Below are 55,435 nucleotides of genomic sequence, written 5' to 3'. Positions count from 1 at the left end.
GTTCGGTCGGCGAGAAGGCCATCGCGATGCGGTACACCGACGGACGTCACGTCGACGGCAGCACGGCTTTCGTCGAGGTGGATGCCGACGACCGCGGCCGCTTCTCGATCACCGACGCGGAAGTCGAGGAACTCGGCCGAATCGCGCTCGTCATCGAGGAGCACTACGGCCGCCCGATGGACATCGAGTGGGGCAAGGACGGCATAGACGGGCACCTGTACGTCCTGCAGGCACGCCCCGAGACGGTCGTGTCGCGGCGGTCGGCGAACGTCCTGAGCCGCTTCGTCCTGGCCGAGCGCAGCGCGGTCCTCGTCGAGGGCCGGGCGATCGGGCAGCGCATCGGCGCGGGGCGCGTCCGCGTGCTGAGGTCGATCGAGCAGATGGCGGACTTCGCGCCCGGCGACGTGCTCGTCGCCGACATGACCGACCCCGACTGGGAGCCGATCATGAAGCGCGCCTCGGCGATCGTCACCGACCGCGGCGGCCGCACGTGCCACGCGGCGATCATCGCCCGAGAGCTCGGCATCCCCGCCGTCGTCGGCACCGGCGTCGCCACCCACGCCCTGAAGGACGGCCAGGAGGTCACCGTCTCGTGCGCGGAAGGGGACGACGGCGTCGTGTACGACGGCATCCTGGACTTCGCCGAGGAGGTCACCGAACTCGACCGGATGCCAGAGGCCCCCGTCAAGATGATGATGAACGTCGGCACGCCCGACCAGGCGTTCGCGTTCTCGCGCCTGCCGAACGCCGGGGTCGGCCTCGCGCGCCTCGAGTTCATCATCAACCGACAGATCGGCATCCACCCGCGGGCGCTGCTCGAGCTCGACCGGCTCGACGGCGAACTCGCCGACGACATCCGCGCGCGCATCGCGGCGTACCCCTCGGCCGAGGAGTTCTTCATCCAGCGGGTCGCCGAGGGTGTGTCGATGATCGCGGCGGCGTTCGCGCCGGAGCCCGTGATCGTGCGGCTGTCGGACTTCAAGTCCAACGAGTACGCGAACCTGCTGGGCGGCCCCCTGTACGAACCGCACGAGGAGAACCCGATGCTCGGCTACCGCGGTGCCGCGCGGTACGTCTCGCCCGAGTTCCGCGCGTGCTTCGACATGGAGTGCGAGGCGCTGCGGCGCGTCCGCGACGACATGGGCCCTGACGAACGTGCAGATCATGGTGCCGTTCGTGCGGACCGTCGCCGAAGCCGCCGCCGTGATCGACCTGCTCGCCGCGAATGGCCTGCGCCGGGGCCAGAACGGCCTGAAGATCGTGATGATGTGCGAGCTGCCGGCCAACGCGATCCTCGCCGAGCGGTTCCTCGAGCACTTCGACGGCTTCTCGATCGGCTCGAACGACATGACGCAGCTGACGCTCGGCCTCGACCGCGACTCGGCGCTCATGGCCTCCGCGTTCGACGAGCGCGACCCCGCGGTGCAGCACCTCCTCGGCCTGGCGATCGACGCGTGCCAGCGGCAGGGGAAGTACGTCGGCATCTGCGGACAGGGACCCAGCGACCACCCGGACTTCGCGCAGTGGCTCGTGGCCCGTGGCATCCAATCGCTGTCCCTGAACCCGGACACGGTCGTGGAGACGTGGCTCACGCTCGCCGCGGACGAGCGACCCAAGGCCGAGATCCTCGCGCAGGCGCATCTGTCGCGGTTGTGACGGGAGCTCCCTCCGCCGCGGTTCCGCTCACACCGTGAAGTGGACCTCGGCGGAGGGAGGCGCCGACGCGCGGAGCGCGTCCACCGCGTCCACGGCCTGGTCTCCGAGTCCGACGAAGTAGCTGCGGCCGTCGGTGGTGGTCAACCGCACGGTGCGCGACTCGCCCATGCTGACGAGGATGCCGGGCCCGCGATGGCTGCCCGTGACGCCCCATCCGCCGAAATCCTCGAGGGCGCGCACCTCCTCCACGTCCACGCGCGCGAGCTGATCCCACCGGAGGCGGCGACCCCAGAACGGCACCACCGACACCGACACCCCGCGCTCCCCCGCCCGCAGGCACACGCCCGAGCAGAACGTGACGACCAGCAGAGCGACGACGGACAGCAACGCCACGATCGCCCCGGACGGGGTGTCGACGTGCACGACCCCGATGAGGAGGAGGATCGCCGGACCGACGAACAGCAGGGCTCGCGACGCCGGGGTGAGGGGTTCGCCGGGCGAGGGTGCGCATGGGGTGTCCTTTCGTCGACGCAGGATCGCGACGCTACGGCGGGATCGGCGTACGGCGGAATGCTCCTCCGGCCACACCCGGGTCGACCTCCCGCCAGCCCTCGCCTCCCGGTGCCGCGACCGCGGAGGCGTCAGGCCAGCGGCACCCGTGCCACCACGACCCAGTCGTCGGCCTCGCGCCCGGCGCGCAGTTCGCCGCCCACCTCGCGGACGAGACCGGCCATGCGGGCGACGCCCGTTCCCGCGGACGGGATGTCGTCGCGGCGGACCGCGGGGAGGGCGTTGCGGACGGTGAGCTCGGCGTGGGTCTCGTCCGCGCGCACGACCAGTGAGACCGTGCCGGGGGCGGCGTGCTTCAGCACGTTCGTCAGGGATTCGCGCAGCACCCGGGCGAAGACGACGCCGACACGACGGGGTGCGCGGGGAAGCGGCGCGGCCTGCACATCCACGTGGTACCCGGCCGCGGTGAGCGTGTCCGCGGCCTCGCGGACCGCGGCCGCAGGGTCGGAGGCGAACCCCGGCGTCGGAGACTCGTCGTCGGCGGCGATCTCGATGAGGTAGCGGAGATCGCCGAGCGCGTTGCGCGCGGTCATGCCGATCGTCGCCTGAGCGGTCTGCCGCACCGCATCGTCGGGATCGTCCAGGAGCTGCGCATGCAGGGCGATGACCGTGAGGTCGTGGGCGATCCCGTCGTGCAGGTCGCCCGCGAGGCGCCGACGCTCCAGAGCGGCCGCGGCCTGCTCGCGCTCGCGGGAGCGCACCAGCTGCTCGTCGAGACGTTCACCGCGGGCTTGCGCCGCGCGCAGGAGCAGCCCGATGCCGCCCAGCACGATGGCCACCACGACGAAGCCGATTGCCATGGATGGCCCGAATGCCGGTTGTCGGGCGACCACGACGGCGGCCACGGTCAGCGTGGCCGTGTAGCCGAGGACGAGAGCCCCCGTGCCGAGCCGGACCACGCACAAGGCCGCGATCGCGAACGCGAGGAAGGTCTGGTGCGACAGCCCGGCCGGGAACGACAGCACCAGTGCCGCGCCCAGCGACGCGGTCCCGGCGGCCGCCGACCAGAGGTAAAGTGCGAACAGCGCGGTGACGACGAGCTCGAACAGCCCACCCGTGCCGTCACTCCCCTGGTCGGTGACCGTCGAGATCACGCTCAGCGTGACGGCGGCCAGCAGGAAGACGACGAACGCCGTCTTCTCGACTCGCGTCAGGGGAGTGGTCTCCCGCAGCCACGAGCGATCCCGTGGGGTGGTGACGTGCGAGCCGATGGACACCGCCCCATTGTGACTCGCGTGCCCCCGTGGTACCCGAAACCCGGGGGCACGCGTCAGGAACAGAAGCCAAGCAAACGGCAGAGAGCAGTCCAGATCCCGGACCGAATCATCATCATGCGGTTCTCCTCGTGTTCCCGGTCGTAGCCCCGCTGAGAGGATCCACTGCGGCCGCACGCGGCCGCAGTGGACCTTCGACCACATCGCTGGCCGAAGGTCCAGGGAGGGTGCTGGGTAGGCTCGCGACATGGCCGAGATCCGCGTGCTCCTCGTCGACGACGACCCTCTGGTGAGGTCGGCTCTCGCCCACTTCCTCACCCGCGAGGAGGGCACCGCCGTGGTCGCCGAGGCCGGCGACGGGCGCGACGCGCTCGACCAGGTCGGTCGTCATCGCCCCGACGTCGTCCTGATGGACGTGCGGATGCCGCGGATGGACGGCATCGACGCGACCGCGCAGATCGCCGAACGCTGGCCCGACGTGCGCGTGCTCGCCGTGACGACCTTCGACACGGTGGACACCGTCCTGCCGATGCTGCACGCCGGCGCTTCCGGCTACCTGCTGAAGGACTCCCCCGCCGAGGAGATCGTCGCCGGCGTCCGCCGGGTCCACGAGGGCACGACGTCGCTGTCGCCGCGGATCGCGGCGCTGCTGATCGACCACGTCCGCGAGCGCGAGCGCCCGACGCCGGCCGGCGCGCCCGCCCTGGAGCCGTTGACCGACCGCGAGGGCGACATCCTGCGGTGCCTCGCGCGCGGCATGTCCAACGCCGAGATCGCTGCCGAACTCATCGTGTCCGAGGGCACGGTGAAGGCCTACCTCGGCCGCATCATGACCAAGTGGGGCGTTCGGGATCGCGTGCAGATCATCGTCGCCGCCGCCCGGGCAGGGCTCATCGCCTTCACCTGACGGGGGCTCCGGGCCGGGAGGTATCTGGGGGCGTCCCCCGGCCCGGAGGGCTTACGAGACCGTTTCGCGCTTGCGCCGCTCGGCGCGGGTGAGCGGCGCCTCGGGCTCGGTCGCGGCCGCGGCGGCCTCGGCATCCGTCACCGGCGGGCGGCGCGGCCACCAGAACCGATCCCCGGCGATGAAGGCCATGGCCGGCACGATCACGGTGCGCACGAGGAGCGTGTCGATCAGCACACCGATGCAGACGATGACGCCGATCTGCGTGAGCGTGATCAACGGCAGCACGCCCAGCACGGCGAACACGGCGGCGAGCAGGATGCCGGCGCTGGTGATGACCGCGCCGGTCGCCGCGAGCGCGCGGATCATGCCGTTCGTCGTGCCGAGGGTGCGGCTCTCCTCCTGCGCGCGCGTGACGAGGAAGATGCTGTAGTCCACACCCAGGGCGACGAGGAACAGGAAGCTGAACAGCAGGACGTTCGTGTCGATGGCGGGGAAGCCGAACAGCGGAGTCTGGAACAGCCACCACGCCGCGCCGACCGCGGAGAAGAAGCTCGCGACGACGGCCAGCAGCAGAAGCACCGGGGCCAGCAGCGCACGCAGCAGGATCACGAGCACGATGAACACGAGCACCAGGATCAGCGGGATGATCAGGTTCTGATCGTGCTGCTGCGCGGCGGAGACGTCGAGGGCCTGGGCGTCGAGACCGCCCACGAGCGTGCGACCCGAGCCGATCGAGTCGAAGTCCGCCCGCATCCGCTCGATCGTGGCGAACGCCTCCGGCGTCTCGGCCGACGCGTTCAGCGTGACGTCGATGCGGGTCCAGTCGCTCGTCTCCTCGACGACGCGAGCCGAGTCGACGCCCTCGATCTTCCCGGCCGCGTCGACGACCGCCTGGGCGTCGTCGTTCGGGGCCATGACCGTCGCGGGCGACGTCGCACCCGCGGAGAACGCCTCGGCGAGCACCTCCTGTCCCTTCACGGCATCGGGCTTCTGCAGGAACCGGTCGTTCTGCGAGAGCCCGGTCTGCACGAAGAACAGTCCGCTCGCGAGGGCGCCGAGCACGACGGCGCCGGTCAGCGCGACGACGACGGGACGCTTCGAGACTCCGCGGCCGAGCTTGCCCCACGGGCTGCGCGAGATCGCGTCGGGCGAGCCGAAGCGCGGGACGTACGGCCAGAACAGCCACCGGCCGAACAGCACGAGTGCGGCGGGCAGAACGAGGAGCGCGAACGCCATCGCGACGATGACCCCGACCGCGCACGCGAGTCCGAGCGCGCGGTTGCCGGACAGTTCACCGAGCAGCAGCGTCGCGAGGGCCAGGGCGACCGTCGACCCGCTCGCGATGATCGCAGGTCCCGCTCCGCGCACCGCCCGGCGCATGGCCTCGCGCCGGTCCTCGGCCAGGCGCAGCTCGTCTCGGTAGCGCGCGATCAGCAACAGGGCGTAGTTCGTTCCCGCGCCGAACACCAGCACGGACAGGATGCCGGTGACCGAGGCATCCAATTCCACTCCGGCGAGCGCGGCGACACGGCGTGCCACGATCCCGGCGGAAGCGTCGGCGGTGCCGATCACCGCGAGCGGCACGAGCCACAGCCACGGGCTGCGGTACGTGATGAGCAGCAGGACGGCGACGACGATGACCGTGGTGAGGAGCAGCGTGAAGTCCGCGCCGTCGAACACCGCGGCGATGTCGACCTCAAATCCCTCGGGGCCGGTGAGATAGGTGCGGACGCCGCTCAGTCCGTCGGCGGCGAGGGTGCGGATCTCGGCGGCGCGGTCGGCCTGCGCGGCGACGTCGCTCTCGGGCGGGAGCGGCACGACGAGTAGCGCGACAGTGCCGTCCTCGGACACCTGCGCCGGCGGGATGAAGCCGTCGGGCGTGAGCTTCACGAGGTCGCCGAACGCCTTCTGCTGGATCGCGGCGACGGTGTCGGCGGGCAAGGCCTTCCCGTCCTCGGATGCGAACACGAGCAGGGCCGAGGTGGTGTCGGCATCCGGGAAGGTGTCGAGGATCTTCTGGACCTGGACCGACTCGGCCGAGTCGGGGAGCCCCGAGCCCGGCGCGGTCTCCGAGCCGCCGCCGGAACCGAAGGCGAACAGCGCGGCGACTCCCGCGAAGGCCACGACGAGAACGATCCACGAGGTTCGGGCCGAGGTGAGGAAGCGCAGGAAGCCGTTCATCGTCGTCTTTCACTAGGTGATGAAGTATCTAGAAAATCTAGATACGAGAAAGGTAGCGCAAAGTCGACGTAGGATGCCAGTCATGGAAGCGACGGAATCTTCCACTCCCCCTGTCGCGGGCCGGCGTTCCCCCGGTCAGACCCGCGACCGCGCTCGTGCGCGCACTGTTCACCGCGGGCGCGGAGTTCGAGAAGGCGCTGCAGCACGAGCTCTCGGTGAACCCCACCGGCCTCGACGCCATGGGGCACCTGGTGATGTCGGGTCCCCTCTCGCCCGGGGAACTCTCGCGTCGCCTCGACCTCACCACCGCCGCGACGACCGCGGCCATCGACCGCCTCGTCGCGCTCGGTCACGTCACGCGGGCGCCCCACCCCACCGACCGGCGCAGCCTGCTCGTCGTGCCGACCGAGGCGTCGGTGCAGCGCGCGATGAGTCGCCTCGCGCCGATGATCGCGGGAGTCGATGCCGTGCTCGACGACTTCACCGACGACGAACAGGCCGTGATCACGCGGTACCTCGAGCGGGTCGTGGCGTCATACGCGATGCCGCCGGACGACGGCACGGCGCGGCCGCGGTAGCCGGGCGGCGGACACTCCCCGGCGTCGGGCCGTCGCGCGGAGTGTGCGGCGGACACGCCGGCCCCGCGGCGGCGGCAGCGGCATGTCGAGACGGGAGTCCGCACGACGGCGCAGCCAGTCGGCTCGAGAGCGCCTAGTTCTCGAACAGCACCGACGTCGCCCGGCGGATGTGCGCCTCGGTCAGCTCGGCCGCCCGGTCGACGTCACCCGCGAACACCGCCTCGGCGATCGCCCGATGCTCGCTCTGCAGCAACGCGGATTGGTCGCCCCAATCCGCATTGCGCTCGATCGCGTGGAGCAGCGGGACGCGCACGGCCTCGCGGATCGCCCCGGTCAGGGCGGCGGAAAGGCTGCTGCCGGAAGCGTCGGCGATGGCGAGATGGAAGCGCGTGTCGGCCTCGTTGAACGCTCCGCGCACGCCGATCGCGGCTTCGCCGGCGGCGAGCGCCGCCTCGATCTCGGCCCGCGCGGCGCCGTCGAGGCCCCGGGCGGCGGAGACGGCGGAGGCCCGCTCGAGCACGATCCGAGCCTCGGTGACGTCCTGGATCGTGAAGTTCGACAGCGCGACGTGCAGCCGGAGGAAGCGGGTGAGGGCCTCACGCGGCAGCGCGGCGACGAACGTTCCGGCGGCCGCTCCGGCACCCGGCTGCGAGCGCAGCACACCCTGGCTCTCCAGCACGCGCACGGCCTCGCGCACACCCGCGCGGCTCACCTCGAGGCTCGCCGCGAGTTCACGCTCGGGCGGCAGGGCATCCCCGACCTTGAGCGCACCGGAGAGGATGCGGTCCTCGATGACCTCGATGACGAGCTCGTGGGCACGGGCCTTTCGGACCGGGAGCCAGAGGTCGTCGGCGGTGTCGTCGATGTTGGGAACGGATGCCATGACCTGCCGCCTTCGGAGTGGGTGTTGACATCGTAGCGGTCAGCCCGTTACCTTCGGCTAGCGGTCAGACCTCTTAGTGGTCGACGCTTCGCGACAACGACGTTCGAAGAAGGGCCCCATGTACACGCCAGAGCTCGCGCCGATCGGTGCCAGCATCGTGCTCTCCGCTCTCGTGGCGAGCCTTCCGTTCCTCACGGTTTTCCTCGCCCTGGGCGTGCTGCGATGGAAGGCGCACTGGGCCGGGCTCGCCGGCCTCGGCGTCGCGCTGGCTGTCGCAGTCTTCGGATTCCGGATGCCGGTCGACCTCGCCGCCCTCTCGGCCACGCAGGGCTTCGTCTTCGGCCTCTTCCCCATCATGTGGATCGTGCTCAACGCCATCTGGCTCTACGAGCTCACCGTGCGTAGCGGCCGGTTCGAGGACCTGCGCCTCGTGATCAACGCCCTCAGCGACGACCCGCGCATCCAGGCGATCATCATCGCCTTCGGATTCGGCGGACTCCTCGAGGCCCTCGCTGGTTTCGGTGCACCGGTCGCCATCACGGGCGTGATGCTCATGGCCGTCGGCTTCACGCCGATGCGCGCCGCCATCATCGTGCTCCTGGCCAACACCGCACCCGTGGCATTCGGGGCGGTCGGGACCCCGATCGTCACCGCCGGAAGCCTCACCGGCATCGACTATCACGAGATCGGTGCGTACGTCGGGCACCAGACACCGCTCGTCGCCCTCTTCGTGCCCTTCATCCTCGTGCTGCTGGCCGATGGTTGGCGCGGGATCAAGGAGACGTGGCCCGCGGCCCTCACGTTCGGCGCGGTGTTCGCGGTCGCGCAGTGGGTCAGCGCCACGTGGATCTCGGTCGAGCTGACCGACATCGTGGCATCCCTCGCCGGTATCGCCGCCGCCGTCCTGCTGCTGCGCTTCTGGCAGCCCCGCGGAACCGCGGCGGCCCGCGAGCGCCTGCTCAAGGATCGCGCGACGAGCCTCGTCGGAGCGAGCGTCCCCGCCACGGGCGGCGGCGCCGGATCCGCGGATGCCGAATCCCCGGTCGAGCGTCCCGGCCTCACGCCGCGCGTGGTCCTCCTCGCACTGTTCCCCTACCTGCTCGTGATCCTCGTGTTCTCGCTGGCGAAGCTGTGGACGCCCGTGAAGTCGTTCCTCGCCTCGACCGATGTCAAGATCCCGTGGCCCGGCCTGGACGGAAACATCCTCACCGCGAGCGGCGCGGCGGCAGGTTCCACCGTCTACACCTTCGCGTGGCTGTCGTCCGCGGGCAGCCTGCTGATCCTGTGCGGCATCGTCGTCGCGCTCGTCTACCGTCTGCCGCTGCGGGAGGCGGGCCGGGCCTGGATCCAGACGCTCGTGAAGCTCCGCTTCTCCCTCCTCACCGTCGGCTCGGTGCTCGCCCTCGCCTACGTCATGAACATGTCCGGCATGACGCTCACGATCGGGGCCTGGATCGCGGGCACGGGCGCGCTGTTCGCCTTCCTCTCCCCGATCCTCGGGTGGTTCGGCACGGCGGTGACCGGTTCCGACACGAGCGCCAATGCCCTCTTCGCCACCCTCCAGCAGAGCGCCGCGCTCCAGGCCGGGATCGACCCGACGCTGCTGGTCGCCGCGAACACCTCCGGCGGCGTCATCGGAAAGATGATCAGCCCGCAGAACCTCGCCATCGCCGCCACCGCCGTGGGCCTGGTGGGACAGGAATCGGCGATCCTGCGCAAGGTCATCTGGTGGAGCGTCGGCATGCTCGTCGTGATGTGCCTGCTCGTGGGACTGCAGTCGTCGGTCCTGTCCTGGATGCTCCCCTGACCCCCTCCTCCCCTCTCGAAAGGCACGCCATGTCCGCCGTGACACGCCAGTTCCCCAACCCGGTCGAGCTGCTCGAGCTGATGCAGTTCAAGCGCCCCGACTTCAACGGACGCCGTCGTCGGTTGAACTCCGCCCTGACGATCGCCGACCTCCGCGACATCGCGAAGCGTCGCACGCCGGCCGCCGCGTTCGACTACACCGACGGCGCCGCGGACAGCGAAGAGGGCCTCGCCCGCGCCCGCCAGGCGTTCGCCGACGTGGAGTTCCACCCGTCGATCCTCCGGGACGTCTCGCACGTCGATACGTCGTGCGAGATCTTCGGCGGTCCCTCGGCCCTTCCGTTCGGCATCGCACCGACCGGGTTCACACGGCTGATGCAGACCGAGGGCGAGATCGCCGGGGCGAGTGCTGCGGGGGCCGCCGGCATCCCGTTCACGCTCTCGACGCTGGGCACGAGCTCGATCGAGGCGGTCAAGGCGGCCAACCCGACCGGCCGCAACTGGTTCCAGCTGTACGTGATGAAGCAACGCGAGATCTCGTACGCGCTGGTCGAACGCGCCGCGGCCGCGGGCTTCGACACGCTGTTCTTCACCGTCGACACCCCCGTGGCGGGGGCCCGCCTGCGCGACAAGCGCAACGGCTTCTCGATCCCGCCGCAGCTGAGCGTGTCGACGATCATCGACGCGCTCCCCCGTCCCTGGTGGTGGTGGGACTTCCTCACCACGCCGAAGCTCGAGTTCGCCTCGCTGAGCGCCACCGGCGGCACCGTCGGCGAGCTGCTGAACTCCGCGATGGACCCGTCGATCTCGTTCGACGACCTCGCCGAGATCCGGGCACTCTGGCCCGGCAAGCTCGTCATCAAGGGCGTGCAGAACGTCGAGGACTCCCGGCGCCTCGCCGACCTCGGCGTCGACGGCATCGTCCTCTCCAACCACGGCGGTCGCCAGCTCGACCGCGCCCCCGTGCCGTTCCACCTCCTCCCGGATGTCGTGCGCGAGGTGGGCGCCGACACCGAAATCGCCATCGACACCGGCATCATGAACGGCGCCGACATCGTGGCATCCATCGCCCAAGGGGCGAAGTTCACGCTCATCGGTCGCGCGTACCTGTACGGACTGATGGCGGGGGGCCGTCAGGGGGTCGACCGGGCCATCCAGATCCTCGCCGACCAGGTCGTGCGCACCATGCAGCTGCTGCAGGTGACCTCGCTCGCCGAGCTCACCCCGGCTCACGTCACGCAGCTCGAGCGTCTCGTCCCGCGTCAGGTGGCCGCACGGGCCTGACCCACGGATCATCCCCGCGACGGACGCGGATACACCCGCGGACGGACGACCCGGATGCCATGCCCCGGTGGGATGGAGGCATGTCCGCACCCACCCCTCCCGTCCTCACGGCATCCGGTCTCGTCAAGACCTACGGTGATCTGCGCGCGCTCGACGACGTGCGGCTGACCATTCACGGCGGCGAGTCGGTCGCCGTGATGGGCGCGTCCGGCTCGGGCAAGACGACGCTGCTGCACTGTCTCGCCGCGATCGTGGCTCCCGACACGGGCTCGGTCGTCCTGAGCGCGCCGGGCGCCGAGCCCATCGAGCTCGTCGGCCTCGACGAGGGCGAGCGCGCCCGCGTCCGCCGCACCGCGCTCGGTTTCGTGTTCCAGGAGCACCTGCTGCTCCCCGAACTCACGGCGGTGGAGAACGCCGCGCTGCCCCTGCTGCTCCAGGGACAGCGGAGACAGGATGCCGAGCGGCACGCGGCCGCGTGGCTCGCGATGCTCGGGCTCGCCGGCCTCGAGCAGCGTCGGATCGGCCAGCTGTCGGGCGGGCAGGCGCAGCGCGTCGCGATCGCCCGCGCCCAGGTGACGGGGGCTCCCGTGGTGTTCGCGGACGAGCCGACCGGGGCGTTGGACTCGGCGACCTCGGCGGACGTGCTCGCGGCGCTGCTCGGCGCGACCGTCGGGCAGGGGCGCACGCTCGTCATGGTCACGCACGACGCTGAGGTGGCGCGCCGATGCTCGCGGGTCGTGCGTCTGCGCGACGGGCGGATCGTCGACGACAGCACCGTGGCTGCCGGTGCCGTCGCCGCACGCGAGGACACGCGATGAGCGCCGTGCTCCCCCTCGCGCGGATGCTGGCGCGACCGAGCCGCCAGGGCCGGGCCGCGATCGTGCTGCCCGTCGTCGCATTCGCGGTGACGACGGCCCTGCTCCTCGTCGTCGCCGGCGGCGCGGCGATGTTCCTCGTCGATCCGCGCGCGGTCGCGGGCGGCGGCCTCTACGGCACGCTCGCGGTGCTCGCCCTCGTGCTGCTCGCGGTCCCGCTCGCCACCCTCGGCGCCGCCGCGGCCCGCCTGTCGAGCCGTCGCCGCAACGACCGGCTCGCGACCCTGCGCCTCCTCGGCGCGAGCACGCGCGAGATCTGGGCGCTCACGATCCTGGAGGCGACGCTCACCGCGGCGGCCGGGGCCGCGGCCGGCGTCGTGCTGTATCTCGTCCTGCTCCCGGCGGTCGGTCTGCTGCCGTTCTTCGGCGGCCCGGTCGGGATCGCGGCCGTCGCGGCCGCGCCGCTGCTCGTGGTCGGGGTGGCCGCGGCCGTGGTCGCCGTCGCGGCGGTGAGCTCCGCTGCGGGGCTCCGGCGCGTCACCGTCACTCCCCTGGGCGTCCGCACGCGCAGTGCCGTGCCCCCGAAGCGGTGGTGGATCCTGGTGGTCGGCGGCATCCTGATCCTGCTCGTCGTGGGAGCCGTGTCGAACATCGGCGCGCTGCGCTCTGCGGCGATCAACGCCGTGCTCATCGGCCTGTTTGCGGCCGGCATGGCCCTGCTGAACCTCATCGGCGCGCCGATCGTCGCCGCCCGCGGGCGCGCGATGGCCCGCACCGCCCCGACGGCCGCACGCCTCATCGCCGGCCGCGAACTCGCCGCCCACCCCGGACCCGCGTGGCGCCGGGTGTCGGGCATGGCGCTCGTGTCGTTCATCGCCGTCGTCGCGGGCAGCGGCCTGGCGCTGGTCGACCTGTCCGGCGGCACGAATCCGATGCTCGCCGACATCCGCACCGGCGTGCTCGTGACGCTCGCGATCGCGTTCGTGCTCCTCTCGTGCGCGGTCGCGGTGACGCAGGCGTCCGCCGCGCTCGAGGACCGCGAGCTGATCGTGGGCCTGGACCGCCTCGGCATCCCGGATGCCGAACTCCGCCGCGCCCGCCGACTGACGGTCATGGTGCCGCTGCGGTGGGCGTCGCTCGGCGGCGCAGCCCTGGGGGCGGTCCTGGCGTTCCCGATCGTGAGCGCGAGCGTCATGGTCGCACCGGTGTCGATCGCGACGGTCGTGGGCACCTTCGTCGTCGGCTTCGCGCTGGTCGCCGCTGCGCTGGCATCCACTCGGCCGATCGTGACCGGCATCCGTCGCGGCACGCTGTAGGCGAGGGGCTGCCGGGTTGAGTGTCCAAGACACGCGGACCGCGGCGCGCGGCGTCCGCGTGTCCTGGACACTGAGCGGGCGGCAGGCGCGACACGGGCGGGAAACGCGCCGGTGCTAGCGTGCGGGGATGATCCCGGATGCCACGACCCCGCGCCTCATCCACGTGTCGGCGGCGGTCATCACCGACGCGGACGGGCGTCTGCTCCTCGTCCGCAAGGCCGGCACGACGGCGTTCATGCAGCCCGGCGGCAAGCCCGAACCGGGCGAGACGCCCGCCGAGACGCTCGCGCGCGAACTGAACGAGGAGCTCGGGCTGCGCGTGGACGCCGCGACCGCCGAGCCGCTCGGATCCTTCACCGCCTCCGCGGCGAACGAGCCCGGCTTCGCGGTGGTCGCGGACGTGTTCCGCGTCGACATCGGCGACCAGCAGCCGGTCCCGGATGCCGAGATCGCCGAGCTCCGCTGGGTCACCGCCGCAACGGCATCCGGTCTGGAGATCGCCCCGCTCGCGCGGGAGTACTTCCTTCCGGCCTGACGGGTGTCGCGCCCCCAACGTCGAGCGTCCAGAACACGCCGCATCGCGATCACGCCCAACGGGGTGTCCTGGACACTGAGCCGGGGAGCCCCCGCCGCCCTCCCGTTCGGTGTCCAAGGCACGCGGATGCCACGGCGACACGTCCGCGTGTCCTGGACACTCAACGGGCGCGGGGGCGCCGCGCTGTCCCCATGCCGAGTGTCCAGAACACGCCGCATCACGACCACGCCCAGCGGCGTGTCTTGGACACTGGGCAGGGGAGCCCTCGCCGCCCTCCCAGTTCGGTGTCCAAGACACCCGGATGCCACGGCGACACGTCCGCGTGTCCTGGACACTCAACGGGCGCGACGGGGGCGGGCGACGGGACCCGAGATCCGCGTACGCTGACCGGGTGCGTGAGGACTGGATCGAACACCGCCGCGCGGGCGACGGCGAACTGCTCGGCTGGATCGAGCCCGCGGGCGAGGATTTCGTCGCGGTCGACCTGCTCGGACACCGCCGGACCGAGCCGGTTGACTGGCTCACGGTCGAGGAGACCCTCGATGCACTCGGCATCTCGTACCTCGCGGACCTCTTCGACCTGCGTCTCGACGACGGCTCGTGGTTACGCGTGCGGATCGCCGAGGTGTCAGTCGGCGGCATCCGGGTGAAGAAGGACGACTTCGGCGCTGTCGGCGCACCCCAGCTGTACTACGACGTCGCCTTCCCGGTCGACCCCGAGCGGCTCCGCCCCGCGCGCTGAGAACGCGCGTCGGACGACACGGCCTCACCCCGCGGCTCGGGACACGCGGGTGCCACGTGGCCGGGCGGCCAGGGCCTAGCGTTCCCGGGTGGATCCGCGCGGTGTCGAGCGCGGCGGAAAGGATGCCGATGGACCGACGCACGTTCCTCGGGGTGACGCTGGCCGCGGCGACCGCGGGAGCACTCACGGCCTGCAGCCCCGTCTCGGAGGACGACGACCCCATCGTCGTCATCGGAGCGGGGATGGCGGGACTCTCGGCGGCGCGGCGGCTCACGGACGCGGGGCGGCGGGTCGTGGTGCTCGAGTCGCGCGACCGCATCGGAGGGCGCGTCTGGACGAGCGAGGCCTGGCCCGACCTCCCCGTCGATCTCGGCGCGTCGTGGATCCATGGCATCCGGAACAATCCGCTGACGGCCCTCGCGCGCGAGATCGGCGCCGACACCGTCGAGACCGACGGCGACAGCATCAGCTACTTCCGCTCGGACGGCGAGGAGATGGACGACGCCGAGTCGACCCTGCTCGAAGACACGCAGACCCGCCTCACGGATGCCCTCGCCGCGTTCGCCGAGACCCCGGGACCGGATGCCACGGTGCTCGCCGTCGCGTCCGACGCCCTCGGGCTGTCCGAGGCGTCTGCCGCGGATCGTGAACGGGTGAACTACGCCCTGACCGAACTGGAGCTCGAGTACGCCGGCTCGGTGTCCCGGTTGTCCGCCCGGTCGTACGACGCCGACGACGCTCTCGGCGGACCCGACGTCCTGTTCCCCGGGGGCTACGGCCGGCTGATCGCGCACGTCGCGCAGGGGCTCGACGTGCGCACGGGAACGCCCGTCACCGCCGTGCGACGGGACGCGCGCGGCGTCGACGTCGTGACCTCGACCGGTGTCGTGCGAGCGTCACGGGTGGTGGTGACGCTGCCGCTCGGCGTGCTGCAGCGCGGCGTCGTCGCGTTCGACCCGCCGCTGCCCGACCGCACCCGATCCGCGATCGCGGCGCTCGGCACGGGAGTGCTGGACAAGTGCTTCCTGCGCTTCCCCGAGGTGTTCTGGCCGCAGACCGACTGGATCGGCACCCTCAGCGACTCCGGCCATCCCGGCGCGTGGAACCAGTGGGTCGACCTGTCCCGCGCGACCGGTCAGCCGCTGCTGCTCGGCTTCAACGCGGCCGACGTCGCGGCACGCCTCGAGACCCTGACCGATGACGAGATCGTCGCGGAGGCGATGCAGCGGCTGCGCACGGTCTTCGGCGACGTCCCCGATCCGATCGGCGCGCAGGTAACCCGTTGGGCGTCCGACCCCCACGCCTACGGCTCGTATTCGTTCTGGGCCGAGGGGGCGCCCGCATCCTGTCGCACCGATCTCGCGGCGGCGGTCGACGACGTCATCCACTTCGCGGGCGAGGCGACGCACGAACGCTTCGCCTCGACCGTGCACGGGGCGTTCGAGTCCGGCATCCGCGCGGCCGAGGAGATCCTCGGCTGATCCGCCGCGCCCGCGCCGCGGCTTCCCCGTCCCGACGTTCAGTGTCCAGAACACGCGGATGCCACGGCGGCACGTCCGCGTGTCGTGGACACTCAACGAGGAGCCGGCACCGCCCGCCGCCTCACCACGAGCTCTTGCGGTAGTCCTTCAGGAAGATGCCGAAGAGGTCCTCGCCGGCCTCGCCGCGGACGATCGGGTCGTACACGCGGGCGGCGCCGTCGACGAGGTCGAGCGGGGCGTGGAAGCCCTCCTCGGCGAGGCGGACCTTGGTGTAGTGCGGGCGTTCGTCGGTGATCCAGCCGGTGTCGACGGCGGTCATCAGGATGCCGTCGGACTCGAACATCTCGCGGGCGCTCGTGCGCGTGAGCATGTTCAGCGCGGCCTTGGCCATGTTGGTGTGGGGGTGTCCGGGGCCCTTGTATCCGCGGCCGAAGACGCCCTCCATCGCCGAGACGTTGACGATGTACTTGCGCCGCGCCGTCGACGCCGCCATCGCGGGACGCAGCCGGCTGACGAGCAGGAACGGCGCCGTCATGTTCGCCAGCTGCACCTCGAGCATCTCGAGGGGCTCCACCTGGTCGACATGCTGCGTCCAGCTGTTGATGCGGTCCTCGTCGGGGACCAGGCCGCCGGCGTCGATCGCGGTGCCCGCGGCCAGACGCTCGAGCGAGGACGAGCCCGCGGCCATCGCTTCGGCCGTCAACTCCTCGGCCGTGCGCGCGGCCGACGCGAGGATTGGATGCGCCGACACCGACTGCGCCAGCGCGAGCGGGTGGGCGTCGTTGGTGTGGCCGAACGTGACCAGCTCCGGCAGCGGTCCGTCAGGGAGCGGTGAGAGTTCGGCATCCACCAGGGGTTTGTACGCACCCGGCGAGCGCCGCACGGTCTGCGCGGCGTTATTGATGAGGATGTCGAGCGGACCATCGGATGCCACCGACTCGGCGAGTCCGATGACCTGGGCGGGGTCGCGCAGGTCGATGCCGACGATCTTGAGGCGGTGCAGCCAGTCCGCGCTGTCGGGGAGCGATGAGAAACGCCGCACGGCGTCGCGCGGGAAGCGGGTCGTGATCGTCGTGTGGGCGCCGTCGCGCAGCAGTCGCAGCGCGATGTACATGCCGATCTTCGCGCGGCCGCCGGTGAGCAGCGCGCGCTTGCCGGTGAGGTCGGTGCGGGCGTCGCGTTTGGCGTGGCTCATCGCCGCGCAGGACGGGCACAGCTGGTGGTAGAACGCGTCGACGAGCGTGTACAGCTCTTTGCAGATGTAGCAGTTTCGCGGCTTGATCAGCTCGCCGGCGTACGGCGTCTCGACGCGGGTCGCGAGCGGGATCCCGCGCGTCTCGTCGTCGATGCGGTCGGCTGCACCGGTCGCGGTGGCGGCGACCACGGCCTTGTCGGCGTCGGCGATGCGCTGGCGCTTCTCCTTGCGCGACTGCCGCTTGACGTCCTTGTAGAGCTTCCCGGTCTGACGGCGGAGCGCGATGTAGGCCGGATCCTCGGGGTCGAGGGTCGACGCCGCATCGAGCACGCGCAGCGCGATCTCGAGCTCATGGGGATCGATGGATGCCACGCGGCCGGCCTCGCGATCGGGTCTCGGAAGTGTTTCGGGCACGGGAGAGTGTACCGAGGCCCGGCTGGGAGGCGTCCCGGGCGGCGTGGCTCACGCCCGGAGGATCTCCTCCGCGGCATCGCCCAGACGCCGGGCGTGCAGGACCAATCGTTCGGCTTCCGTTTGGGTGGGGAGGCGGTCCCCGTACGACTGGGTCGACTTGGCACCCAAGAGGACCTCGAGGTGGCGTGCGACGGAGGCGCTCGACGCTTCTCTCAGCGCCGAGACAGCGTCGCGGTGAGACTCGGCGCTGACCTTGTACCCCAATACGTGACCGCAGATCGCATCACTGAATGCGATTCCGGCGCTCACCGCGATCTCCGCCGCGTGCTTCCATTCGTGCGGGCTTGCCCCTCCCAGCTGAAGCTCAGCCGAGTCCAGGCGCGTTCGGCCGTCGCGATATCGAATGCCGACCGCTGTGGCATCCATCGGCTGACGGCGGGGACTGATCCGGGGAGCCATCACACCACCTTCGATGTGAGAGATGGCAGATCCCCATAGAGGTGGATGCCATCGTGGCGAACGTTGCCGAGGAACGGATCGTCGCTCGAGAGTCGGTCGAGATACTCCTCGCTGGCGCATCGCGTTCACTTGCGCCGAATTGCCCGTGAGCCTTTCCACGAACTCGGCCAGGCGATAGGAGAAGTCGGCCTGCGCATCCAGGTCGAAATCGTCGGGGAACACCACAAGGATGTCGACGTCGGAATCCGCGCGAGATGACCGTCGGGCCACCGATCCGTACAACACGGCCGCAAGGCGCCGGTCCGAGGGAACCTCTTCCGGCACTTCCTCGTTGAAGAACTCCCGAATGCGAAGAATGGCCCGGTCACGGGCCCCCAGGGCGAGCGTGACGACGTCCCACAGCACGTGCTCGCGATTCGGACGATAGACGATCGCCGGAGGTCGCGCCTCTGCGCGCACGAGCCCGAGTCCTACGAGGTTGACCAGAGATCGATGAACACTCGATGTGGAGCCGACTCCCGCCACGGCGTGAACCTGCCTTCCCGACAAGCCCGCATCGGTCCGAGACAACACGCGAAGCACCGCGGCGTCCACGGCGGACATGAGTCCATCGAGCGGCTCGGACAAGTTCATGTCACGATCCTGGCACGAATGTATCGATTTTGGAACGCTTCCCCGCGTCGAGCACGGAGTCTGTCCCACTGCTGCGCCGAACTCAGGGCTTGCCGTTGTCGACCCAGCGCGTGTGCGCCTTCAGCGCGTGCGTCACCGCGAGCCGCACCGCGAAGTACACCGCGGCTCCGATGACGGCGATTCCCACTACCCACACCAGCAGCAGGATGATCGCGTGCAAGCCCCCGATTGCCATCATCGGGCGACTCTAACCCGGGGGTGGGCGGGTGCCAAGGGTCCTGGCATCCGGGTTCCTGCTCCCGACGCAGCGCGTCAGCGCGCCGCGGCCCCGGCGCCCACCGCCCGGGGAGCGCCGCGCCGGTCCGGGTCGAACCGCAGCAGCATGCGCTGCGCGCGGATCTCGACGCCGCGGTGCAGCACCCACGCGAGGCCGAGCGAGATCGCGAACGCGAGCGCGGCGAGCGCGAACGCGCGCGGCCAGTGCAGTTCCGGATGCCCGTCGGGCCACGCCGACGACACCGACGCGATCACGAGCAGGTGCACGAGGTAGAACGCGAACGACAGGCGGCCGAGCTCCTGCCAGGTGGACCCCGCGAGGAAGGTGGAGGAGCGGTGCGCGTCCGCCGACGCGAGCGACGCCACGAGCAGCGCGAAGCCCCCGACCGTCACCGCGAGGCCGGGGTGGACGTCCGTTCCGGGCAGCGGCGGCGCCTCGGACATGGCGTATCCGAGCACCGCGAGCGGCACGGCGAAGCGCAGCGGCGCCGGGCGCCACGCGGTCTGCTTCATCAGCAGCGCGAGCACGACGCCGAGCACGAACTCCGGCAGACGGAGGAGAGGAGTGGATGCCGCCGACATCGGCACGGGCGACGCGACGGCGATCGCGGGGGCGAGGGCCACGAGCACGAGCGCGGCGGCGGCGACGCTCCAGAGCACGCGCGCGGACCGCCCCGCGACGAGCCGGATCACGACCGGGAAGGTGAGGTAGAAGAACGCCTCACACACGAGCGACCAGCTCGCGGGGTTGCCGGCCTGCCACCAGTCGGGGAACCATCCGCTGATCAGCAGCAGGTTCGCGCCGACCGGCAGAACGCCCGGGGACTGGATCTCGGGCACGAGCGTCGCGGCCGCGGCGAGCGCCAGCATCACGCCGACGACGTGCAGCGGATAGATGCGCGCCGCGCGGTGCAGCCAGAACGACCGGGCGCTCTGCGCGGGCTTGTACCCCCACGCCAGCACGAACCCCGACAGGATGAAGAACAGGGTCACGCCGGTCTTCCCGGCCTCGAAGACGAAGCCCCACAGGTCGCCGGCGCGGCCGCCGAAGTACTCCACGGCCATGAGGTGGTGGCCGAAGATGAGCATCGCCGTCAGCCAGCGGAGGCCGGTGAGCGAGGGCAGATGCCGGGCCGCGAGCGGGCGATCGGATGCCGAGGAGCGGACGCCGACGTCGGGGGCCGTCGTGGTCGTACTGATGGTCATCGCCTCCCGGAACGCTCGCGTCGGCAGCGCGGAGCCGCTCCGACGCCGGAACGTTACCCGTTCGTGATGAGGAGAAGCCTGAGAAGGCTTGGGCTTGACGCGGGGCGGGGGGCGATGGCATCCATCCGTCCTTGTCCCACTTCTGGCGGCGTATGTCCCACTTCTGGCGGACTGCGCGGCCCTCGAACAGCAAGAAGTGGGACGAGGGATGCCACCCCTTCGGGGAACACGCCCTAGGCAGAGAGCGCTGCGCGCGGTTGCACACCGACCACGATGAGCCTGATCGCGAACCAGATCTCGAACGCGAAGATCGGCAGGGCTGCCGCCGCAGCCAGCGCACCGTTCAGCGGGATCACGGTCCACAGCTGCGCGAGATCGCTGAGGAGAACGATCGCGCCGCCGACGAGCGCCAGGGCGGCGAGCGCCCGCGGGACGGCTCGGGACGTCCAGAGCAGCGACCCGAGCACCACGGTGTTCACCGCGATGACCAGCCCCTGCCCGACGAGGAACGCGGCCGCGTGCACCGAGATCGCGGCATCCGTCGACGATCCGGGAACGAGCACCGTGCCCACCAGCGGCAGCAGCCCCGCGAGGATGACGGCGGCCTCCACGGCGCGCAGCACGGCGAATGCCGCCGCGCTCGCGGCACCGGCGGAGGACAGGAGCGTCCAGAGCAACACGCCCGTACCCGCGCAGGCCAGCGCGAGGACGAATTCGAGCGTCGCTCCGAGCGCGATCGCGCCGGATGCGTAGGCGGCGACCGCACCGATCGAGGTGACGTGCGTGACGAGGTACAGGATGCCGGTACTGCGGGCGCGGGTGCGCGGCGAGGTGGTCATGGGGATCCTTTCGGTATACGCCGTACACCGACGCAGCGCCGAGCCTAGGTGTACGGTGTATACGTGTCAACTCCTCGCTCGCGCCTCGACCGGGAGCGGGTGGTGGACGCCGCGGTCGAGCTGGCGGACGCCGGCGGCCTCCCGGCCGCGAGCATGCGCGCCGTGGCCGAAAGTCTCGGCGTGACCCCGATGGCCCTGTACAAGCACGTCGCCGATCGGTCGCAGCTCGTCGACGAGATGCTCGACCACGTGCTCGCGAGCACGCCCGACATCCCCGCGACCGCCGATTGGCGCGGCGCCGTGCGCGACCGGATCCTGGCGACACGGGCCACCCTCCGCAGCCACGGGTGGGCGCGCGAGGCGATCGAGACCCGCGAGCTCGCGACACCGCGCGTGCTCGCTCACATGAATTCACTGATGGATGCCATGTTCGCGGGCGGACTGTCCGCCGACCTGATCCACCACGCCATGCACGCGCTGAGTACGCGCATGTGGGGGTTCACGCGCGATGTGCTCCCGACGCCGAGCCTGCCGGACGACCCCGACGAACGGGCGGCGGCCATGGCCGGCTACGCCGAGCAATACCCCGCGATCATCCGCATGGCGACGACCGCTCCCGGCGCGGGGACGGCGTGCGACGAAGACGCCGAGTTCGACTTCGCGCTCGATCTCCTGCTCGACGGCGTCGACCGGCTGCACCGGGAGGGGTGGCGGTCGGGGCGCTGAACGCGGTCGCGCGCGGCGAGCGCCCGCACAACCTCAGCGATCCGCACAACCTCAGCGGCATCCGGTGCCCGACGACCGAGACAGCGCGAATCACTGAGCTTGTGCCGGGGCGCCGCGTTGCGCCGGGGCCGCGCCTCACTCCGCGCGCGGCGCCTGCAGCAGCACGCCGAACGTGCGGAGCGTGTCGCTCAGGCCGACGGACGCGTCGAGCAGCCACTGGATCTGCAGACCGTCGGATGCCGCGATGAGCAGGGCCGCGAGGTGGTCGGGCGACACGTCGTCGCGGATGCGGCCCTCGGCCTGCTGCGCGCGGAACGTCTCACCCAATTCGGCCCGCAGCCGCTCGAAACGCGTCGTGAAGTAGTCCTTGCCGACGCCGCTGTCGACCTCGAGTGCGGCGGCGACGAGCGTGGAATAGAGCTGCACGAACCCCGGCACCTCGACGTTGGCGGTCGCGGCGGCGATCATGCCCTCGACGCCGGGTTCGGTGGGGTGCGCGACCTCCTCCTCGTGCTGCTTCGCGGCGGCGTGGTCGTAGACCGCGACGAGCAGCTGCTCGCGTGAGTCGAAGTAATGCAGGAGCGCGGCGTGCGAGACGCCGATCGACTCAGCGATGCGGCGCAGCGACGTCCCGTCCGCACCGCGGCGCCGGAACACCTCGATGGCGCGGTCGAGGATCTCCTGCCGCCGCTCGACTCCGCGGCGCCGCTGGCCGGGTCGGCCGATCGTGGCATCCTCGCTCATCCGCCCACTTTCTCGCATCCGTCGGGGCTAGCGTAACCTCCACGTGGAGGTTAGAGTGGCGACACGGCCCCTTCGGCCCTCGACGACGATCTGTAGAAGGACTCCGATGACCACCTCCCTCCCCGAAGCCTCGGTGCAGCTGTACACGCTGGCATCCGAGTTCTCGGCCGACATGTCGGGCTCGCTCGACAAGCTCGCCGCCCTCGGCCTCCGCAACGTCGAGGCGTTCGCGTTCGTCGACCGTCCCTCGGAGATCCGAGCAGCCCTGGATGCCAGTGGCCTGGCCTCCCCCACCGGACACGCCCCGCTGCTCAGCGACGAACTGTGGACGCCGGACGGCTCGATCCCCACACCCGCGCCCGAGGTGGTGTTCGAGGCGGCCGCGACGATCGGCATCCGGACGGTCATCGATCCGTTCGTCTCGCCCGACCGCTGGCTCACCGAAGAGGGCGTCGCCGACATCGCCGAGCGCCTCAACCGCGCCGCCGACGTCGCCGCGACCTTCGGCCTGAGCGTCGGCTACCACAACCACGCGCAGGAGTTCGTGGCCGACTTCGCCGGCCAGACGGCGTACGAGCGGTTCGTGGAGCTCACCGACGAACGCGTGCAGCTCGAGCTCGACCTGTTCTGGGCGCTGACCGGCGGCCAGGACGTTCCGGCGCTCGTCGCGAAGCTCGGCGACCGCCTCACCGCGGTGCACGTGAAGGACGGCGTCGTTCCGACGGTCAACCCCTGGGGACCGGATGCCGGAGAGCTGTCGTCCGCGACCCTCGACCAGCGTCACGCCGGCACCGCGGACGTGCCGCTCGCCGAAGCGCTGCGCGCGGGAACGGGCATCGAGTTCGCCGTCATCGAGTACGACCGCGCACCCGGTGACGTGTTCGCCGACATCGCGGCGAGCCTGGCGTTCCTGAAGGACGGCGGGTTCGTCGCGTGACCCGGCCGCTCGGAGTCGGCGTCATCGGCGCCGGCGTCATCAGCCAGACGTACCTCGAGAACCTCACGTCGTTCCCCGACGTGAACGTCGTCGCGGTCGGCGACCTCCTGCCCGACCGCGCCCGCGCGAAGGCCGACGAGCACGGCGTCGCCGCGGCCGGAACGCCCGACGACGTGCTGGCCGACCCCGACGTCGACCTGGTCGTGAACCTCACGATCCCGCAGGTGCACGTCGAGGTGTCGTCCGCCGCGATCGCCGCGGGCAAGCACGTGTGGACCGAGAAGCCCATCGGGCTCGATCGCGACGCGACCCGCGCGCTCCTCGCGCAGGCGGATGCCGCGGGAGTCCGCATCGGCTCAGCCCCCGACACGCTGCTCGGACCCGCGTTCCAGACCGCCAAGCGCGCGATCCAGGGCGGCGTGATCGGCGAACCGCTGTTCGTGCAGACGTCGTTCCAGACGCAGGGCCCCGACCTGTGGCATCCGGATCCCGCGTTCCTCTTCGCCCGCGGCGCGGGACCGTTGCTCGACATGGGGCCGTACTACTTCTCGGCGCTCGTGAGCCTGCTCGGTCCGATCGCGGCGGTCACCGCGCGCGGCTCGCGCCCGCGTCTCGAGCGCACGATCCACACGGGTCCGCGCTCCGGCGAGACGTTCCCGGTCGAGGTGCCGTCGACGGTGCAGGTGCTGACGTCGTTCGCGGCGGGGCAGCACGGCACGCACCTGCTGAGCTTCGACTCCGCGCTCGAGCGCCACGGCGTCGTCGAGATCCACGGATCCGAGGGCACGATCCTGCTCGCCGACCCGAACCGCTTCGAGGGCCGCATCGCGTACGTGAAGCCCCTCGGCGTCTTCCGCGACGGCATGAAGACCGAGCAGGAGTGGATCGAGATCCCGAACGAGGGCGTGGTCGTGGGCCGCGGGCTCGGCGTGCTCGACATGGCCCGCGCGATCGCCGCCGACCGTCCGCACGTCGCGACCGGCGAGCTCGGCTTCCACGTGCTCGACGTCATGCTGTCGGCGGAGGAGTCGTCCGCCACCGGTCAGACGCTGGAGATCGGCAGCACCGTCGCGCCCGTGCCGCTCCTCGAGGAGGGCTTCGACCCGTTCGCCCGGACGCTGTAACCGCTCGCGCGCCCTCCCGCCCCGTGGTGTCGTGTGGATGCCGCGGGGCGGGGGTGTTTTCGGGGCGCGGGCGCGGGGCGCGCCGCGGTGGTTGCGCGGCGCTGGGGTACTGGGTTGTTGCGGGGCGATGCCGTGGTTGCGGGGCGGCGGGGCGCGCTGGGGTGGTCGCGTGGGCGGGGCGTTGCGGGCGGATGCCGCGGTGCCGGCCGAGTGGAGGAGATTCGGCGCGCGGAGGGCGATCAGCCCGGCATCCATCCTCCGCTCCCCGAATCCCCTCCCGTCGCGGGCCCCGGCCGCACCCAGTGCGCGCCGAAAGCAGTGCTGCGCCGGAACCCGGATGCCACGGCCCACCGCGAGCGGAGGAGATCCGGCCAGCGGAGGGCGATCCGCTCGGCATCGACCCTCCGCTCCCCGAATCCCCTCCCGTCGCGTGCCCGGGCCGCACGCAGTGCGCGCCGGAACCAGTGCTGAGCCGGAACCCGGATGCCACGGCCCACCGCGAGCGGAGGAGATCCGGCCAGCGGAGGGCGATCCGCCCGGCATCCACCCTCCGCTCCCCGAATCCCCTCCCCTCGCGTGACGAATGGTGAGGGTGGGCGCGCGCCCGCAACCCGGACGGCATGCGTGCTTGACTCGATAGGTGGAGCTCGCGCGGTGCCGTCCGGAAGATGTCGGGGCGCTGACGGCGTTTCTCGAGTCGGTCGACCTCACGCTGAGCGGCCTCGACGCACCGAGCGTGCGGCTGTGGCTGGAGCGCGATGAGGCCGGCACGATCGTCGGCAGCACCGGGTATGAGATCAGCGGCGACGGTTATCACGCACTGATCCGCAGCGTCGCGGTGCGGCCGACGCATCGCTCCCGCGGGAGCGGCACTGCCCTCGCGACCTTCGCACTGACGCGCGCCGCTGAGGAAGGAGCGCGCACGGCCTGGCTCTTCAGCCGCCGATCCGGGCCGTTCTGGCAGAACCTGGGGTTCGAACCCGCCGACCGCGACGAGCTCGCCGCGGCACTGGCGGATACGCATCAGGTGCGACTGTTCCAGCGAACCGGGCAACTGGCGGGCGAGGTCGCGTGGTCGCGGCCGCTGGGAGGGCGCACCGGCGCGTGAATAGGCCGGACCGTGAGTCTTCGAGACTTCACCCGCAGCGCTTCCTGCTACGGAAATCGCAGGTCGCTGGTGATTTCCACGGAGCCACAGACGCCGCACCCCTTCTACACATCGGGTGACGCGGCGGATCTGTCCCCATTTCGGCTCGTGGGCCGGGTTCGATGTCGGAGGCCGTCGCTAGCATGCATGCATGTCTTTCGATCCGGTTCCGACACCACCCGATGAGGGGGCTTCCGCTCTCTCGGCGGTGCTGGTCGAGGTGCGCGGGACGGATGCCGAACTCGCCTCCGCCGAAGCCCGCCGCACGCGGGCGCTGGCCCGCGCAGGCCACCTCGCCCTCGACGCGGCTGTGGGGGTGCGGGCGTCGGCGAGAGCGGCGGAGCTGGCGTTGCGGGAGGTGGCGTCCGAGATCGCGGCAGCATCGTCGCTGTCGGATCGGAGTGTGCAGGCGCAGATCGGGCGGGCGATGACCCTCGCCGACGACTTCCCCGTCACCCTGGACACGTGGGAGGCGGGGACCCTCACGCGGACGCACGTGCGAGTGATCGTGGATGCCGGCCTCCCCCTGCCCCCGGAGCGGCGGCACGAGTTCGACGTGCTCGCCGTCGCCACCGCCGAGGGCTTGAGCCCGGGACGGTTGAAGGCGCGTCTTCTGGCGTTGGCGGAGTCGTTGCAGCCCACGACTCTGACCGAACGGCACCAGCGCGGCCGGGAAACACGGTGCGTCCGGGTGGTGCCGGGGGAGGACGGGATGTCCGACCTGATCGCGACGCTCCCGACGGTGCTGGCGGTGGGGATCTACGACCGGCTCGTGCAACAGAGCGCCGCGATCATCGACCTGCGCCGAGATGCCGGGCGCGGTGACGCGACGACGGGGGAACACGGGGGCTGCGGCGATACCTCCGCGGGGGAACCCGCCGGTCGGGGTGCCGGTAGCGACGAACGCGGCGACCGCTCGGCGACCGCGACGACGACCACACGCGATACCCGGACCGCCGATGAAGTGCGCGCGGACATCCTCGCGGACCTGCTGCTGACGGCGGCGCCGGATGCCGACCCCACCCGCACCGACGACGGCCCCGGCACCCTCGGCGCGATCCGCGCGCGGGTGCAGGTCGTCGTCCCGGCGTTAACGATGCTCCGCCCCGGGGAGGAGAACTCCGACCCCGCCGACCTCGTCGGCCACGGACCCATCGACGCCCCCACCGCCCGCGCCCTCGCCGAAGTCACCCCCGTTCCCTGGGACCGGGTCATCACCCACCCCGTCACCGGCGCCGTGCTCTCCACCGACACGTACCAGCGGACCACCGCGATCGACCGGCACCTCCGCGCCCGCGACCGCCACTGCCGCTGGCCCGGGTGCGTCGCCCCCGCCGTGCGCTGCGAAGTCGACCACACCCACGACTGGGCCCTCGGCGGCCCCACCGACATCACCAACCTCGCCCACCTGTGCCAAAGACACCACACCCAGAAACAGTTCACCCGCTGGACAGTCCAACAACTCCCCGCCGGAATCCTCGAATGGACCTCCCCGGCAGGACGTGTCTACATCGACGAACCCCTTCCGTACTCACCGGCAGTGAGATTCCTCCCCGACGACCCCACCCCACCGCCGCCACCCGCGACCGACCCGCCACCCCCGACCGACAATGAACGCCAACCAGCACCGCTCTGAAACCGTGCGCCGGCGCGCCCGCGCGGACAGCCGAGGGCCTGCGCCGGCGCGGCCGCGCGGGGCCGGCGCGCCCCGGCAGGGCGGGGCCCCGCGGGCGGCGCGCCCAGCAGAGGGGGCCGGGGCGACCCGCGCAGCAGGGCGGCCCCGGGGCAGCGCGCCCCCACGGCGGGCGGGGGGGGGGCGGGGGCGGCGCGCCCGCAAAGGCCCGCTGGGCCCGGCGCCCAGGACCGCGCACAAGACGCGCGTACCTGATGCCAGAGCGGAGGCACGACAGCCTGCGAGCCTGCGAGCCTGCGAGCCCACGAGCCCTCGCTGGGCATCTACCCCAGCAGCACCAGCAGCCGCTCGTACTCCTCCGCCATGCCCGGGTTCGCGCGGCGCGGGTCGTGCGACTCGCCCGTCTCCCGCGCGTCGGCGAGGTACCGCCGGTCGGCCTCCAGCCGCGCGAGGGCGTCCGAGCCCGCCGAACCGTGTCCCGGGATCACCACCCGCGCCGCGCGCGCGTACGGCTCCAGCACGTCGAGCGCCCGCTCGTATGCCGGAACGTCGTCCGGATCGAACGGCAACGGCAACTCGACATCGCTCAGCATGTCGCCGGCGACGAGCACCCGCGGCCCCGGCAGCCAGACCGCCGTGTGCCCCGGAGCGTGCCCATCGTGCACGACGAGTTCGACGTCGAACGCGGGGGAGCCGGCATCCACCCGGCCCATCAGCTCGACAAGTTCGGCGGGGAACTCCGCCCCGAGCGCGGCGACCAGAGCGTCCCGCTCGACGACCGCGGGCTCGGCCGTCCGCGCGGACGCCCACCGCGGCACGTCACCGAAGAAGGGATGCCACAGCAGATGATCGTGATGCGCGTGGGTCGCGAACCCCTCGGCGACCGTCAGCCCCCGCTCCCGCAGCGCCGCGGCGAGCGCGTCGAGCTCGTCCGGCATCCATCCCGGATCGATCAGCAGCGCCCGACCGGATTCCACGACCACCGTCGTGTTCGTCTGCATCACGCGACTCGTGGCGGCGAGCACGCCCGGCGCGACCTCACGGAGGGGAGCCATCACGACGCCGCGTCGATCACGCAGAAGCGGTTGCCCTCGGGGTCCTGCATGATCACATAATCCGCGTCGTCGGGCCTGCCGTCCCACTCCACCGCGGTCGCACCGAGCCCCGTGAGCCGACGCACCTCCGCCGCCTGGTCATCGGCGTAGAGATCGAGGTGGATCCGCGGCGGGAGGACCCGGGCCGACCGCTGCGCGTCGAGCGATACGTTCGGGCCGGAGCCGTCGACCGCGTGCAGCAGCGCGAAGTCGTCGTCGATCGGCTCCCGAACGGCGTAGCCCAGCGCCGCCGACCAGAACCGGATCTGGGCGTGCAGATCATCGACACGGATGACGATCGACCCGACGGTGAGCATGCCGCCAGCGTACGTCGGGGATTACTCCGTCACCTCCCCGCGGTCCACGTGGAACGTCTCCGCCCGGCCGTCGGGAGCGGTGACCGTCACCTCGGCCACGCCCGAGCCCCCCGGGAACACGCGCAGCGTGAGCCCGTCGAGGTAGTCGTAGTCGGGGCGGTCGTCCCGCGCACCCCACGGCAGCACGGCGCCGGGCCTCACGTACAGCGGCAGCGAGTCGAAGCCGTGCGTCTCGCGCCGCCAACCGCCGCCCGTCACGCGCTCACCCGTGAGCAGGTGCGTCCACTCCCCCGCGGGCAGGTAGAACGTCACGTCACCGGATGCCGAGAACACCGGCGCCACGAGCAGGTCCGGGCCGAGCATGTACTGCCGGTCGAGGTGCAGCGTCGTGGGGTCCTCGGGGAACTCCAGCGCCATCGGCCGCATCAGGGGGACACCCGTCGCCGCGGCCGTACGTGCCGCCGCGTACAGGTACGGCATGAGCCGCAGCTTCAGACGCGAGAACTGCCGCGTCACGTCGACGGCTTCGTCGTCGAACGCCCACGGCACCCGGTACGAGTCCGACCCGTGGAAGCGGCTGTGCGACGACAGCATCCCGTACGCGACCCAGCGCTTGAACACGGCCGGATCGGGCGTGCCCTCGAACCCGCCGATGTCGTGGCTCCAGAACGAGAACCCGCTCCACGCGAGCGACAGGCCGCCGCGCAGCGTCTCGGCCATCGACGCGAACGTCGAGGAGTTGTCGCCGCCCCAGTGCACGGGCATCGTCTGCCCGCCCGCGGTCGCCGAGCGGGCGAAGAGCACCGCTTCCCCGACGCCCCGCTCCTCGACGAGCACCTCGTGCACCGCCGCGTTGTAGAGCTGCGCGTACAGGTTGTGCATGCGCTCGGGGTCGGTCCCGTCGAAGTACACGACGTCCGTGGGGATCCGCTCGCCGAAGTCGGTCTTGAAGCAGTCCACACCCTGCGCGATGAGGCGCCGCAGGTACGACTGGTACCAGCGCACGGCATCCGGGTTGGTGAAATCGACGAGCGCCATGCCGGGCACCCACAGGTCCCACTGCCACGGTGTGCCGTCCGGACGCCGCACGAAGTATCCGTTCGCGACACCCTCGGCGAACAGCGGCGAGCGCTGCGCGATGTACGGGTTGATCCACACCGACACGCGCAGCTCGCGGTCGTGGAGGCGTTGGAGCATGGCATCCGGATCCGGGAACACCCGCTCGTCCCACGTGAAGTCGGTCCAGTTGAACTCGCGCATCCAGAAGCAGTCGAAGTGGAACACCGAAAGGGGCAGGTCGCGCTCGGCCATGCCGTCGATGAACGAGTTGACCGTCGCCTCGTCGTAGTCGGTCGTGAACGACGTCGTGAGCCACGTGCCGAACGACCACGCCGGCACGACCGGCGGCCGCCCCGTGAGCGCGGTGTACCGCTCGAGCACATCCTTCGGGGTGGGCCCGGCGATGACGAAGTACTCCAGCGCCTCCCCCGAGACGGAGAACTGCACTCGCTCGACGTTCTCCGACCCGATCTCGAACGACACGTGTCCGGGGTCGTTCACGAGCACGCCGTAGCCGCCCGACGACACGTAGAACGGCACGCTCTTGTACGCCTGCTCGCTCGACGTCCCGCCGTCGGCGTTCCAGATGTCGACGGTCTGACCGTTCTTCACGACGGGTCCGAAACGTTCGCCGAGACCGTAGATCGTCTCGCCGACGCCGAGGTCGAGCTGCTCGTGCACGAAGTGCCGCGAGAACGGCACGCCCGTGTCCGCTCCGGCGTTCGAGATCACGCCGCTCTCGACGTCCGCCCCGTCCGCGAGGCTCACCCGCCCCAGCGACCGGAACCCGCTCCCGGTGACCCGCGTCCCGTCGACCTCGAACGCGAGGTCCCACGGCGCCCCCGGCGTCACGCGCGCGGTGAGCCGTCCGGCGGTGAGCGTGCCGCCCTCGTCGGTCACCGTGGCCGACCCACCGCCCACGACCGCCCCCGGGAGTGCGAACCCCGCGGACCGCCGCGCCCCGTCGTGATGCACGATCCGCACTCGGACGACGCCCTCGAGCGGCGACGACAACGTCACGGTGAGCACGCTGCGGTTCAGCACGTCTCCCCGCTTGGCGATGACCTTCGTCGGCGCGTGCACGACCAGCCCCGGCCCGTCGGCGGTGTCGGTCCGCTCGATGTCGTACGCCTCGGCGGCGTAGTCGACGGTGACGCCCGGCCGCATGAGCCAGAAACCATCGGTGAACTTCATTACTTGACTGCTCCTGCCGTGATGCCGCGTGTCAGCGTGCGCTGGAAGATGAGGAAGAAGATCAGCGTCGGGATGATCCCCAGAAGCGCCGACGCGCTGATCGTTGTGACGTCCATCAGTCGGTCGCCCTGCAGCACGCTGATGGCCACGGGCACGGTCTGGTTGTCATTGGATGCCAGGAACGTCAGGGGGATCAGGAACTCGTTCCACGTCCAGATGAAGAAGAAGATGACGAGCACCGACAACGTGGGGCGGCTGATGGGGAAGACGACGCGCCACAGGATCTGCCACCGCGTCGCGCCGTCGATCGCAGCGGCCTCGAGGATCTCGCGGGGGAACGTGCCGTAGACCGACGACAGCAGGTAGGTGCCGAACGCCGCCTGGATCACCGTGAACACGATGATCACCGACAGCACGTTGTCGTACAGACCGACGGATTTGAACATGTAGTACAGCGGGTACAGCAGCGCCTCCTGCGGCAGCAGGTTCGCGAGCAGGAACAGCAGCACGATCCCGGTGCGCCCGCGCACCCGTCCGATGCCGATCGCGAAGGCGTTCAGCACCGAGATCAGCACCGCGAGCAGCGCGACGACGCCCGAGATGAGGATCGAGTTGCCGACCTTGCGGGGGAAGTCGACGCGGTTCCAGAAGTCGATGATCCCGGTGAAGTCGAGCTGCTGCGGCAGGGCGAGCGGCCCCGACGTCGCGTAGTCCACCGGCGACTTGAACGAGTTCACGAGCACGAGGTAGAACGGCGCGAGCACGAGCAGCGCGCCGACGACGACGAGCGCGAGCAGCAGCCAGTCGACCGGGCGACGGCGGGTCATGCCGCCCCGGGCGCCGCGGCGCGGCGGGCGTCCGGTGGTGATGACGGCGGTGGCGGTCACAGTCCGGCCCTTTCCTTGCGTTCGAGCGAGGTCTGCACGCGGATGAACACGATCGACACGATGACGACGAGGATCGTCAGCACCGTCGCGATCGTCGCGCCGTAGCCGACGTTCCGCTTCGTGAAGAACTCGAGGTAGGCGTAGTACGCCGGGACGATGGTCGAGCCCGCGGGCCCGCCCTGCGTGATGACGTACACCGGGCCGAACACCTTCAGCGCCGCGATCGTGCACGTGAGGGTCACGACGAAGATCTCGGGCCGGATGATGCTCACCGTGATCGCGGTGAACCGCTGGAACCAGTTCGCCCCGTCGAGTTCGGCGGCCTCGTACAGCTCGGGGTCGACCCGCTGCAGCGCGGCCATGAAGACCACGACCGGGTACCCGATCTGCACCCACACGAGCACGACCATGAGCACGATGAGTGCCGAGGGCATCTGCCCGAGCCAGTCGTACGACGGGATGCCGAGCCCGCCCAGGATCTGGTTCAACGCACCCGTGTCGCCGGGCCGGACGATCCAGCCGATGACGATGCCGGCCACGGCGACGGGGAGGATCTGCGGCAGGTAGTAGGTCGCACGGAGGAAGCTGCCGACCTTGCCGCCGAACTTGCGGCCCACGACGTCGAAGAGGAGCGCCGCGACGGCGAGCCCGACGACGGTGGGGACGACGACCATCGCGAGCACCATCCACACCGAGTTGGTGAAGGAGGTCCAGAAGTCCTCGTCGCCGAGGAGCTTCGCCCAGTTTTCGAGGCCGATGAACTCGGGGTCGCCGACGCCGCGCCACTTGGTGAAGGTGAGGAACACGTTCCACACGAGCGGCACGACCACGATCACCAGCAGCAGCACGAAGCCGGGCAGCAGGTACAGCCAGTACCCGGCGGTGCCGCCGCTGCGTTGGGGGATGGCCGGCTGCTCGGGCGGGAGTGCCACCCGAGCAGCCGGTCGCGTGAGAAGAGCCATCAGCGGAAGTCCGCCGTGCCTTCGTCGTACTTCTTGCCGAGGTTGGTGTCGGTGGTCGTGGCATCCTGGCTGCCGGTCACCAGACCCTGCAGCTCCTGGACGAGCACGTCGTAGAAGCCGGGCGCGGGCCAGTCGGGGTAGAACGACAGACCGTCGTTCTCGAGGATGCCGTTGAACGTGTCGATGAGCTCCTTGCTCTTGGCATCCGTGATGTCCGCGGTGTTCGCCGCGACGGGGACGCCGCCGTTGTTGCCGATGATCGCCTGGATCTCGGGGCTCATCGTGATGTCGATGAAGTCGTAGGCGAGGTCCTTCTGCTTCGAGCGCTCCGGCACGACCCAGAGGTTGCCCGACGATCCGAGCGACAGCTTCGAGCCGGGGAAGGCCGAGAGGGTCCAGTCGAATTTCGCGTCGGTGGCGAAGCGGCCATACCACCACGAGCCCGACACGAAGATCGGCGAGGTGCCGTTGATGAAGGAGACGCCGGCGTCCTCGGCCTTGACCGACGAGACGTCCTTGGCGATGTAGCCCTTGTCGACGTAGTCCTTGAGGGTCTGTGACGCGTACTTCACCTCGGTGCCGTTCCAGTCGACCGGGTTCTTGTACAGCTGGTAGTCGTCGACCCACGAGCGGTCGGCCTTGGTCAGCGCGAGCTGGTACCAGAGCTGTCCGAGCGGGTATTCGGCGCCGGCCTCGGCGAGGGGCGTGATGCCCTTCGCGACGAACGCGTCGAGCACCTTCACGAACTCGTCGTAGGTCTTCGGTACCTCGAGACCCGCCGCCTTGAAGGCGTCGAGGTTGTAGTAGACGCCGACGAACTCGCCGTAGTTCGGCACGCCGTACCAGGTGTCGCCGCCCATGACGCCGTCGGAGGTGTACTTCGCGGTGGTCTGCAGGGACGGGGCGAGCTTGGCATCCCATCCGTGTTCCTTGACCGCGTCGCTGATGTCGGCGATCAGTCCCGTGCTGGCGAGGAAGCCGGCGGTCGCGTTGCCCTTGTTGAACTCGAGGAGGTCGGGCGCGGCGTCGGTGTCGAGCACCTGGCTCGCGGTCTTCTGGATCTGCTCGAAGGACTTCTCCTCGACCTTCACCTTCGCTCCGGTCTTCTCCTCGAAGATCGGGATGGCGGCGTTCCAGGCCTTGGCCATCGCGCTGTCGGCACCTTCGTAGTGCCAGAGCGTGAGGGTCTTGCCCGCGCCGTCGGTGGAGCCGGCGTCTCCGCCTCCGCCGCCGCTGCAGGCGGAGAGGGCGAGGGCGGCGACGGCGATCGAGCCGATCGCCGCGAGGGCTCGGGTCGCGCGTCGTTGTGCGTTCGTGCGTGCCATCGTTGGCACTCCTTTCACTGTGATCCGCTGGTTTGGTGGGTGTCCGCTAGCGGGGGCGGATGCTCTGTAGGTCTGCGATCGAAGATTGTCGAAGCGCTTCGATAATGGGCGAACAGAGCGAGATGTGGAATTGGGAGGGTCAGGCGGAAGGGGCCGCGGCGACGGAGCCGCGGTCGAGGTAGGTCGGTGGAATGAGATGGAGACCGGATGCCACGGGCCGACGGGCGATCAGCTCGATGGCGAGGTCGACCGCGAGCTCGCACGAGCTCTGCGGCACGAGAGGGATGGAGTCGACCGGCGTCGGCAGCGCGTCGGTGTCGAAGCTGCTGCCGACCGACACGATCGACACGTCGCCCGGCACGCTCTTGCCGAGCGCGGACAGCTCGACGAGCACGACCTGCAGCACCTCTTCCGGCGCGTGCAGGACGATCCCGGTCACGCCCGCGGCGACGAACTCGCGCACCGAGGCGCGCACGTGCGCGCGGTCGGTGACGACCTCACCGGATGCCACGGCCCGCGCGTTAATCCCTAGCTCGGTGGCGCGGTCCGTGACGGCCGACCGCACGCGGGGCGGGAAGTTCGACTTCTCGTACGCGCGCCGCGACCCGCCGATGAGCCCGATCTCGCGATGCCCGCTGTCGGCGAGCCGATCGACCGCGTCGATGGCCGCGCGCTCGAAGTCGAGGTCGACGCACACGAGGTCGTCGTGGTCGTTCGGGATGCCGACGAACAGCGTCGGCATGCCGCTGGAGCGCGCGATCTCCACGCGCGGGTCGTCGGGGGCGACGTCCAGCACGAGGATGGCATCCACGAGTCCGCTCGCCGCGACGCGCTTCATGCCGGCCGACGCGTCTTCGTCGGTGAGGAGGAGCATGTCGTAGTCCTTGCGGCGCGCGGCGACGGTCATCGCGTGCATGAACGCCATGTGACTCGGCGCGTGGCTGTCGGCGCGCAGCGGCTCGGACAGCGCGAAGATGTTCGTCTGGCTGCCGGCGAGCATGCGGGCACCGGCGTTCGGGCTGTACCCGAGCTCGTGCACCGCGGCCTGGATGCGGCGACGCGTCTCGGCCGACACCGGACGCTTGCCGCTCAGCGCATAGGAGACGGTGCTGATCGACACGCCCGCAGCGCGGGCGACCTCGTCGATCTTGGCCATAGCGACTCCTTCGTAGCTTCGTCGATGCGCTTCCGGGAAGCGCTTCGACGGCAAAGCTAGACCACGTTCGGCGTCGAGCGCAAGAGGTAAGTTGGCGCGGACAACAAACTCGGTGTCAGCGGTACGCCCGGAAGAAGTCCCGCAGCTCCGCCGCGTACTCGTCCGGCACCTCGCGCGGTGCGAAGTGCCCGCCCCGCCCGGCGACACGGAAGCTCTCGACCGCCGCGACGCGTTCCGCCCACGCGCGCGGCGGCGCGAGCAGGTCGCCCGGATACAGGGTGAAGCCCGACGGCTGCTCGACCTTGCGCAGCAGTTCCGTCGGCGGAATCGCCCCGTTCGCGCGGTACATCCGCACCGACGGACCCGAGCTGTTCATCACCCAGGTCGTGGTGAGCAGGGTCAGCATGGCATCCCGCGAGATACCGCCCAGCTCTCCCCCGCGCGGGTCGGTCCACGACTGCAGCTTCTCGACGATCCAGGCGGCGAGACCGGCCGGCGAATCCGACAGCGCCGCGGCGATCGTGGCGGGTTTCGTCCGGTGCATCGCCGCGTACGCCCCCTCCGCGGACGACCACGCCTGCACGGCAGCGAGGAACTCCCGCTCCTCGGGCGCGAGGGTGGCGGGGTCGCCCGTGAACACCGGGATGCCGACATCCATGCGATGCACGGCGATCACACGCTCGGGGTGGTTGAGCGCGACGAAACGCGCGACAGAGCTGCCGATGTCGCCGCCCGCCACGACGTAGCGCTCGTAGCCGAGGATCTGCATCAGCGAGGCGAACGCGTCGGCGACCGCCCTGGCATCCGGGGCCGGATCCGCCGCGGGCGAGAACCCGTAACCCGGCATCTCCGGCACGATGACGTCGAACGCATCGGCCGGGTCGCCGCCCGTCGCCTCCGGGTCAGCCAGCGTGTCGATCACGTCGGCATAGCGCCACGCCGAGTCCGGCCAGCCGTGGCAGAGCAGCAGCGCGGTGCGCGCGCCGACGCCCGTGCGATGGATGAAGCGCAGCCGTACCGAGGGCGACACCTCCGCCTCGAACCACGGGAAGCGCCGGATGCCGGCGAGCGCGGCCCCGAAGTCGAAACCGTCGCGCCAGTAGGTGAGCAGATCCGCGAGGTACTCGGCATCCATCCCCTCCGACCAGCCGGTGTCGGGCGGCGCGATGGGCGAGCGGGTGCGGGCGAGCCGCGCGCGGAGATCTTCGATGGCCGCCGGATCCCACGTCGGGACCCACGGCGAGGCGACGGGCTCGATCATGCGGCCACGGTATCGAAGGGTTCGTAGCAGTCGAAGGTCTCGTGCTCGACGATGAGTCCGTCGCGCACGACGAGGGTCGCGGCGACGTGGGCGACGAGTTCCTGGCCCGCCCGGAAAGGGCCGGCGTCGTGCGCGATGACACCCGTCCACGTCGCACGGACGGCGGCACGATCGCCCTGCACGAGAACGTCGTGCACGTCGAAGGTCTGCGCGCGGAGGAGCGCCTTGCCACGGTGGAATCCCTCGAGAGTCTGCGCGAGGTCGCGCCGGGCGCCCGAGCGGACGAGGGCATTCGGGTGCTCGATGACGGATACGTCGGACGCGAGCACGTGGCGCAGGTCATCCTCCGCCGATGACAGGTCGGACACGACGGCGTAGTAGCGACGGACGACGCTCTCGACGTCGGTGGGTGCAGTCTGAGTTGAAGATTCGGAGTTCATGGCGACATGATTACACAACCTCGGTTGTGAATTCCAGAAGGGATGCCAATGCCTCAGGGACCCGACCCGACGTCGGCCGCCGATCTCGACACGGCGACCCTGCTCTCGCTCGCCGGCACGGTCGCGAACGACGCCGTCCTGTCGGCGCTGCGCGCGCACGGCATCGATCTCCGCCCCGCGCACGGCTACGTCTTTCAACGCCTGCTCACCGGCGAACAGTCGATCACCGACCTGGCCGCCGACCTCGGGATGACACAGCAGGGCGCGTCGAAGCACGTCCTCGAGCTCGAGCGGATGGGCATGGTCACGCGGGTCGTCTCCCCCGACGACAGGCGCGCCCGCCACGTCCGCCTCACCGACGCGGGACACAAGGCGATCGCCGTTGCGCGCGACGCGCGCGGCGCCTTCGAGGAGCGTCTGCGTACCCTCTGGGGCGACGACCTGCTCCGCGCGACCCGCGACGCGCTCGTGGCGCTCCTCGACGATGAGGGCATTTCGGCGCAGATCGCCGGTCGCGAGATCCCCTGGAGCCGGCGCTCGAGCGGGGAGTGATTCCGCGGCACCCCTGGCAGACTGCCGGGATGAGCCGCCACACGATCCTGCTCGGCGTCGAGGGAGTGCTGCTCGTCGAGATCGACTCACCGGCGCGCGACTACGCCGCGATGAAAGAAGGTCGCGACTACGCGCCGCTCCCGGTTCCCGACGACGGCGCGGTGACCCCCGACGGCCGGTTCTTCTTCCGCGTCCCCATGGTCGATGGCATCCGCGAACTGGCCGCCGCGGGCGCCGACATCGTCTGGCACACCCGCCGCCTGACCGATCCCGACGCCTTGCGCGCCCTCGCGGAGCACCTCGGTCTTGCCGACACGGTCCGATTCCCGGATGCCACCGAGCTCCCCGCCGCCCCGACCACCGACCGCGTCGACGTGGGACCGAACGTGCTGTGGGAGCACTGGAAGGTGCGGGCGCTGGTCGAGCGCGCCCGCGATCTGCCCACGGGCGACGAGGTCGTGGTCGTCGACTCGACGCTCGACTTCACCGCCCACCGCATGCCCGAGGGAATCGCCCGCCGATCGGGACGGAAGGATGCCACTGGCATCGGCGGTGTGAAGACGATCGACGTCGTGGGGCTCGACGAACCGCGCCTGGACGCGCTGCGCGTATGGCTCGCCGGTGGGGCGGTGCCGCGGATCTGACGCGGCACGCGCCCCGGGGTGCGTCAGCGCGCGGCGTTCTGCGCGGCCGTCGCGATCACGTCGGCGACGGCCTCCGCCTGCGAGATGAACAGCGCGTGGCTGCCGGGAACGTTCGTGATCTCGGCCCCGATGCGGCGGGCCATGTGCTGCAGCATCGCCTGGTCGAAGGCCTTGTCCTCGGTGGCGATGACCGCCCAGCTGGGCTTGTCGCGCCACGCGGCGTTCGTCACGGCCTCGCCGAAGACCGACATGGCCACCGGCACCTGGCTGTCCGCCAGGAACGCGGCATCCTCCTCGCTCAGGTCGGCGGCGAAACCGGCGTGGAACGCGTCGCGGTTGAGGAAGCCGAAGCCGTCGTCGGCGACGTCGATGACGAACTCGGGGGTCGGCGCGAAGCCCTCGTACTGCTGACCCGACGACTCACCCGCGTCGGGGGCGATCGCCGAGACGTAGACGAGTCCCGCGACGTGGGGGTGGACGCCGGCCTCGGTGATGACGGTGCCGCCCCACGAGTGACCGACGAGGATCGCGGGCCCGTCCTGCTGGTCGAGGACGCGCGTGGTCGCGGCGACGTCGGCCTCGAGCGAGGTGAGCGGGTTCTGCACGATCGACACGCGGAAGCCGCGCGCGGTCAGCAGGTCGTAGACGCGCCGCCACCCCGATCCGTCGGCGAATGCGCCGTGGACGAGGACGACGTTGGTGATGTTCTGCTCGGTCATGGTTCTGCCTCTCTGCTGCGGCTCTGATGGAGCCGGGGTCGATGTCGACGTCTGCAACGTCTGCGATACGCAATATATTGCATATCCAGTGCGAGTCAACCACGACGCCCCCGATTTGATTCCCGCCCCGAGGCCGTCGCAATATATTGCATGCCGATTCCCCAGCAGGTTCCGGGCGTGGACCGCTCGCTCCTCCGCGACGACGTCTTTCGGCGCCTGCGAGACGCCATCGTCGACGGGACGTTCGAGCCCGGCGAGCAGTTGCGCGACGCCGAACTCGCGGAGTGGTTGGGCGTCAGCCGCACTCCGGTGCGGGAAGCACTGCTGCGTCTGGGCGCGTCAGGCCTGGTGATCGCGAAGCCCGGCCGCTCGACGACCGTCAGCACGATCGACGCGAAGGCCGTGCGCGACGCGCGCGACGTCGTCGCGGCTATGCATCTGCTCGCCGTCCAGGGCGCTGCGGTCGACGACGCCGGCATCGAGCGGATGCGCGACGCGAACAGGCGCTTCGCCGACGCTCTCGACGCGGGCGACATTCCGGCGGCGATGGATGCCGACGAGGCCTTCCATCGCATCCCGGTGGCGGCCCTCGGCAACACCGCGATCGAATCCGTGCTCGATCAGTTCGGTCCGGTCGTACGCCGCGCCGAACGCGTGCGCTTCATCGAGCACGGCCGCGAGTCGCTCGAACGTCACGAGCGGCTGATCGCCCTCCTCGCCGCCGGCGACACGGCCGGCGCATCGAACCTGACGTTCGACACGTGGCACACGCTCGTGGTCGACGACGGGGTCCCCGGCTGATCTCAGCGGAACCCGAGCGAGCGCAGCTCGTCTTCGCCTGACGTCGACGACCCGCCATCCGGACCGAACGCGACGAGCAAAGCCAGCGACGTAATCACCCCCGCCCCGACCGCGGCGAGCGCGCCGACGATCGGGTAGAGCACGAAGAGCAGCCAGTCGCCCGCCAGGCCGACCCCCACCCCGAACACCGTCCACCCCGCGACGGGAGAGATGGCGCTGGCCGCGATGACCCACCCCTTCCGGGCCGCCAGCGCTCGCCGGAACCACACGGTCCCCGCGATCACGAACACCGAAGTGATGCCCGCGATGGCCGCCCCACCACCCAGCGCCGCGGGGATCGAGGCGCCCCACACGTCAGGCGTGACGATGCCGTAGTACGTGGCGAGCGCGAGTGCGGCGGCGACGAACCCCGCGATCGCACCGCCCGCGACGGCCTTCCAGTAGCGCCGCGCGGAACCGCTGTTCGCGCTCACTCTGCCGAGCGGAAGTACCGCTGCAACGCGTCGCGCGTGGCGGGCGTGCGCCACAGAGCTGTGGCGGTGACGGCGAGCGACGCACCGCCGACGAGGACGAGGATGATGACGGGGGCCATGGCTGCTCCTGGGGGACGAGAGAGCGGATCCCTCCCCACTCTGCGCGATGGATGCCACGACGGCAAGGCGTCCCGGCGGACGAGGGTCGCGTCGAAGTGACTAGTCCCGCCCTGCGAGTGCGCCCACGAGCACGGCCCTGCAACGTCTGATAGCCCCGCGGCAGGGCATGATGCCGGGCACAGTGCAGCCCTGAGCCACCGGAGCTCCGTGGGCTGAGGCCCGCCGGGTCCACCGGTCACGCCTCGGTGGACTTCATGTGGCTTGGGTTGTAGCGGATTCGGGCACGAAAGTCGATTTCCGAAACATCAATGATTGTGAGCGTGGGAAGACGCACATCCCCCTGGTCCGAGGTCACGTACTTGTTTGGCGCGAGCCAAGCCACGCAGTCAGCGCCAGACCTCTCGAGAACAGACAAGAAAGCGTCGTCCGCGAAAAAGGCGTGAACCCTCAGTCGGTGCTCGGGCCCGAATGCGCCAAGTGTTTCGAGGTATGCGGTCGATTCGTCCAAGATCAAGAACGCCAGGTCGAAGTGGGGGTGCACCTCACGATAGGCGTTCACGCTCCGGGCATGTTTGTCCACTACGCGAGTAAAATGACGCAAGTATGCAACGAAGTTGTGATCTTGATCCGTTGGCAGCCCCGAATCAGCAATGGCTGCCAAAGTCGCGTTCGGGAACAACTCTGCAAGCCCCGCCTGTTCGACCTCCCTCAGCATGGCTGCCTCCCTAGCTCTCGTGGCATCCACTCTGTTTGAGCGAGCATGGTCATCGACGATCATCGCCTCAACCAGCAGTCGTCGTTGCAGATCCTCAAAGTCCGGGCGCTCGCGCTGCGCCAACGTGTGCCCACGTAACGAATCAAGGAGCCGCCGGGAAAGGTCGGTCTTTTTGGGGTAGAACCGCACCTCCCGCCCCACTTGAGAAGCCGCCAAATCGACAATCTCCCGCTCGTCTTTGTACTGGAGGCGCATGCTGGGCTCCTTAGTGGGCCATTACCGTTACAGGTGATAGAACGCGAGTAGCGCGCGACGGACAGGATCCAAGTATCGATACACCGACCGGGGTTCACCCTGCAACGAGGAGCCCAGACCCCGGTGGCTGCGGGCGCACTTTCGTCGACTCCGCCCGGCAAAGGGGCCAGGGGGTAATCTCGACGGGCTCGCCCACTCTGCGAAGCGGCCAGTACGCTGCCCCAGGGGGGAGCGAAGGATGACGTCTGTCACTGAACTGTTCGAAGTCGCGCAGGTCGCGCCCTCAGGGGTGGTGCGTTGGGGCGACCGCGTCCTCGAAACACGACCCGGCGTTTACGTTGTTTCGACCAGTGCCGAGGCCGACGAGACCGTGGGACTGGACGCGTGTCCGCTCGACCCGACGATGGTTCGCAACCTTCTGCGGGCGCGTCCCGAGGCAACAGTCCATGGCGAATCCGCCACTTCAGAGCGACTTTCGAAACGCCTCCGCCAGACGTGGCCCGCGCGCGAGCCTGTCGTCTACATCGGTCTAGCCGGCACGAGCGTTGCGAAGCGCGTGCAGCAGTTCTACGCGACGAAGCTCGGTGCCCGTGCTCCTCACGCGGGAGGATGGCCGGTCAAGATGCTGCGGGCAGAACACCTTTGGGTGCATTTCGGTGTGACAGATGACGTGGGTTCTGCCGAGTCCGCGATGATCGCGCGCTTCACCAAGAACCTCCCGATCGACGTCCGCGAAGGACTGATCGATCCACACAACCCGCTCCCCTTCGCGAATTTGACTGTCCCTCGAGGACGTCGAAAAGTACACGGACTCGCCGGGTTCAAGGCCGAGAGATCGAGGTAGGCGAGAGCACCCGGGATTCGAGCAAGAACGCCAGACTCACGGCTGCCGCCGCACCGCCGCCCAGCCGTCGCCGTCGCGCGTGAACACGATCCGGTCGTGCAGCCGCGACGGGCGGCCTTGCCAGAACTCGATCTCGCGCGGCTCGATCCGGTAGCCGCCCCAGTGCGGCGGCCGCGGCACCGGCGCTCCGTCCCCGAACCGCGCCTCGACGGCGGACATCTGCTCCTCGAGGGAGGCTCGGGATGCCACGGTCTCCGACTGGTGGCTCGCCCAGGCCGACAGCTGCGAACCGCGCGGACGCGAAGCGAAGTAGGCGTCATCGCGCTCGGCGGGCAACGGCGTCGCCGTGCCCAGCACGATGACCTGCCGCTGCAGCGCGTACCAGGGGAACAGCACCGACACCGCGGGGTTCCCGGCGAGCGCGCGCCCCTTCCGCGACTCGCGGTTCGTGAAGAACCACAGCGCGCCGTCGTCGTCGATCCCGCGCAGCAGCACGGTGCGCGAGGTCGGTGAGCCGGTGGCATCCACCGTCGAAACGACCATCGCGTTCGGCTCGGGCAGGTCGGCGGCGTCGGCCAGCCACCGCTGGAAGAGCGCGATCGGCGAGGCCGAGAGGGCCTCGTCGTCGAGCTCGGCGAGCGTGTAGTCGAGCCGGTGGGCGAGGGGGTTCTCGGTCATCGCGCGGTCCTTCGGTGGGGCTCGGGAGGCACCATCGTACGGCCGGGGCTATCCGAAGCGAGATCTCCGCGTCGCCAGTCTTCGCGCGGACCTTCCCTAATGAGCAGCGAGCGAGTCTGCGTGGGTCGTCGCAGCCGTTTCGCTTATGCCACCCCGCACCCGGCGGACGAGTTCCGCGAGCTGAGGCACCACCGTTGCTTCGCTATCGAGCGCCTTCTCGAGCTGCAGCACCGCGTGTGGGCTCAACCGAAGCACATGATCCTCGAGGAGAACGGCGCGCGCACGCTCCATCGCAGTACCCAACACGAAAGCGGAAAGGTCTTGCTGCTGCTTCGCCGCGGCAGCCCTCAACAGCTCGAGCGCCTCTGGCGAGATGCGCATGTTCAGGCGCTCAGAGCGACCGGTCTCTTGGATGTCCACGATGGGCCTCACGGGTTGTACTCACTTGGTATGTACAGACTGCGTCAGATCGAATCGAATGTCAACTTCAGGTTCTTCGTCGTGAGGAACAGATGCAGGTCGTCGTCCTCGAACGCCGTGAAGCCGAAACGGCGGTAGAAGGCGGACGCATCGTGATCGATGGCGTCGACCACGACGACCTCGAACCCGATCGAACGAGACACTTCGACAAGTCTGTGAAGTGCGTCGAACAGCAGGACGCTCCCTACGCCCCGCCCCTGGAACTGCTCCGACACAGCGAGGCGGGCGATGAGCATCGCCGGGACGGGGTACCGTCGCCGTCCGACCCCATAGACGGACGAGGCCTCGTCGAGATCGAGTTCGCAGGCTTTCGTGGCGTAGTACCCGACGAGTTCATCATCGTCCTCGAGCGCGAGGAACGTTCGCGTCGTGTCGTTGCGTTCGGACTGCCCCGCGTACCGCCGGATCCATTCGTCGAGGTCAGGCTTCCCGCACCCGAACTTGTCACGGTCGATGCCCCGCTTGAATGGAACTATCTCGATTGCCATCGAGCCCCCGTCTCGTTGATCTCCGTCGACGCACCCACGCCCAGGAGCCTCGGCGGGCTCCGCTTCGAAACACGGCGCGGGCCCCGACCCCACACCAGCTGGACGCGCGCCCGAGCCACCTCCACGATGTGCTCGCTTACGGAGCTCGGGCGTGGCTCGATCGTGCCATACGAGCGAAGACATCGCGCTCCGCTCAGCAGGGATTCGCGCCCGCGGGGATGCCTCGCGACGCGCCGGACCCCGTGGGGAATACCCACCGCCCGCCTCGAGTTGGCAACTGCCGGCCCCGTTCCCCCTCGAAAGGACACCCGCGTGAGCCTGTTCAGCCCCACCACCGTCGGCGCCGTCGACGTCCGCAACCGCGTCTCGCTCGCCCCGATGACCCGCCTGCGCGCGAGCGCCGACGGCGTTCCCGGACACCTCATCGCGACCTACTACGCGCAGCGCGCGAGCATCGGTCTGCTGGTGACCGAGGGCGTGTTCCCGAGCGCCGAGTCGAAGGCGTACCCCGGTCAGCCGGGCATCGTCACCGACGCGCAGGCGGCCGGGTGGGCGAAGGTGGCGGATGCCGTGCACGCCGAGGGCGGAGCGGTCTTCATGCAGCTCATGAACGGCGGGCGCGTCTCGCACACCGACATCACCGGCACCGACCGCATCGTCGCGCCCTCGGCGATCGCGATCGAGGGCGAGACCCGCCTGGCCGACGGCTCGAAGGTCGCCTACCCGGTGCCGCACGCGCTCGAGACCGAGGAGCTCGCGACCGTGCGTGACGAGTTCGTCGCCGCCGCCCGTCGGGCCGTGGATGCCGGTTTCGACGGCGTCGAGCTGCACTCGGCGAACGGCTACCTGCTGCACGAGTTCCTCTCCCCCGCGTCGAACCAGCGCACCGACGGCTACGGCGGTTCGGCCGACGCTCGCGCCCGCTTCGTCATCGAGGTCGCGCAGGCCGTGGCCGCCGAGATCGGCGCCGGTCGTGTCGGCATCCGGATCTCTCCCGCCCACAACATCCAGGACGTCTGGGAGAAGGATGACGCCGAGACCCGCGCCACCTACGCGGCGCTCATCGCCGGACTCGCGCCCCTGGGCCTCGCATACCTGAGCGTGCTGCACCACGACCCGACGAGCGAGCTGATCCAGGACCTCCGCCGCGCCTTCGGCGGCACGTTCATCGTGAACACGGGCTTCTCGCGCGTCACGACCCGCGACGAGGCCGTGCAGGCGATCGACGACGGCATCGCCGACCTGGTCGCCGTCGGACGCCCCGCGATCGCCAACCCCGACCTCGTCACGCGCTGGCAGCGCGGCGCCGACGAGAACGAGGTCGACCAGGCGTCGGTCTATGGCCCCGACGAGCGCGGATACACGGACTACCCGTTCCTCCAGGACTGAGACGCCAGCGGGGCCTCGCGCGGATGGTGGATGCCATCGGCGCGAGGCCCCGCTCACGGGCACAGGGTCAGTGACCGACCGGCTTCTGTCGTCGCGCCGCGCTGGTGAGCACCGTGGTGAGAATCAGGAACACGACGATCGTGATGGTCCCGGATGAGGATAGAGCGGCACTCATCGCCGTCCCCACCCCGACCAGGAAGCTGGCGACGACGAGTCCCACGCCGATCCCGAGGCCGAGGATGCCGAGCATCAGGCCGAGAGTCAGAAATCGGTTGTCGGCGAACATGTCACGTGCCTCCTCGCACCGACGAGGGAGTGTCGGTTCGGAAACCCTACGCCGAGGGCGGGAGTCGTGGAAGCGACGCCCTCGGGGCATGGATGCCGCCGCCTCAGTCACCCAGCACGATGGACATCAGCACCCCGGCGCCGGTGAGGACCACCGCCGAGAGGAGGAATGCCGTGACCCTCGTCGCCGACGCGAGCCGTGGCGTCCGCAGCGCGTCCCAGACGATCGCCAGGATCGCGAGAACGAGGACCACGAAGAACGCCGACACGAGCGTGATGCTCGCGGCATCCACGAGATGACCCGTGCCACGCAGCGTCCCCATCACCGAGAGCGCCCCGGAGAGCACGACAACCCAGGCCGCGGCGAGGATCGGCGGCAGGAACCAGACGCCGATCTTCACGAGCTTCCCCACAGCGCCCCCTCCTCGCGAACTCACACTCTGTCACGGACCCCACGGCTACATCGCCCTCGCACACGCGCAAAGGGCTGCGCCAGCCGACGCAGCCCCTCCCCCTCTCGCCCCGTTCAGACCGCCGACGGAGCGAAATCGAGCCGCTCGATCTTCCCGTCCTCGGAGAGGTGGAACTGGTACTCCAGCTCCGCCACGCCGCCGGGGAAGTCGCCCTCGAGACGGTAGGACGCCCCGACCATTCCGTCGACCTCGCGCGCCCCGAGGAAGGTCAGCGTGGTCGTGAAGAGATGAATGGACCCGTCGATCCAGCCGCGGATCTCGTCGAGACCGCGGAAGGTCTCGCCCTGGTCGGAGACGACGGCGTCGCCGGCGAACAGGGTGGCGACCTTGTCGGCATCCCCTCCCTGCCATCCGTCCACGAAGCCCTGGGCGGCGGCGGGAAGTTCGGTTTCTTGCAGCGTGGTGCTCATGGTGGTTCCTCTCGATGAAACTGTCTTGTGGGACAGTAACACCAACTCCTGTCCCTTAGGACATATTCCCGATGGTGTCCCAGACGACAGCAGGCGCTCGATACGATCGACCCATGGGCACTGATGCAGACCTCGACGCGTCGCGCCCGCGGCGCGCGAGCGACTTCCCGTACCGCTCCGAGCTGCTGGCCAACCTCAGCGCACTGATCCTGCTGTGGGACTCCCCCCGATTCCAGGGCGAGATCCTCGCCAGCAGCGGCGAGGCCATCGATCAGCCGGCCCACGCCACGCTCCGCCACCTGCTGGCCTGGGGGCCGATGCGCCCGTCCGCTCTCGCCGATGCGCTGGGAACGGGCGCGTCGTACGTCAGCAAGATCGTCCGGAAGCTCGAAGCCGACGGGTGGGTGGAGCGAACCACCGACCCCTCCGACGGGCGGGCGACGCTCATCGCCCTCACCCCGGCCGGAGAAGTCGCGGCACACGGCGTGTACGCGCTCGGCGACCGGATGATCGCCGAGGTCCTCGACGGGTGGTCGGCGGAGGACGTCCACGCCTACACCGCCCTGACGTCGAGATTCGTGAAGGATGCCATCGCCTCCAGCGAGCGGATGCGGGAGCGAGGCCTGCGCCCTCTCGACTCCTGAACCCCGAGCGTTCATGTCCCACAGGACAGCATTCGTGCTACCGTCCTGCAGGACAGTATTCGAACGAGGGAAGAGACACGCATGCCGAACACGGATCGCGACCGCCTGGACGGCCGCCGCACGCTGGTCAGCGGGGGAACGAAGGGGACGGGACACGCTGTCGCCGAGCGCCTGCGCGAACTGGGCGCCGACGTGTGGGTGTCGGCCCGCTCGATGCCCGAGGGCTATGCCCACCCCGACCGGTTCATCGCGGCCGACACCTCCACGAAGGAAGGCACCGACCGCATCGCCGCCGAGATGCAGAACGCCGGCGGCGTCGACATCCTCGTGCACGTGGTGGGCGGCTCCTCTACTCCGGCGGGCGGCTTCGCGGCCGTCCCCGAGGAGAAGTGGATCGCCGAGCTGCAGCTGAACTTCCTGGGCGCGGTGCGCCTGGATCGCGCGCTCATCCCCGGCATGATCGCGCAGGGGTCGGGAGTGGTGCTGCACTTCACGTCGATCCAGCGCCAGATGCCCCAGTGGGAGTCGACGCTCCCCTACGCGGCGGCGAAGGCCGCGCTCCGCACGTACAGCAAGGGGCTCGCGACCGAGCTGGCGCCCCAGGGCGTGCGCGTGAACGCGATCAGCCCCGGTGGCATCCGGACGGAAGGGACTCAGGGCTTCTACGAGCGGATCGCCGAAGCCAACGGAATCAGCCTGGATGCCGCGGCCCAGCGCGTCATGGACTCGCTCGGCGGCGTCCCCCTCGGAAGGTTTGCCGAGACGCAAGAGGTCGCCGACCTCGTCGGCTTCCTAGTCTCCGACCGCGCCTCGGGGATCGTCGGCACCGAGATGGTGATCGACGGGGGCACGATCCGCACGGTCTGACCGGCGCCGCACGAGGGCGAATCCGTACACTCGGATCGTGCTCGACATGAGCGACCTCTGGCGAAGTGCGCTGGCAGGGACCCGCGCACCGCTCGAACTCGCCCTCGTCGCGGACAGCCGCCTCCCCGGGCCGCGCGCCAACCTCGAGCTCGCGGCGCGGTTCGCCGACACGGTCGCGACGACGGCGGTCGAGAATCAGCCGCGCGCCCTCGAACTCCTCGGCGACTGGCTGACGCTCCCCGCACGCTTCACAGCCACCGTCCCCGACGGCGCCGCCGAATTCCTCCCCGCGTGCGCGGCCCTCGCGGCCGGGGCGCTCAACGCGCGCGACCTCCGCACCCGGGCCGCTTCCGACCCCCGCTGGCGGGTCCGCGAGCTCGCCGCGACGGGCGTGCAGCGTGTGCTGACCGAAGGGTGGGATGCCGGGATGCAGACGGTCGACGACTGGCTCGGCTCGGGCGACCCCCTGCTGATGCGTGCGGCCGTTGCCGCCGTGGCCGAGCCGCGTCTCCTGCGCGACGCCTCCCACGCGACGCAGGCGTTCGAGGTGATCCGGCAAGCGACGAACGCGCTGCTCGCCACGCCCGCGGACCGCCGTCGCGAGGACGACGTGCGGGTCCTCCGCGCGGCGCTCGGCTACGCGATCAGCGTCGTCACGGTCGGCTCTCCGGATGCCGGCATCCCCCTGCTCCAACAACTCGCCGCCTCGGACGACACCGACGCACGCTGGATCGCGAAAGAGAACCTGCGGAAGGCCCGGCTGCGGCCGTTCGCCGATCGCCTGGCTGCCGCCCGAAAGGCCGTCGGGCTGGAGGCCTAGGCGGCTCCACCCGCCCGCGCATACCGCCCCGCCACCACCCCGAACGCCTCCGCCAACTCCGGCGGCCCCACGACCTCCATCTCGGCCTCGAACCGCCCGAACGATGCGGCGAGCGCTCCCCACGACCACGACCCCGCCTCCAGCGTGCAGCTTCCCTCGTCGACCGCCGTAACGGTCCCGTCGCCGGCGAAAGGCGACACCTCACGCGCCGGGAGGTGCAGCAGAACCGTCCCGCGGCACGGCCAGGCGTTGGCATCCGCTCCCTTGAATCGGGCCGAGACGAACGCGTCGACGTCACCGCCGGGCACCGTGCGCGGGGTGAAGGGGGCGCCGTGCGGGATGCGCGGATGGATGCCATCGACCCGGAAGATGCGCCAGTCGTCGCGGTCGAGATCCCACGCGACGAGGTACCACCGACCGTCCGCGACGGCGAGGTGGTGCGGCTCCGCCCGCCGCAGCGTGCCGCCGTGGTCGAACCGCAGCGTCACCCGGTCGCGGATCGCCTGCGCGAGCGTCACGAGCACGTCGAGAGAGATTCCCGTGGATGCCACCTCCCCCGGCCGCGCGACCGTCGTGACCTCGAGGGTGTCGAGGCGGTGCCGCAGGCGTGAGGGCATGACCTGACGCATCGTTGCGAGCGCGCGGATCGCCGCCTCGCCGATGCCCGGGCCGAGAGCCGGGGCGGTGCGCAGCGCGATCGCCACGGCGAGCGCCTGGTCGTCGTCGAAGAGCAGCGGGGGCAGCTCGGCGCCGGAGTCGAGACGGTACCCGCCGTCCGGACCCATCGTGGCCTCGATGCGGTACCCCATCTCGCGGAGGCGATCGATGTCGCGACGCACCGTGCGGTCGGTGATGCCGAGCCGCGAGGCGAGCAGCGACCCCGGCCAGTCGCGCCGCGTCTGCAACAGCGACAGCAGGGTGAGCAGCCGCGATGTCGTGGTCATGGCATCCAGGGTATTTGCGGTCTAGGACAGAAACCGCCCTATACGGCTGCGAGGGTCGTGGCACGAGCCGACCCGGCCCGAGACCCAAGGAGCAGACATGTCCGTGCAGACCACCCCTCACCTGAACTTCCGCGGCGACGCGCGCGCGGCGTTGGAGTTCTACCAGTCCGTCTTCGGCGGGCACTCCGTCGTGAACACGTACGCCGATTTCGGGATGCCGGCCGAGATCCCCGGGGCCGACAAGGTCGTGTTCGGCCTCGTCGCCGCCGAGAACGGGTTCCGCCTCATGGGGTACGACATCCCCGGCCAGACCGAGGGCGGCATCGCCGGCGGCGGCTCCACCCGCCGCGAGAACAACACGACGATCACCGACCAGGCGCTGTTCGTCTCGATCAGTTCGCCCACGCTCGACGAGCTGCGGGGCTACTGGGATGCCCTGGCGGTGGATGCCACGATCGTCGAGCCCCTCGCGGCATCGGCGTGGAGCGCCGGGTTCGGGATGCTGACCGACCGGTTCGGCGTGACGTGGAGTGTGTCGGTCGCCGCGGAGTGACCTACTAGCGAAACGGGATGCCAGGGCCTCGCGCGGCCACTCCGCGCGGGGCACCGCTACGCCGCCGGCCGGTACCGCTGCACCGTGACGCCGGAGCGGAACTCGCGCCGCTCGATCAGCTCGAGCGTCAGCTTTACGCCGTTGAGCAGCCGCGGCCCGCGACCGGCGATCACCGGATGCACGACGAACGTGTACTCGTCGATGAGCCCCGCCGCGGCGAGCGCGATTGGCAGTCGCACGCCGCCGAGCGAGATCCCCCGCCCCGGCTGCGCCTTGAGCCGCCGCACCCCGTCGACGACATCGCCGCGGAGGAGTTCGGCGTTCCAGTCCACGGCATCGAGGGCGGTGGATGCCACGACCTTCCGCATCGGATCCATCACCTCCGCGAAAGCGACCTCACTGGTATCCATCCAGTCCGGCCACTGTCCCGACGCGGGTCGCCGCCACGCGCCCTCCATCAACTCGTACGTGACGCGCCCGTACAGGAGTGTGTCGGAGCGGCGCAGCTCGTCGGTCCAGAACGCCATCGACTCGGCGTCCGGCGGCAGGCCCGCCTCGTGGTGGACGCACCCGTCGAGGGAGACGTTGATGCCATAGCGGAGAGGTTGGGGCATGCCTTTAGCTTCGTCGCCGGGACTCTTCTGCGGAAGGGCCCGCCGCCGAGGAGCGCGCCGCCTGCACCGCGAGCGGCGCTGCAACTCCACGGGCTCGACGACCTCGATCGCCACCTCGAACCGCCCGAACGACGCGGCGAGCGCACCTAACGACCATGGCCCCACCTCGAGAGTGCACCGCTTGTCATCCACTTCACTGACGGTGCCCTCGCCCGCGAACGGCAGCACGTCGCAGGCGGACGCGTGCAGGAGCACCGTCCCCCGGCAGGGCCACTCGAATCACGCCGCTGGCTCCGCGGCGCACATATAGCTCGCTCCCGATTCGGCGTGCCGAACGCCGACCAATCGCGCACCATGGTTTCCCATGATGCGAGCGACACTCGGCGCCCAACCACCGGCCCCGCCGCGATAAGCGCCGCCCAGAGTGAGACCGGCGCCGCACGCCAGTCGACCGATAGGGTGCTCGACAGCTGAACAGGGGGGCCTGTAGGTCCGACGTCGATGTCGATGAATACGGCAGTATGTGAGAACGGTGCCGTGGTGGGCGACGCCTGGCTAGGAGGTTCAGTGTCCGACGTCAGCGCAGCGCTGTCCAATCCGGTGCTGAATTCCGCGTATGACGAGCCCGCGCGACACTTCGAGATGGGTCCGAGCGGTCCCACGGGGAATGTCATCGAGACGCGGCGTCCGAGCGAGTTCTTCATCCCCATCCCGAAGCCGAAGCGAGGCGCGGGAAAGGCAAAGGCTTCACCGCAGCCGACCCTCGATTTCTCAAACCTCACCGACGAGCGAGTCGAACGCAACGACAAGATCGACCAGCTCCGCGATGCGCTCCGCGACTGGCGCCGCCAGAACTACCCGGGCGTCACGGCCATCAGCCGCAAGCTGCTGCTGCACTGGTCCGACCCCACGCGCGAGGACCGCATCCTCTTCGCTCAGCGTGAAGCGGCCGAGACAGCGATCTACCTCGCTGAGGTCGTCGGACGTGACAAGTACGACCGCTCGAGCCTCGCCGGTATCGACTGGCGTGACACTCTCGCGGACGCCAATGCCGAGCACAACGCCAATCTCCCGCGCGTAGCACTCAAGATGGCGACAGGCGCTGGCAAGACCATCGTGATGGCGATGCTCATCGCCTGGCACACATTGAATAAGGTGAACTCGCCACAGGACTCGCGGTTCGTGAAGCGGTTCCTGATCGTCGCTCCCGGAATCACGATCAAGGACCGACTTCGAGTACTCCAGCCCACCGAACCGCGAGACGTGAACTACTTCGATCTACGCGGAGTCGTGCCCCAGGATCTGCGAGCCCAGCTCAATCAGGCTGACGTCCACATCATCAACTACCACCAGTTCACGGCACGTACCACGAGCGCAGGGAAGGGCATCAGCGCGAACACGCGCAAGCTGCTTCTGGCAGGTAAGCCCGACCAGGGCGCATTCACCGAGACGCCGCAAATGGTGGTCACGCGCGTGCTCGACAAGCTCGGCCGCGACAAGGGCGAGATCGTCGTCTTCAACGACGAGGCACACCACTGCTACCAGCCGAAGGACCTCGACGAGAAGCTCGACGCGGACACCAAAGAAGCGAACGAAGACGCCCGCGTCTGGTTCAAGGGGCTCGTCGACATCCGCCGCTATGGCAACAGGGGCAAGGACGGCATCAAGACGATCTACGACCTGTCCGCCACACCCTTCTACCTAAAGGGCAGCGGCTATGGCGAAGGCTCGATCTTCCCGTGGGTCGTCAGCGACTTCGGCCTCATGGATGCCATCGAGTCCGGAATCGTGAAGGTGCCGCGTCTGCCCATCGACGACAACGCGCAGGCAGACCTCGTCACCTACCTCCACCTCTACGACCAGGTGAAGGATGACCCGTCCTGGCCCAAGCGGGTGGCGCTCTCGGCATTGCCGGCGCCCGGCACCTGGAACATGCCTGCGGTGCTGGAGGGCGGCATCCGGTCTCTCTACAAGTCCTACGAAGCGGCATATGAGGATTGGGAAGAACGGCTCAAGCCGCTGGACGAGCCGCCACCGGTGATGATCGTCGTCACACCGAACACGCTCGTCTCCAAGCTGGTCTACGACTGGATCGCCGGCTATGAGGTGGCAGACGGCGAGCAGACGCGGCACGTCAAGGGCAATCTCCCTTTGTTCAGCAACGTCGAGAGCGACCAGCCCTTCGCCATCCCGCGCACGATCGTCGTCGATTCCAAGCAGCTCGAGTCCGGTGAGGGCATGAAGGATGACTTCAAGATGGCCGCGGCCGAGGAGATCGACGCATTCAAACAGGCTTACCGCAAGTCGAACCCTGGGGCGGATGTCGACAAGCTCGATGACTCCGACCTGCTTCGCGAGGTGATGAACACCGTCGGCAAGCGGGGAGAAGCTCGGCGAGCAGGTTCGTTGCGTCGTCTCGGTGGCGATGCTCACGGAGGGCTGGGATGCGAACACCGTCACCCACATCCTCGGGGTGCGCGCGTTCGGATCTCAGCTCCTGTGCGAGCAGGTCGTCGGCCGTGGGCTCCGCCGCCGGTCCTACGCGGCCGACCCCGAGACAGGTTTGTTCCCGCCGGAGTACGCCAACGTGTACGGCATCCCGTTTTCGTTCATCCCGAGCGACAAGCCGCTCGACCCGCCGAAGCCTCCGGAGCCGAGCATCCGGGTGCAGGCGCTGGAAGACCGAGCCCACCTACAGATCGAGTTCCCGGTGCTCTCCGGGTACCGGGTCGAGCTGCCCGATGCTCCGCTGATCTTCGACCTGGACGCAGCCGATGGCGTCGTGATCAACGGGAACACCGTCCCCAGCTGGGTAGAAGCGGCCGGCATCGTCGGGCAGAGCGAGCGGATCGAAGGGATCAAGGAAGCACGCGAGCAGGAGGTCGCCTTCGGCATCGCCAAACGCACACTGCGTTGGCTGTTCCCTGACGCAGACGATCACCGACCATGGCTGTTCCCACAGCTCGTCGATTTCGCCCGCGACTGGCTCCGACACAAGGTGCATGTCGAGTCCGGCTACACGATCGGATTCCTGACGCTCGCGGAGCCGCAAGAGCTCGCCGCGCAGGCCATCGGTCACGCGATCGCGCGCCTGGACGACTCTCAGCGCCGACCGCTGATGAGGCCGATCCTTGCATTCGGCGAGCACACCCACAGCACTGGGGCCGTCTGGTTCGACACCCGCAAGAAGACCTTCGAGACCACGCTCTCGCATGTCTCGCACGTCACCCTCGACGGCAAGGACGGCAACTCGTGGGAGAAGCGCGTCGCGCAGGTATGCGAGACGCTTGCGCGCGATGGGTTGCTGACGAGCTACGCGAAGAACGACCACCTCGGGTTCGAGATCCCATACGTCCACCAGGGCCGCAGCCACCGCTACCTGCCCGACTTCCTGCTCCGCCTCGCTCCCGTGGACGGCGAGGACTTCCCCCGCACGCTTATCGTCGAGGTCTCCGGTAGCCAGAAAAGCCCCGGCTCGACCAAAGCGAAAGCCGACACAGCCCGCAACATGTGGTGCACCTCCGTCAACAATCACGGCGCGTTCGGCCGCTGGGGCTACCTGGAACTCGGCAAGGCTGGGGTCGACGACGCGGAGCACGTGCTCCGCCAGGCGATCACCGACCACATCGCTGATCGCCCGATCGTCGGAGACCCTGACCTGCTGTCCCGCTACATCTTCGAGGGAGTCTGATGGCACGCCCCCGCCCGCCCAAGGGCCCGACCCAGGTCACCGCATACGACCACGACGACAAGCGGTCCAACATTCCGACAGCGGATGCTGCGGCGACCTTCTACGACGAAGTGAAGGAGGCGCTCCCCCCAAAGCGTTATCCACGCAACGTCGACCTTGACCCTCAACTGGTGTGGAAGGGCAAGGACGAGCAGGACGATGGCGACCTCATCATTGATGCCCCTCCCATCTACATTGAGGAGAAGATCGCCCCTCAAGCCCTGATAGAGAACCTCACGAGACAGTCGAGCGCTCGCCGGTCGGATGACCTCCCGAGCCTGTTCGACTTCGACGACTTCGACGAACTAAAGGGCCTAGAGAACGTCGAGTTCTACCGCCATGAGGAGTCATGGAAGAACCGAATGATTCTCGGCGATAGCCTCCGAGTCATGGGCTCACTCGCTCAGCGCGAGGCACTACGAGGCAAAGTGCAGATGGTCTACATCGACCCGCCGTACGGCATCAAGTTCGGTTCGAACTGGCAGGTGCGAACCGATAGTCGAAATGTACGCGACGGGAACATGACTGATGCGGCCCGCGAGGCTGAGCAAATCAAGGCGTTCCGCGACACGTGGCAACTCGGTATCCACTCCTACCTGGCGTACCTCCGCGACCGCTTGATGGCGGCGCGCGAACTACTTACGGACAGCGGCAGCGTGTTCGTGCAGATTGGGGACGAGAACGTACATCTTGTGCGTTCGCTACTTGACGAGACTTTCGGTGCTGGCAACTTTGTGAGCCAGATCAAGTTCGCGAGCACGAGCGGCTTCGCGCAGGCGACCGCGCTCGGTCGCGCCGGCGACTATGTCCTTTGGTATGCAAAGAACATAGACCAGCTCAAGTCGAGGCCGCTCTGGCGAAAGGCGACTGAGAGGCAGGCTTACAACTGGGTCGAACTTCCCGATGGGTCCCGCCGGGGTATCAGCAGGCAGGAGCGCATT

At 69.9% G+C, this 55,435-nt stretch carries 55 protein-coding genes and 2 pseudogenes (2 of these 57 running past the window's edge); 26 read left to right on the top strand and 31 right to left on the bottom strand.

The window, feature by feature from the left end; genetic code table 11:
- Window positions 1–1,656 (top strand): annotated as a pseudogene (gene ppsA / locus RKD05_RS06675) (phosphoenolpyruvate synthase) (it extends 763 nt beyond the left edge of the window).
- Between the two features lie 27 nt (window positions 1,657–1,683).
- On the opposite strand, the gene RKD05_RS06670 reads toward ppsA, so the two are convergent.
- On the bottom strand, window positions 1,684–2,079 hold the full coding sequence (locus RKD05_RS06670) for a hypothetical protein (protein WP_424708881.1): 396 nt from the start codon (window positions 2,077–2,079) through the stop codon (window positions 1,684–1,686).
- A 218-nt stretch (window positions 2,080–2,297) separates the two neighbouring features.
- Window positions 2,298–3,443 carry a sensor histidine kinase gene (locus tag RKD05_RS06665; protein ID WP_424708880.1) on the bottom strand — a complete coding sequence of 382 codons (1,146 nt, stop codon included), beginning with the start codon at window positions 3,441–3,443 and terminating at the stop codon, window positions 2,298–2,300.
- 244 nt (window positions 3,444–3,687) lie between these two features.
- Between RKD05_RS06665 and RKD05_RS06660 the strand changes: the two genes are divergently transcribed.
- On the top strand, window positions 3,688–4,347 hold the full coding sequence (locus RKD05_RS06660; protein WP_063259009.1) for a response regulator: 660 nt from the start codon (window positions 3,688–3,690) through the stop codon (window positions 4,345–4,347).
- 51 nt (window positions 4,348–4,398) lie between these two features.
- On the opposite strand, the gene RKD05_RS06655 is transcribed toward RKD05_RS06660, so the two are convergent.
- On the bottom strand, window positions 4,399–6,528 hold the full coding sequence (locus RKD05_RS06655; RefSeq protein ID WP_424708878.1) for an MMPL family transporter: 2,130 nt from the start codon (window positions 6,526–6,528) through the stop codon (window positions 4,399–4,401).
- Between the two features lie 155 nt (window positions 6,529–6,683).
- Between RKD05_RS06655 and RKD05_RS06650 the strand changes: the two genes are divergently transcribed.
- Entirely contained in the window at window positions 6,684–7,106 is a 423-nt protein-coding gene (locus RKD05_RS06650) for a MarR family winged helix-turn-helix transcriptional regulator (protein ID WP_424708876.1), read from the top strand.
- Between the two features lie 133 nt (window positions 7,107–7,239).
- Here RKD05_RS06650 and RKD05_RS06645 read toward each other — a convergent pair whose 3' ends face one another.
- Window positions 7,240–7,989 (bottom strand): FadR/GntR family transcriptional regulator, encoded by a 750-nt coding sequence (locus RKD05_RS06645; protein WP_424708874.1) that lies wholly within the window; start codon window positions 7,987–7,989, stop codon window positions 7,240–7,242.
- Between the two features lie 118 nt (window positions 7,990–8,107).
- On the opposite strand from RKD05_RS06645, the gene RKD05_RS06640 reads away from it, so the two are divergent.
- The 7 genes from RKD05_RS06640 to RKD05_RS06610 all read left to right on the top strand — a co-directional run bounded on the left by RKD05_RS06640 (window position 8,108) and on the right by RKD05_RS06610 (window position 15,968).
- Window positions 8,108–9,796 (top strand): L-lactate permease, encoded by a 1,689-nt coding sequence (locus RKD05_RS06640; protein WP_424708872.1) that lies wholly within the window; start codon window positions 8,108–8,110, stop codon window positions 9,794–9,796.
- Between the two features lie 29 nt (window positions 9,797–9,825).
- A complete protein-coding gene (locus RKD05_RS06635) occupies window positions 9,826–11,079 on the top strand; it encodes an alpha-hydroxy acid oxidase (RefSeq protein WP_424708870.1) in 1,254 nt (417 codons plus the stop codon).
- A gap of 80 nt (window positions 11,080–11,159) precedes the next feature.
- Entirely contained in the window at window positions 11,160–11,897 is a 738-nt protein-coding gene (locus RKD05_RS06630) for an ABC transporter ATP-binding protein (protein WP_424708868.1), read from the top strand.
- Window positions 11,894–13,210, top strand: coding sequence for an FtsX-like permease family protein (locus RKD05_RS06625; protein ID WP_424708867.1), 1,317 nt, complete (start codon window positions 11,894–11,896; stop codon window positions 13,208–13,210). Before RKD05_RS06630 ends, RKD05_RS06625 begins: the two co-directional genes overlap by 4 nt.
- A gap of 127 nt (window positions 13,211–13,337) precedes the next feature.
- Window positions 13,338–13,745 (top strand): NUDIX hydrolase, encoded by a 408-nt coding sequence (locus RKD05_RS06620; RefSeq protein WP_424708865.1) that lies wholly within the window; start codon window positions 13,338–13,340, stop codon window positions 13,743–13,745.
- 391 nt (window positions 13,746–14,136) lie between these two features.
- Window positions 14,137–14,487 carry a hypothetical protein gene (locus RKD05_RS06615; RefSeq protein ID WP_424708863.1) on the top strand — a complete coding sequence of 117 codons (351 nt, stop codon included), beginning with the start codon at window positions 14,137–14,139 and terminating at the stop codon, window positions 14,485–14,487.
- A gap of 128 nt (window positions 14,488–14,615) precedes the next feature.
- Window positions 14,616–15,968 carry a flavin monoamine oxidase family protein gene (locus RKD05_RS06610; protein ID WP_424708861.1) on the top strand — a complete coding sequence of 451 codons (1,353 nt, stop codon included), beginning with the start codon at window positions 14,616–14,618 and terminating at the stop codon, window positions 15,966–15,968.
- Window positions 15,969–16,089: 121 nt separating this feature from the next.
- On the opposite strand, the gene RKD05_RS06605 is transcribed toward RKD05_RS06610, so the two are convergent.
- The 5 genes from RKD05_RS06605 to RKD05_RS06585 form a co-directional block, all read right to left on the bottom strand.
- Window positions 16,090–17,577: an SDR family NAD(P)-dependent oxidoreductase gene (locus tag RKD05_RS06605; protein ID WP_424708859.1), complete on the bottom strand. Its 1,488-nt coding sequence runs from the start codon at window positions 17,575–17,577 to the stop codon at window positions 16,090–16,092.
- Between the two features lie 48 nt (window positions 17,578–17,625).
- On the bottom strand, window positions 17,626–18,669 hold the full coding sequence (locus RKD05_RS06600) for a nucleotidyltransferase domain-containing protein (protein WP_424708858.1): 1,044 nt from the start codon (window positions 18,667–18,669) through the stop codon (window positions 17,626–17,628).
- A gap of 82 nt (window positions 18,670–18,751) precedes the next feature.
- Window positions 18,752–18,907 (bottom strand): hypothetical protein, encoded by a 156-nt coding sequence (locus RKD05_RS06595; RefSeq protein WP_424708857.1) that lies wholly within the window; start codon window positions 18,905–18,907, stop codon window positions 18,752–18,754.
- 74 nt (window positions 18,908–18,981) lie between these two features.
- A complete protein-coding gene (locus RKD05_RS06590) occupies window positions 18,982–20,151 on the bottom strand; it encodes an acyltransferase family protein (RefSeq protein WP_424708856.1) in 1,170 nt (389 codons plus the stop codon).
- A 233-nt stretch (window positions 20,152–20,384) separates the two neighbouring features.
- Entirely contained in the window at window positions 20,385–20,990 is a 606-nt protein-coding gene (locus RKD05_RS06585; RefSeq protein ID WP_424708854.1) for a DUF4386 domain-containing protein, read from the bottom strand.
- Between the two features lie 63 nt (window positions 20,991–21,053).
- On the opposite strand from RKD05_RS06585, the gene RKD05_RS06580 reads away from it, so the two are divergent.
- Window positions 21,054–21,716, top strand: a complete 663-nt coding sequence (locus RKD05_RS06580) for a TetR/AcrR family transcriptional regulator (RefSeq protein WP_424708852.1) — start codon at window positions 21,054–21,056, stop codon at window positions 21,714–21,716.
- A gap of 135 nt (window positions 21,717–21,851) precedes the next feature.
- Here the strand turns inward: RKD05_RS06580 and RKD05_RS06575 are convergent, their stop codons facing one another.
- On the bottom strand, window positions 21,852–22,460 hold the full coding sequence (locus RKD05_RS06575; RefSeq protein WP_424708850.1) for a TetR/AcrR family transcriptional regulator: 609 nt from the start codon (window positions 22,458–22,460) through the stop codon (window positions 21,852–21,854).
- 106 nt (window positions 22,461–22,566) lie between these two features.
- Here RKD05_RS06575 and RKD05_RS06570 point away from each other — a divergent pair, with 106 nt between their 5' ends.
- From RKD05_RS06570 to RKD05_RS06555, 4 genes are all read left to right on the top strand, one after another.
- Window positions 22,567–23,397 carry a sugar phosphate isomerase/epimerase family protein gene (locus RKD05_RS06570; protein WP_424708848.1) on the top strand — a complete coding sequence of 277 codons (831 nt, stop codon included), beginning with the start codon at window positions 22,567–22,569 and terminating at the stop codon, window positions 23,395–23,397.
- Window positions 23,394–24,521 (top strand): Gfo/Idh/MocA family protein, encoded by a 1,128-nt coding sequence (locus RKD05_RS06565; RefSeq protein WP_424708846.1) that lies wholly within the window; start codon window positions 23,394–23,396, stop codon window positions 24,519–24,521. Before RKD05_RS06570 ends, RKD05_RS06565 begins: the two co-directional genes overlap by 4 nt.
- A 640-nt stretch (window positions 24,522–25,161) precedes the next feature.
- Window positions 25,162–25,629: a GNAT family N-acetyltransferase gene (locus RKD05_RS06560; protein WP_424708844.1), complete on the top strand. Its 468-nt coding sequence runs from the start codon at window positions 25,162–25,164 to the stop codon at window positions 25,627–25,629.
- Between the two features lie 190 nt (window positions 25,630–25,819).
- Window positions 25,820–27,304 carry a DUF222 domain-containing protein gene (locus tag RKD05_RS06555; RefSeq protein WP_424708843.1) on the top strand — a complete coding sequence of 495 codons (1,485 nt, stop codon included), beginning with the start codon at window positions 25,820–25,822 and terminating at the stop codon, window positions 27,302–27,304.
- Between the two features lie 320 nt (window positions 27,305–27,624).
- Here the strand turns inward: RKD05_RS06555 and RKD05_RS06550 are convergent, their stop codons facing one another.
- The 9 genes from RKD05_RS06550 to RKD05_RS06510 form a co-directional block, all read right to left on the bottom strand.
- On the bottom strand, window positions 27,625–28,356 hold the full coding sequence (locus tag RKD05_RS06550; RefSeq protein ID WP_424708842.1) for an MBL fold metallo-hydrolase: 732 nt from the start codon (window positions 28,354–28,356) through the stop codon (window positions 27,625–27,627).
- Window positions 28,356–28,712 (bottom strand): VOC family protein, encoded by a 357-nt coding sequence (locus RKD05_RS06545; protein ID WP_424708840.1) that lies wholly within the window; start codon window positions 28,710–28,712, stop codon window positions 28,356–28,358. Before RKD05_RS06545 ends, RKD05_RS06550 begins: the two co-directional genes overlap by 1 nt.
- Before the next feature lie 21 nt (window positions 28,713–28,733).
- On the bottom strand, window positions 28,734–30,965 hold the full coding sequence (gene yicI, locus RKD05_RS06540; RefSeq protein ID WP_424708839.1) for an alpha-xylosidase: 2,232 nt from the start codon (window positions 30,963–30,965) through the stop codon (window positions 28,734–28,736).
- Window positions 30,965–31,852, bottom strand: coding sequence for a carbohydrate ABC transporter permease (locus RKD05_RS06535; RefSeq protein WP_424708837.1), 888 nt, complete (start codon window positions 31,850–31,852; stop codon window positions 30,965–30,967). Before RKD05_RS06535 ends, yicI begins: the two co-directional genes overlap by 1 nt.
- Window positions 31,849–32,814 (bottom strand): carbohydrate ABC transporter permease, encoded by a 966-nt coding sequence (locus RKD05_RS06530; protein ID WP_424708836.1) that lies wholly within the window; start codon window positions 32,812–32,814, stop codon window positions 31,849–31,851. Before RKD05_RS06530 ends, RKD05_RS06535 begins: the two co-directional genes overlap by 4 nt.
- Window positions 32,814–34,139 carry an ABC transporter substrate-binding protein gene (locus RKD05_RS06525; RefSeq protein ID WP_424708834.1) on the bottom strand — a complete coding sequence of 442 codons (1,326 nt, stop codon included), beginning with the start codon at window positions 34,137–34,139 and terminating at the stop codon, window positions 32,814–32,816. Before RKD05_RS06525 ends, RKD05_RS06530 begins: the two co-directional genes overlap by 1 nt.
- Before the next feature lie 139 nt (window positions 34,140–34,278).
- Entirely contained in the window at window positions 34,279–35,295 is a 1,017-nt protein-coding gene (locus RKD05_RS06520; RefSeq protein ID WP_424708832.1) for a LacI family DNA-binding transcriptional regulator, read from the bottom strand.
- 115 nt (window positions 35,296–35,410) lie between these two features.
- On the bottom strand, window positions 35,411–36,556 hold the full coding sequence (locus RKD05_RS06515; RefSeq protein WP_424708831.1) for an epoxide hydrolase family protein: 1,146 nt from the start codon (window positions 36,554–36,556) through the stop codon (window positions 35,411–35,413).
- Complete coding sequence (locus tag RKD05_RS06510) at window positions 36,553–36,996, bottom strand: nuclear transport factor 2 family protein (RefSeq protein WP_424708829.1); 444 nt, start codon at window positions 36,994–36,996, stop codon at window positions 36,553–36,555. The genes RKD05_RS06515 and RKD05_RS06510 overlap by 4 nt, the downstream gene beginning before the upstream one ends.
- Window positions 36,997–37,044: 48 nt before the next feature.
- Here RKD05_RS06510 and RKD05_RS06505 point away from each other — a divergent pair, with 48 nt between their 5' ends.
- Window positions 37,045–37,548 (top strand): MarR family winged helix-turn-helix transcriptional regulator, encoded by a 504-nt coding sequence (locus RKD05_RS06505; RefSeq protein ID WP_424708827.1) that lies wholly within the window; start codon window positions 37,045–37,047, stop codon window positions 37,546–37,548.
- 29 nt (window positions 37,549–37,577) lie between these two features.
- The gene (locus tag RKD05_RS06500; RefSeq protein WP_424708825.1) at window positions 37,578–38,192 is read left to right on the top strand and encodes a hypothetical protein; all 615 of its coding nucleotides are present in this window, start codon (window positions 37,578–37,580) and stop codon (window positions 38,190–38,192) included.
- Window positions 38,193–38,215: 23 nt separating this feature from the next.
- Here the strand turns inward: RKD05_RS06500 and RKD05_RS06495 are convergent, their stop codons facing one another.
- On the bottom strand, window positions 38,216–38,911 hold the full coding sequence (locus RKD05_RS06495) for an alpha/beta fold hydrolase (protein ID WP_424708824.1): 696 nt from the start codon (window positions 38,909–38,911) through the stop codon (window positions 38,216–38,218).
- 150 nt (window positions 38,912–39,061) lie between these two features.
- On the opposite strand from RKD05_RS06495, the gene RKD05_RS06490 reads away from it, so the two are divergent.
- Entirely contained in the window at window positions 39,062–39,712 is a 651-nt protein-coding gene (locus RKD05_RS06490) for a GntR family transcriptional regulator (protein WP_424708823.1), read from the top strand.
- A 2-nt stretch (window positions 39,713–39,714) separates the two neighbouring features.
- Here RKD05_RS06490 and RKD05_RS06485 read toward each other — a convergent pair whose 3' ends face one another.
- The 3 genes from RKD05_RS06485 to RKD05_RS06475 all read right to left on the bottom strand — a co-directional run bounded on the left by RKD05_RS06485 (window position 39,715) and on the right by RKD05_RS06475 (window position 41,275).
- Window positions 39,715–40,185 carry a hypothetical protein gene (locus RKD05_RS06485; protein ID WP_424708822.1) on the bottom strand — a complete coding sequence of 157 codons (471 nt, stop codon included), beginning with the start codon at window positions 40,183–40,185 and terminating at the stop codon, window positions 39,715–39,717.
- A complete protein-coding gene (locus RKD05_RS06480) occupies window positions 40,182–40,304 on the bottom strand; it encodes a hypothetical protein (RefSeq protein ID WP_424708821.1) in 123 nt (40 codons plus the stop codon). The genes RKD05_RS06485 and RKD05_RS06480 overlap by 4 nt, the downstream gene beginning before the upstream one ends.
- 236 nt (window positions 40,305–40,540) lie before the next feature.
- Entirely contained in the window at window positions 40,541–41,275 is a 735-nt protein-coding gene (locus tag RKD05_RS06475; protein WP_424708819.1) for a hypothetical protein, read from the bottom strand.
- A 238-nt stretch (window positions 41,276–41,513) separates the two neighbouring features.
- On the opposite strand from RKD05_RS06475, the gene RKD05_RS06470 reads away from it, so the two are divergent.
- A complete protein-coding gene (locus RKD05_RS06470) occupies window positions 41,514–42,119 on the top strand; it encodes a hypothetical protein (protein ID WP_424708817.1) in 606 nt (201 codons plus the stop codon).
- Between the two features lie 36 nt (window positions 42,120–42,155).
- Here the strand turns inward: RKD05_RS06470 and pdxH are convergent, their stop codons facing one another.
- From pdxH to RKD05_RS06455, 3 genes are all read right to left on the bottom strand, one after another.
- On the bottom strand, window positions 42,156–42,797 hold the full coding sequence (pdxH, locus tag RKD05_RS06465; protein WP_424708815.1) for a pyridoxamine 5'-phosphate oxidase: 642 nt from the start codon (window positions 42,795–42,797) through the stop codon (window positions 42,156–42,158).
- A gap of 96 nt (window positions 42,798–42,893) precedes the next feature.
- Entirely contained in the window at window positions 42,894–43,217 is a 324-nt protein-coding gene (locus tag RKD05_RS06460; RefSeq protein ID WP_424708814.1) for a DUF1778 domain-containing protein, read from the bottom strand.
- 44 nt (window positions 43,218–43,261) lie between these two features.
- Window positions 43,262–43,858 (bottom strand): GNAT family N-acetyltransferase, encoded by a 597-nt coding sequence (locus RKD05_RS06455; protein WP_424708813.1) that lies wholly within the window; start codon window positions 43,856–43,858, stop codon window positions 43,262–43,264.
- A 219-nt stretch (window positions 43,859–44,077) separates the two neighbouring features.
- Between RKD05_RS06455 and RKD05_RS06450 the strand changes: the two genes are divergently transcribed.
- Window positions 44,078–45,154, top strand: a complete 1,077-nt coding sequence (locus tag RKD05_RS06450) for an alkene reductase (protein ID WP_424708811.1) — start codon at window positions 44,078–44,080, stop codon at window positions 45,152–45,154.
- 67 nt (window positions 45,155–45,221) lie between these two features.
- Here the strand turns inward: RKD05_RS06450 and RKD05_RS06445 are convergent, their stop codons facing one another.
- The 3 genes from RKD05_RS06445 to RKD05_RS06435 all read right to left on the bottom strand — a co-directional run bounded on the left by RKD05_RS06445 (window position 45,222) and on the right by RKD05_RS06435 (window position 46,322).
- Window positions 45,222–45,440, bottom strand: a complete 219-nt coding sequence (locus RKD05_RS06445; protein ID WP_424708810.1) for a hypothetical protein — start codon at window positions 45,438–45,440, stop codon at window positions 45,222–45,224.
- A gap of 103 nt (window positions 45,441–45,543) precedes the next feature.
- A complete protein-coding gene (locus RKD05_RS06440; RefSeq protein WP_424708808.1) occupies window positions 45,544–45,852 on the bottom strand; it encodes a hypothetical protein in 309 nt (102 codons plus the stop codon).
- Window positions 45,853–45,965: 113 nt separating this feature from the next.
- Window positions 45,966–46,322 carry a nuclear transport factor 2 family protein gene (locus RKD05_RS06435; protein WP_424708806.1) on the bottom strand — a complete coding sequence of 119 codons (357 nt, stop codon included), beginning with the start codon at window positions 46,320–46,322 and terminating at the stop codon, window positions 45,966–45,968.
- Window positions 46,323–46,435: 113 nt separating this feature from the next.
- On the opposite strand from RKD05_RS06435, the gene RKD05_RS06430 reads away from it, so the two are divergent.
- From RKD05_RS06430 to RKD05_RS06420, 3 genes are all read left to right on the top strand, one after another.
- Window positions 46,436–46,966: a MarR family winged helix-turn-helix transcriptional regulator gene (locus RKD05_RS06430; protein WP_424708804.1), complete on the top strand. Its 531-nt coding sequence runs from the start codon at window positions 46,436–46,438 to the stop codon at window positions 46,964–46,966.
- Window positions 46,967–47,047: 81 nt separating this feature from the next.
- Complete coding sequence (locus RKD05_RS06425) at window positions 47,048–47,833, top strand: SDR family oxidoreductase (RefSeq protein WP_424708803.1); 786 nt, start codon at window positions 47,048–47,050, stop codon at window positions 47,831–47,833.
- A 46-nt stretch (window positions 47,834–47,879) separates the two neighbouring features.
- A complete protein-coding gene (locus RKD05_RS06420; protein WP_424711778.1) occupies window positions 47,880–48,653 on the top strand; it encodes a hypothetical protein in 774 nt (257 codons plus the stop codon).
- On the opposite strand, the gene RKD05_RS06415 is transcribed toward RKD05_RS06420, so the two are convergent.
- Window positions 48,650–49,597: a helix-turn-helix transcriptional regulator gene (locus tag RKD05_RS06415; RefSeq protein ID WP_424708802.1), complete on the bottom strand. Its 948-nt coding sequence runs from the start codon at window positions 49,595–49,597 to the stop codon at window positions 48,650–48,652. The two genes, RKD05_RS06420 and RKD05_RS06415, sit on opposite strands and share 4 nt — an antisense overlap.
- 97 nt (window positions 49,598–49,694) lie before the next feature.
- Here RKD05_RS06415 and RKD05_RS06410 point away from each other — a divergent pair, with 97 nt between their 5' ends.
- Window positions 49,695–50,150, top strand: coding sequence for a VOC family protein (locus tag RKD05_RS06410; RefSeq protein ID WP_424708801.1), 456 nt, complete (start codon window positions 49,695–49,697; stop codon window positions 50,148–50,150).
- A gap of 56 nt (window positions 50,151–50,206) precedes the next feature.
- Here the strand turns inward: RKD05_RS06410 and RKD05_RS06405 are convergent, their stop codons facing one another.
- Window positions 50,207–50,764 (bottom strand): dihydrofolate reductase family protein, encoded by a 558-nt coding sequence (locus RKD05_RS06405; RefSeq protein WP_424711776.1) that lies wholly within the window; start codon window positions 50,762–50,764, stop codon window positions 50,207–50,209.
- A gap of 567 nt (window positions 50,765–51,331) precedes the next feature.
- Between RKD05_RS06405 and RKD05_RS06400 the strand changes: the two are divergent.
- Window positions 51,332–54,455, top strand: a pseudogene (locus RKD05_RS06400) (BPTD_3080 family restriction endonuclease).
- Window positions 54,455–55,435, top strand: the beginning of a protein-coding gene (locus tag RKD05_RS06395; protein ID WP_424708799.1) for a site-specific DNA-methyltransferase. Its footprint extends 1,641 nt past the window's final position; the window shows 981 of its 2,622 coding nt (coding positions 1–981); its start codon is at window positions 54,455–54,457; its stop codon lies beyond the right edge, outside the window. The pseudogene RKD05_RS06400 and the gene RKD05_RS06395 overlap by 1 nt, the downstream one beginning before the upstream one ends.

Origin of the sequence: Microbacterium sp. SLBN-111, from assembly GCF_049739645.1 — a bacterium.
In the GTDB taxonomy this organism is placed as follows: domain Bacteria; phylum Actinomycetota; class Actinomycetes; order Actinomycetales; family Microbacteriaceae; genus Microbacterium.
Note: the sequence above shows the minus strand (reverse complement) of the source record. Positions and strands in the feature narration are given on the sequence as shown.

What these genes read in the sequence shown, in the direction of transcription:
- RKD05_RS06480 (WP_424708821.1), bottom strand. Translation starts at nt 40,304, where the DNA reads ATGGCCCCCGTCATCATCCTCGTCCTCGTCGGCGGTGCGTCGCTCGCC.
- RKD05_RS06420 (WP_424711778.1), top strand. Translation starts at nt 47,880, where the DNA reads ATGAGCGACCTCTGGCGAAGTGCGCTGGCAGGGACCCGCGCACCGCTC.
- RKD05_RS06530 (WP_424708836.1), bottom strand. Translation starts at nt 32,814, where the DNA reads ATGGCTCTTCTCACGCGACCGGCTGCTCGGGTGGCACTCCCGCCCGAG.
- RKD05_RS06515 (WP_424708831.1), bottom strand. Translation starts at nt 36,556, where the DNA reads ATGATCGAGCCCGTCGCCTCGCCGTGGGTCCCGACGTGGGATCCGGCG.
- RKD05_RS06625 (WP_424708867.1), top strand. Translation starts at nt 11,894, where the DNA reads ATGAGCGCCGTGCTCCCCCTCGCGCGGATGCTGGCGCGACCGAGCCGC.
- RKD05_RS06500 (WP_424708825.1), top strand. Translation starts at nt 37,578, where the DNA reads ATGAGCCGCCACACGATCCTGCTCGGCGTCGAGGGAGTGCTGCTCGTC.
- RKD05_RS06550 (WP_424708842.1), bottom strand. Translation starts at nt 28,356, where the DNA reads ATGGCTCCCCTCCGTGAGGTCGCGCCGGGCGTGCTCGCCGCCACGAGT.
- RKD05_RS06545 (WP_424708840.1), bottom strand. Translation starts at nt 28,712, where the DNA reads ATGCTCACCGTCGGGTCGATCGTCATCCGTGTCGATGATCTGCACGCC.
- RKD05_RS06410 (WP_424708801.1), top strand. Translation starts at nt 49,695, where the DNA reads ATGTCCGTGCAGACCACCCCTCACCTGAACTTCCGCGGCGACGCGCGC.
- RKD05_RS06600 (WP_424708858.1), bottom strand. Translation starts at nt 18,669, where the DNA reads ATGAACTTGTCCGAGCCGCTCGATGGACTCATGTCCGCCGTGGACGCC.
- RKD05_RS06585 (WP_424708854.1), bottom strand. Translation starts at nt 20,990, where the DNA reads ATGACCACCTCGCCGCGCACCCGCGCCCGCAGTACCGGCATCCTGTAC.
- RKD05_RS06470 (WP_424708817.1), top strand. Translation starts at nt 41,514, where the DNA reads ATGACGTCTGTCACTGAACTGTTCGAAGTCGCGCAGGTCGCGCCCTCA.
- RKD05_RS06620 (WP_424708865.1), top strand. Translation starts at nt 13,338, where the DNA reads ATGATCCCGGATGCCACGACCCCGCGCCTCATCCACGTGTCGGCGGCG.
- RKD05_RS06590 (WP_424708856.1), bottom strand. Translation starts at nt 20,151, where the DNA reads ATGACCATCAGTACGACCACGACGGCCCCCGACGTCGGCGTCCGCTCC.
- RKD05_RS06640 (WP_424708872.1), top strand. Translation starts at nt 8,108, where the DNA reads ATGTACACGCCAGAGCTCGCGCCGATCGGTGCCAGCATCGTGCTCTCC.
- yicI (WP_424708839.1), bottom strand. Translation starts at nt 30,965, where the DNA reads ATGAAGTTCACCGATGGTTTCTGGCTCATGCGGCCGGGCGTCACCGTC.
- RKD05_RS06445 (WP_424708810.1), bottom strand. Translation starts at nt 45,440, where the DNA reads ATGTTCGCCGACAACCGATTTCTGACTCTCGGCCTGATGCTCGGCATC.
- RKD05_RS06610 (WP_424708861.1), top strand. Translation starts at nt 14,616, where the DNA reads ATGGACCGACGCACGTTCCTCGGGGTGACGCTGGCCGCGGCGACCGCG.
- RKD05_RS06495 (WP_424708824.1), bottom strand. Translation starts at nt 38,911, where the DNA reads ATGACCGAGCAGAACATCACCAACGTCGTCCTCGTCCACGGCGCATTC.
- RKD05_RS06575 (WP_424708850.1), bottom strand. Translation starts at nt 22,460, where the DNA reads ATGAGCGAGGATGCCACGATCGGCCGACCCGGCCAGCGGCGCCGCGGA.
- RKD05_RS06525 (WP_424708834.1), bottom strand. Translation starts at nt 34,139, where the DNA reads ATGGCACGCACGAACGCACAACGACGCGCGACCCGAGCCCTCGCGGCG.
- pdxH (WP_424708815.1), bottom strand. Translation starts at nt 42,797, where the DNA reads ATGACCGAGAACCCCCTCGCCCACCGGCTCGACTACACGCTCGCCGAG.
- RKD05_RS06655 (WP_424708878.1), bottom strand. Translation starts at nt 6,528, where the DNA reads ATGAACGGCTTCCTGCGCTTCCTCACCTCGGCCCGAACCTCGTGGATC.
- RKD05_RS06555 (WP_424708843.1), top strand. Translation starts at nt 25,820, where the DNA reads ATGTCTTTCGATCCGGTTCCGACACCACCCGATGAGGGGGCTTCCGCT.
- RKD05_RS06635 (WP_424708870.1), top strand. Translation starts at nt 9,826, where the DNA reads ATGTCCGCCGTGACACGCCAGTTCCCCAACCCGGTCGAGCTGCTCGAG.
- RKD05_RS06425 (WP_424708803.1), top strand. Translation starts at nt 47,048, where the DNA reads ATGCCGAACACGGATCGCGACCGCCTGGACGGCCGCCGCACGCTGGTC.
- RKD05_RS06490 (WP_424708823.1), top strand. Translation starts at nt 39,062, where the DNA reads ATGCCGATTCCCCAGCAGGTTCCGGGCGTGGACCGCTCGCTCCTCCGC.
- RKD05_RS06570 (WP_424708848.1), top strand. Translation starts at nt 22,567, where the DNA reads ATGACCACCTCCCTCCCCGAAGCCTCGGTGCAGCTGTACACGCTGGCA.
- RKD05_RS06435 (WP_424708806.1), bottom strand. Translation starts at nt 46,322, where the DNA reads ATGAGCACCACGCTGCAAGAAACCGAACTTCCCGCCGCCGCCCAGGGC.
- RKD05_RS06415 (WP_424708802.1), bottom strand. Translation starts at nt 49,597, where the DNA reads ATGACCACGACATCGCGGCTGCTCACCCTGCTGTCGCTGTTGCAGACG.
- RKD05_RS06475 (WP_424708819.1), bottom strand. Translation starts at nt 41,275, where the DNA reads ATGCGCCTCCAGTACAAAGACGAGCGGGAGATTGTCGATTTGGCGGCT.
- RKD05_RS06405 (WP_424711776.1), bottom strand. Translation starts at nt 50,764, where the DNA reads ATGCCCCAACCTCTCCGCTATGGCATCAACGTCTCCCTCGACGGGTGC.
- RKD05_RS06630 (WP_424708868.1), top strand. Translation starts at nt 11,160, where the DNA reads ATGTCCGCACCCACCCCTCCCGTCCTCACGGCATCCGGTCTCGTCAAG.
- RKD05_RS06660 (WP_063259009.1), top strand. Translation starts at nt 3,688, where the DNA reads ATGGCCGAGATCCGCGTGCTCCTCGTCGACGACGACCCTCTGGTGAGG.
- RKD05_RS06595 (WP_424708857.1), bottom strand. Translation starts at nt 18,907, where the DNA reads ATGATGGCAATCGGGGGCTTGCACGCGATCATCCTGCTGCTGGTGTGG.
- RKD05_RS06645 (WP_424708874.1), bottom strand. Translation starts at nt 7,989, where the DNA reads ATGGCATCCGTTCCCAACATCGACGACACCGCCGACGACCTCTGGCTC.
- RKD05_RS06520 (WP_424708832.1), bottom strand. Translation starts at nt 35,295, where the DNA reads ATGGCCAAGATCGACGAGGTCGCCCGCGCTGCGGGCGTGTCGATCAGC.
- RKD05_RS06505 (WP_424708827.1), top strand. Translation starts at nt 37,045, where the DNA reads ATGCCTCAGGGACCCGACCCGACGTCGGCCGCCGATCTCGACACGGCG.
- RKD05_RS06430 (WP_424708804.1), top strand. Translation starts at nt 46,436, where the DNA reads ATGGGCACTGATGCAGACCTCGACGCGTCGCGCCCGCGGCGCGCGAGC.
- RKD05_RS06510 (WP_424708829.1), bottom strand. Translation starts at nt 36,996, where the DNA reads ATGAACTCCGAATCTTCAACTCAGACTGCACCCACCGACGTCGAGAGC.